48 protein-coding genes (2 of these 48 cut by a window edge) are annotated in these 57,671 nt (G+C 34.6%); 22 read left to right on the top strand and 26 right to left on the bottom strand.

The genetic code is table 11. The features are described 5' to 3' along the window. The 7 genes from uvrA to IEW94_RS11810 form a co-directional block, all read left to right on the top strand. Positions 1 to 287, top strand: partial view of an excinuclease ABC subunit UvrA gene (gene uvrA, locus IEW94_RS11840; protein ID WP_188653278.1) — the final stretch only. 2,545 nt of this gene lie to the left of the window's left edge; 287 of the gene's 2,832 nt are visible here — the last part of the coding sequence; its start codon lies off the left edge, out of view; the stop codon is at positions 285 to 287. A gap of 22 nt (positions 288 to 309) precedes the next feature. Beyond that, entirely contained in the window at positions 310 to 999 is a 690-nt protein-coding gene (locus tag IEW94_RS11835) for an LOG family protein (RefSeq protein WP_188653276.1), read from the top strand. A gap of 105 nt (positions 1,000 to 1,104) precedes the next feature. Beyond that, on the top strand, positions 1,105 to 3,948 hold the full coding sequence (locus tag IEW94_RS11830) for a gluzincin family metallopeptidase (protein ID WP_229669515.1): 2,844 nt from the start codon (positions 1,105 to 1,107) through the stop codon (positions 3,946 to 3,948). 176 nt (positions 3,949 to 4,124) lie between these two features. Beyond that, complete coding sequence (locus tag IEW94_RS11825) at positions 4,125 to 6,536, top strand: alpha-ketoacid dehydrogenase subunit alpha/beta (RefSeq protein WP_188653274.1); 2,412 nt, start codon at positions 4,125 to 4,127, stop codon at positions 6,534 to 6,536. A 58-nt stretch (positions 6,537 to 6,594) separates the two neighbouring features. Then, a complete protein-coding gene (locus tag IEW94_RS11820; RefSeq protein WP_188653272.1) occupies positions 6,595 to 7,071 on the top strand; it encodes a hypothetical protein in 477 nt (158 codons plus the stop codon). 84 nt (positions 7,072 to 7,155) lie between these two features. Beyond that, a complete protein-coding gene (locus tag IEW94_RS11815) occupies positions 7,156 to 9,321 on the top strand; it encodes an endonuclease MutS2 (RefSeq protein ID WP_188653270.1) in 2,166 nt (721 codons plus the stop codon). Further along, entirely contained in the window at positions 9,318 to 9,734 is a 417-nt protein-coding gene (locus IEW94_RS11810) for a thiol-disulfide oxidoreductase DCC family protein (protein ID WP_188653269.1), read from the top strand. The genes IEW94_RS11815 and IEW94_RS11810 overlap by 4 nt, the downstream gene beginning before the upstream one ends. A 2-nt stretch (positions 9,735 to 9,736) precedes the next feature. Here the strand turns inward: IEW94_RS11810 and IEW94_RS11805 are convergent, their stop codons facing one another. The 3 genes from IEW94_RS11805 to aroC all read right to left on the bottom strand — a co-directional run bounded on the left by IEW94_RS11805 (position 9,737) and on the right by aroC (position 13,190). Then, positions 9,737 to 10,567, bottom strand: coding sequence for a sulfurtransferase (locus IEW94_RS11805; RefSeq protein WP_188653267.1), 831 nt, complete (start codon positions 10,565 to 10,567; stop codon positions 9,737 to 9,739). A 2-nt stretch (positions 10,568 to 10,569) separates the two neighbouring features. Further along, positions 10,570 to 12,015 carry a dicarboxylate/amino acid:cation symporter gene (locus IEW94_RS11800; RefSeq protein ID WP_188653265.1) on the bottom strand — a complete coding sequence of 482 codons (1,446 nt, stop codon included), beginning with the start codon at positions 12,013 to 12,015 and terminating at the stop codon, positions 10,570 to 10,572. A 110-nt stretch (positions 12,016 to 12,125) separates the two neighbouring features. Continuing rightward, positions 12,126 to 13,190: a chorismate synthase gene (gene aroC / locus IEW94_RS11795; protein ID WP_188653263.1), complete on the bottom strand. Its 1,065-nt coding sequence runs from the start codon at positions 13,188 to 13,190 to the stop codon at positions 12,126 to 12,128. A 306-nt stretch (positions 13,191 to 13,496) separates the two neighbouring features. Here aroC and IEW94_RS11790 point away from each other — a divergent pair, with 306 nt between their 5' ends. Beyond that, positions 13,497 to 13,976, top strand: a complete 480-nt coding sequence (locus IEW94_RS11790) for a hypothetical protein (protein WP_188653255.1) — start codon at positions 13,497 to 13,499, stop codon at positions 13,974 to 13,976. A gap of 64 nt (positions 13,977 to 14,040) precedes the next feature. Here IEW94_RS11790 and IEW94_RS11785 read toward each other — a convergent pair whose 3' ends face one another. From IEW94_RS11785 to IEW94_RS11755, 7 genes are all read right to left on the bottom strand, one after another. Then, positions 14,041 to 14,355 (bottom strand): hypothetical protein, encoded by a 315-nt coding sequence (locus tag IEW94_RS11785; RefSeq protein WP_188653253.1) that lies wholly within the window; start codon positions 14,353 to 14,355, stop codon positions 14,041 to 14,043. Between the two features lie 78 nt (positions 14,356 to 14,433). Beyond that, positions 14,434 to 15,570: an N-acetyl-alpha-D-glucosaminyl L-malate synthase BshA gene (gene bshA / locus IEW94_RS11780; protein ID WP_188653250.1), complete on the bottom strand. Its 1,137-nt coding sequence runs from the start codon at positions 15,568 to 15,570 to the stop codon at positions 14,434 to 14,436. A 15-nt stretch (positions 15,571 to 15,585) separates the two neighbouring features. Beyond that, entirely contained in the window at positions 15,586 to 18,504 is a 2,919-nt protein-coding gene (locus IEW94_RS11775) for a serine hydrolase domain-containing protein (protein WP_188653249.1), read from the bottom strand. Positions 18,505 to 18,628: 124 nt separating this feature from the next. Beyond that, positions 18,629 to 20,113 carry a DUF3570 domain-containing protein gene (locus tag IEW94_RS11770; protein WP_188653246.1) on the bottom strand — a complete coding sequence of 495 codons (1,485 nt, stop codon included), beginning with the start codon at positions 20,111 to 20,113 and terminating at the stop codon, positions 18,629 to 18,631. A 47-nt stretch (positions 20,114 to 20,160) separates the two neighbouring features. Beyond that, positions 20,161 to 20,367 carry a DUF4266 domain-containing protein gene (locus IEW94_RS11765; RefSeq protein ID WP_188653244.1) on the bottom strand — a complete coding sequence of 69 codons (207 nt, stop codon included), beginning with the start codon at positions 20,365 to 20,367 and terminating at the stop codon, positions 20,161 to 20,163. 1 nt (position 20,368) lies between these two features. Continuing rightward, positions 20,369 to 21,352 carry an FAD:protein FMN transferase gene (locus IEW94_RS11760; protein WP_229669514.1) on the bottom strand — a complete coding sequence of 328 codons (984 nt, stop codon included), beginning with the start codon at positions 21,350 to 21,352 and terminating at the stop codon, positions 20,369 to 20,371. Beyond that, positions 21,349 to 21,795 carry a thioredoxin family protein gene (locus IEW94_RS11755; protein WP_188653242.1) on the bottom strand — a complete coding sequence of 149 codons (447 nt, stop codon included), beginning with the start codon at positions 21,793 to 21,795 and terminating at the stop codon, positions 21,349 to 21,351. Before IEW94_RS11755 ends, IEW94_RS11760 begins: the two co-directional genes overlap by 4 nt. Positions 21,796 to 22,320: 525 nt before the next feature. On the opposite strand from IEW94_RS11755, the gene IEW94_RS11750 reads away from it, so the two are divergent. From IEW94_RS11750 to IEW94_RS11740, 3 genes are read left to right on the top strand one after another with little or no spacing between them, the layout of a single operon-like run. Further along, positions 22,321 to 22,833, top strand: coding sequence for an RNA polymerase sigma factor (locus IEW94_RS11750; RefSeq protein ID WP_188653240.1), 513 nt, complete (start codon positions 22,321 to 22,323; stop codon positions 22,831 to 22,833). Between the two features lie 59 nt (positions 22,834 to 22,892). After that, positions 22,893 to 23,822: a FecR family protein gene (locus IEW94_RS11745; RefSeq protein ID WP_188653238.1), complete on the top strand. Its 930-nt coding sequence runs from the start codon at positions 22,893 to 22,895 to the stop codon at positions 23,820 to 23,822. Between the two features lie 24 nt (positions 23,823 to 23,846). After that, complete coding sequence (locus IEW94_RS11740; protein WP_188653236.1) at positions 23,847 to 26,120, top strand: FecR domain-containing protein; 2,274 nt, start codon at positions 23,847 to 23,849, stop codon at positions 26,118 to 26,120. Between the two features lie 11 nt (positions 26,121 to 26,131). Here IEW94_RS11740 and serB read toward each other — a convergent pair whose 3' ends face one another. The 7 genes from serB to IEW94_RS11705 all read right to left on the bottom strand — a co-directional run bounded on the left by serB (position 26,132) and on the right by IEW94_RS11705 (position 32,795). Next, the gene (serB, locus tag IEW94_RS11735; RefSeq protein ID WP_188653234.1) at positions 26,132 to 27,355 is read right to left on the bottom strand and encodes a phosphoserine phosphatase SerB; all 1,224 of its coding nucleotides are present in this window, start codon (positions 27,353 to 27,355) and stop codon (positions 26,132 to 26,134) included. Positions 27,356 to 27,443: 88 nt separating this feature from the next. After that, positions 27,444 to 27,929, bottom strand: coding sequence for an ABC transporter ATPase (locus IEW94_RS11730; protein WP_188653231.1), 486 nt, complete (start codon positions 27,927 to 27,929; stop codon positions 27,444 to 27,446). Further along, the gene (locus IEW94_RS11725; RefSeq protein ID WP_188653229.1) at positions 27,929 to 28,525 is read right to left on the bottom strand and encodes a hypothetical protein; all 597 of its coding nucleotides are present in this window, start codon (positions 28,523 to 28,525) and stop codon (positions 27,929 to 27,931) included. Before IEW94_RS11725 ends, IEW94_RS11730 begins: the two co-directional genes overlap by 1 nt. 19 nt (positions 28,526 to 28,544) lie before the next feature. Further along, complete coding sequence (locus IEW94_RS11720; protein ID WP_188653227.1) at positions 28,545 to 29,336, bottom strand: (Fe-S)-binding protein; 792 nt, start codon at positions 29,334 to 29,336, stop codon at positions 28,545 to 28,547. 10 nt (positions 29,337 to 29,346) lie between these two features. Next, positions 29,347 to 30,648: a 4Fe-4S dicluster domain-containing protein gene (locus IEW94_RS11715; RefSeq protein WP_188653225.1), complete on the bottom strand. Its 1,302-nt coding sequence runs from the start codon at positions 30,646 to 30,648 to the stop codon at positions 29,347 to 29,349. An 11-nt stretch (positions 30,649 to 30,659) separates the two neighbouring features. Next, positions 30,660 to 31,613 carry an MlaD family protein gene (locus IEW94_RS11710; RefSeq protein ID WP_229669513.1) on the bottom strand — a complete coding sequence of 318 codons (954 nt, stop codon included), beginning with the start codon at positions 31,611 to 31,613 and terminating at the stop codon, positions 30,660 to 30,662. Between the two features lie 66 nt (positions 31,614 to 31,679). Beyond that, the gene (locus tag IEW94_RS11705) at positions 31,680 to 32,795 is read right to left on the bottom strand and encodes an N-acetylmuramoyl-L-alanine amidase family protein (protein ID WP_188653223.1); all 1,116 of its coding nucleotides are present in this window, start codon (positions 32,793 to 32,795) and stop codon (positions 31,680 to 31,682) included. Between the two features lie 87 nt (positions 32,796 to 32,882). On the opposite strand from IEW94_RS11705, the gene IEW94_RS11700 reads away from it, so the two are divergent. Both IEW94_RS11700 and IEW94_RS11695 read left to right on the top strand, forming a co-directional pair. Next, on the top strand, positions 32,883 to 35,669 hold the full coding sequence (locus IEW94_RS11700) for a putative LPS assembly protein LptD (RefSeq protein WP_188653221.1): 2,787 nt from the start codon (positions 32,883 to 32,885) through the stop codon (positions 35,667 to 35,669). Between the two features lie 30 nt (positions 35,670 to 35,699). Further along, the gene (locus IEW94_RS11695) at positions 35,700 to 36,080 is read left to right on the top strand and encodes a RidA family protein (protein ID WP_188653219.1); all 381 of its coding nucleotides are present in this window, start codon (positions 35,700 to 35,702) and stop codon (positions 36,078 to 36,080) included. Here IEW94_RS11695 and IEW94_RS11690 read toward each other — a convergent pair whose 3' ends face one another. Next, a complete protein-coding gene (locus IEW94_RS11690; protein ID WP_188653217.1) occupies positions 36,081 to 37,895 on the bottom strand; it encodes a response regulator in 1,815 nt (604 codons plus the stop codon). It abuts the gene before it with no gap. Positions 37,896 to 38,236: 341 nt separating this feature from the next. On the opposite strand from IEW94_RS11690, the gene IEW94_RS11685 reads away from it, so the two are divergent. Together IEW94_RS11685 and IEW94_RS11680 are read left to right on the top strand one after the other, a co-directional pair. Continuing rightward, positions 38,237 to 39,277 carry a GMP reductase gene (locus IEW94_RS11685; protein WP_188653215.1) on the top strand — a complete coding sequence of 347 codons (1,041 nt, stop codon included), beginning with the start codon at positions 38,237 to 38,239 and terminating at the stop codon, positions 39,275 to 39,277. Between the two features lie 62 nt (positions 39,278 to 39,339). After that, a complete protein-coding gene (locus IEW94_RS11680) occupies positions 39,340 to 40,344 on the top strand; it encodes a sugar kinase (protein WP_188653213.1) in 1,005 nt (334 codons plus the stop codon). A 70-nt stretch (positions 40,345 to 40,414) separates the two neighbouring features. Here IEW94_RS11680 and IEW94_RS11675 read toward each other — a convergent pair whose 3' ends face one another. From IEW94_RS11675 to IEW94_RS11660, 4 genes are all read right to left on the bottom strand, one after another. Next, on the bottom strand, positions 40,415 to 41,296 hold the full coding sequence (locus IEW94_RS11675) for a BadF/BadG/BcrA/BcrD ATPase family protein (RefSeq protein ID WP_188653212.1): 882 nt from the start codon (positions 41,294 to 41,296) through the stop codon (positions 40,415 to 40,417). Between the two features lie 70 nt (positions 41,297 to 41,366). Beyond that, on the bottom strand, positions 41,367 to 42,368 hold the full coding sequence (gene gap / locus IEW94_RS11670; protein WP_188653210.1) for a type I glyceraldehyde-3-phosphate dehydrogenase: 1,002 nt from the start codon (positions 42,366 to 42,368) through the stop codon (positions 41,367 to 41,369). A gap of 18 nt (positions 42,369 to 42,386) precedes the next feature. Continuing rightward, positions 42,387 to 43,373, bottom strand: a complete 987-nt coding sequence (pfkA, locus tag IEW94_RS11665) for a 6-phosphofructokinase (protein ID WP_188653208.1) — start codon at positions 43,371 to 43,373, stop codon at positions 42,387 to 42,389. Positions 43,374 to 43,526: 153 nt separating this feature from the next. After that, positions 43,527 to 47,903, bottom strand: a complete 4,377-nt coding sequence (locus tag IEW94_RS11660) for a translocation/assembly module TamB domain-containing protein (protein ID WP_188653724.1) — start codon at positions 47,901 to 47,903, stop codon at positions 43,527 to 43,529. Between the two features lie 183 nt (positions 47,904 to 48,086). On the opposite strand from IEW94_RS11660, the gene tsaD reads away from it, so the two are divergent. The 6 genes from tsaD to IEW94_RS11630 are packed head-to-tail and all read left to right on the top strand — an operon-like array spanning position 48,087 to position 53,312. Further along, a complete protein-coding gene (tsaD, locus tag IEW94_RS11655; protein WP_188653206.1) occupies positions 48,087 to 49,109 on the top strand; it encodes a tRNA (adenosine(37)-N6)-threonylcarbamoyltransferase complex transferase subunit TsaD in 1,023 nt (340 codons plus the stop codon). Between the two features lies 1 nt (position 49,110). Next, a complete protein-coding gene (locus IEW94_RS11650) occupies positions 49,111 to 49,818 on the top strand; it encodes a 16S rRNA (uracil(1498)-N(3))-methyltransferase (RefSeq protein ID WP_188653204.1) in 708 nt (235 codons plus the stop codon). A gap of 1 nt (position 49,819) precedes the next feature. Then, entirely contained in the window at positions 49,820 to 50,464 is a 645-nt protein-coding gene (locus IEW94_RS11645) for a DUF4159 domain-containing protein (protein ID WP_188653202.1), read from the top strand. Between the two features lie 32 nt (positions 50,465 to 50,496). Further along, complete coding sequence (locus tag IEW94_RS11640) at positions 50,497 to 50,997, top strand: TrmH family RNA methyltransferase (protein ID WP_188653200.1); 501 nt, start codon at positions 50,497 to 50,499, stop codon at positions 50,995 to 50,997. A 22-nt stretch (positions 50,998 to 51,019) separates the two neighbouring features. Beyond that, complete coding sequence (locus tag IEW94_RS11635) at positions 51,020 to 52,108, top strand: AI-2E family transporter (RefSeq protein WP_188653197.1); 1,089 nt, start codon at positions 51,020 to 51,022, stop codon at positions 52,106 to 52,108. Between the two features lie 7 nt (positions 52,109 to 52,115). Continuing rightward, positions 52,116 to 53,312, top strand: coding sequence for a THUMP-like domain-containing protein (locus IEW94_RS11630; RefSeq protein WP_188653195.1), 1,197 nt, complete (start codon positions 52,116 to 52,118; stop codon positions 53,310 to 53,312). Here IEW94_RS11630 and IEW94_RS11625 read toward each other — a convergent pair. The 4 genes from IEW94_RS11625 to IEW94_RS11610 form a co-directional block, all read right to left on the bottom strand. Then, positions 53,301 to 53,744 carry a hypothetical protein gene (locus IEW94_RS11625; protein WP_188653193.1) on the bottom strand — a complete coding sequence of 148 codons (444 nt, stop codon included), beginning with the start codon at positions 53,742 to 53,744 and terminating at the stop codon, positions 53,301 to 53,303. The two genes, IEW94_RS11630 and IEW94_RS11625, sit on opposite strands and share 12 nt — an antisense overlap. Before the next feature lie 159 nt (positions 53,745 to 53,903). After that, entirely contained in the window at positions 53,904 to 54,743 is an 840-nt protein-coding gene (locus IEW94_RS11620; protein WP_188653191.1) for a universal stress protein, read from the bottom strand. A gap of 101 nt (positions 54,744 to 54,844) precedes the next feature. Further along, positions 54,845 to 55,900: a response regulator gene (locus IEW94_RS11615; protein ID WP_188653189.1), complete on the bottom strand. Its 1,056-nt coding sequence runs from the start codon at positions 55,898 to 55,900 to the stop codon at positions 54,845 to 54,847. Next, on the bottom strand, positions 55,897 to 57,141 hold the full coding sequence (locus IEW94_RS11610) for a PAS domain-containing sensor histidine kinase (protein ID WP_188653187.1): 1,245 nt from the start codon (positions 57,139 to 57,141) through the stop codon (positions 55,897 to 55,899). Before IEW94_RS11610 ends, IEW94_RS11615 begins: the two co-directional genes overlap by 4 nt. Before the next feature lie 272 nt (positions 57,142 to 57,413). Here IEW94_RS11610 and IEW94_RS11605 point away from each other — a divergent pair, with 272 nt between their 5' ends. Further along, a protein-coding gene (locus IEW94_RS11605; RefSeq protein WP_188653184.1) for a pyridoxamine 5'-phosphate oxidase family protein crosses the window boundary here: on the top strand, positions 57,414 to 57,671 show its 5' portion. It continues 198 nt past the right edge of the window; the window shows 258 of its 456 coding nt (coding positions 1-258); the start codon lies at positions 57,414 to 57,416; the stop codon falls past the right edge of the window.

The raw sequence follows: 57,671 nt of genomic DNA, 5'->3' as shown, positions 1-57,671 counted from the left end.
GAGATACCGGAAATACCTTTTATATTCTTGACGAACCTACTACCGGTCTTCATTTTGAAGATATCAGGGTATTGATGTTGGTTTTGAACAAATTGGTTGACAAAGGCAATACGGTGCTTATTATTGAACACAATTTGGATGTTATTAAAACCGTTGACCACATCATTGACATTGGATATGAAGGAGGTAAAGGCGGCGGAAAAATTATTGTTGAAGGCACCCCCGAAGAAGTTGCAACACATAAAAAAAGCTACACGGCACAATTCCTTAAAAAAGAATTAAATTAGCACGTTTTAAATTCTATTTGACATGAGACAAGAACTACATCCAAAAGGGTGGAATGAAGTAAAAACAAACGACTCCTGGGCCATTTTTAAAATTATGGGCGAGTTTGTGAGTGGTTTTGAGAAAATGAGCAAAATAGGGCCTTGCGTATCCATTTTTGGTTCAGCAAGAACAAAGCCACATGACAAATATTATTTGTTGGCCGAAAAAATAGCAAAACGTATAGTAGAAGCTGGTTATGGTGTCATTACAGGTGGTGGCCCCGGTATCATGGAAGCCGGAAACAAGGGAGCTCATCTAGGTGGTGGCACATCGGTTGGCTTAAATATTGAATTACCATTTGAACAACATGACAACCCTTACATAGATTCTGATAAAAATTTGGACTTTGATTATTTCTTTGTTAGAAAGGTCATGTTTGTAAAATATTCACAAGGTTTTGTAGTCATGCCTGGGGGCTTTGGCACATTGGATGAGTTATTTGAAGCCATTACCTTGATACAAACCCACAAAATTGAAAAATTCCCCATTATTTTGGTAGGAACAAAATTTTGGAAAGGCTTATTTGAATGGGTAAAGACAACTCTATTGGCAGAGTTTGGCAATATCAGCGAAAAAGATTTAGACCTCATAAACATTGTTGATACTGAAGATGAAGTCATTGCCATTTTGGATGCCTTTTATAAAGAGTCTGAATTTAGTCCTAACTTTTAATACTACAAGCTTGATTTTATACGTTTTCATTAAAACAAATTATAATCATTAATTTTAGTATCTTGCCGAGCCTATTATCCAGAATATTAACCGTTTTAATGTTTCTTGTCTAAATTGAAGTTACGTTTTTTAAGCTTTGTTATTGTGTGCTTTTTAAGCCATGTCTCTCTAATTGGTCAGAACATCATTGATCTCAGGGCTGTTTTCAATGTTCAAAAAAAACAGATAGCAATTTCGCAAACCATCCAATATCAAAACACCACTAACGATACGCTTCATACTATCTATTTGAATAATTGGGCCAACAGTTACGCAACCAAAAAAACACCCTTGGCACATAGAATGGCAGAAGAATATAAAAATGATTTTCATCTGGCTAAAAATGAAGATCGTGGCTTCTCGGTCATCACTTCCATAAAACAAGACCATAAAGACTTGATTTTTGAAAATTTGCCTGGCCAATTGGATGTGCTTAAAGTTGAACTGGAAAGCCCTTTAAATCCTAACGAATACTATAAAATCAACCTATCGTACATTGTTCAAATCCCCAATGATAAATTCACAAGTTATGGCATCACATCCTCAGGTGATATTAACTTGCGTTATTGGTATGTCACCCCTGCCGTTTATGACGGTAAATGGCATTATTTCAGTAACAAGGATTTAGATGATTTATATATTCCAAAAGCAGATGTATCCATTGAAATAGTATGTCCAAAAAATTATATTGTTACTTCAGAATTAAATACAAATAAAGCTATTCAAAGCATTAATAATCAAACTATTAAACTTGAAGGAAAAAATAGGATTAACACCAAATTGTTTTTAAGTAAAAAGTCTGATTTTAATACTATTGAAGGTGATGATTTTGCCATTGTTTCTAACATTAAAGACCCTAATTTGGCCGTTTTGGACAAGGTTTTGATCAATGAGAAAATCACAAAATTTCTTATTGATAACCTTGGAGAATACCCACATGAAAAACTACTTTTAACGGACATAGATTACAAAAAAGATCCTATTTACGGTTTAAATTTCCTTCCAAAGTTCATACATCCCTATCCTGAAAATTTTCAGTATGAATTGAAGTTGGCAAAAGTAGCTTTATATAATTATTTAGAAAACACCTTACTTGTCAACCCAAGAAAGGATCAATGGTTGTTGGATGGCCTTCAGATATATTTCCTTATGAAATATGTTGAGGAAAATTACCCTGATATGAAATTCTTAGGGTCATTGGCCAATTTTTGGGGTGTTCGCGCTTTCCATGCCGCTGATTTGGATTTTAATGACAAATACACCCTAGCCTATTTAGCAATGGCCAGAACCAACAGGGACCAACCACTAACCATGGCTAAGGATTCCTTGTTGAAATTTAACAAGAGCATTGCCAACAAATACAAAGCTGGTGTTGGATTGAAATATCTTGATGATTTTATTAATTCCAATGTTTTAGAAACAACCATTCATTCCTTTTTAGAAAAAAACAAATTAAAGGAAATCAAGGCCAAGGACTTTGAAATCTATTTAAAAAGTAAAACCGATAAGAATATCGATTGGTTTTTTAATGACTACTTAAGCACTAGAAAGAAAATTGATTTTAAAATAAAAGATGTTATAAAAACGGATGATTCCGTGACCTTAACCATAAAAAACAAGGTTGACAATAACATGCCCATATCATTATATACATTAAATGATGATAGCATTGTTTCAAAAACATGGATTGAAAACGTATCAAAAAGCAAGACCATAACAATACCTAGGCATGATGCCAATAAATTGGTTTTAAACTATGAAAACGTCATTCCTGAAATCAATTCAAGAGATAACTGGAAATCATTAAAAGGGTTCTTTTTTAATAATAAACCATTGCAGTTCAGGCTTTTTAAGGACATTGAAGATCCAAATTACAATCAGGTTTTTTTCATGCCCATTATAGAATACAACAATATTTACGATGGATTGGCGCTGGGCATCAAAACATATAACAAGACACTTCTTAGAAAACATTTCAATTATAAAATTGAGCCAAAATATTCCTTGAAGTCAAAATCCATTACAGGGCGAGTAAACATCTACAACATACATGATTTTGAAAACACAGACCTATATTCGTTAAATTATGGAATTCGCTCAAGCTATGACTCATACGCACCAAACTTATTTGTCAGGCAAATTACGCCCTATCTGTCCTTTTTCTTCAGGGAAGACGAGGATTTCAGATCCAATAAGAGGAAGGCCATCTATCTCAGGTATTTAGATATCAATAGAGATAAAGATATCAATAACATTTTAAATACCGATGAACCAAACTATAGCATTTTTAACCTAAGGTTTGTTGATTCAAATGATAATCTAATCCACTATGACAGTTGGTATATTGACCTTCAAATAGCCAAAAAATTCAGTAAGCTTTCTTTTGATTACGAATACAGACGCTTGTTTGAAAATAACAGGCAATTGAACATGCGCTTTTTTGCGGGAACGTTTCTTTCAAACACAAATAATATAGATTCTGATTACTTTAGCTTTGCCTTGGACAGGCCAACAGATTATTTATTTGATTATGCCTATTTAGGTCGGTCTGAATCCACAGGGATTTTCAGTCAACAATACATTGATGCAGAAGGCGGATTTAAATCAAAACTACAACCTCCTTTTGCAAACCAATGGATTTCCACTCTCAATGTAAGCACTACTTTGTGGAAATATGTATTGGCTTATTCAGATGTTGGTCTAGTTAAAAATAAATTAAACAATCCTAAATTTGTTTATGATTCGGGTATAAGGGTCAATCTAGTAACAGATTATTTTGAGATTTATTTTCCAGTCTATTCCAATTTAGGTTGGGAGGTTGGGCAACCACATTATGACCAAAAAATACGTTTTAAATTTACAGTCGACCCAAAATCATTATTTGGATTATTCAGAAGACGCTGGTATTAAAAGTGTTAATTTTTTGAAAAATAATTTGATTTTTTGAGTTTTTATTGTATTAAAATCAATCAAAACGCTTAAAAAAATAGTATTGTTAAGAATCCCTTAATAACCCTTAATAATAATTATTGTAAAACCCATAAACTTTACCTAAATTTGTCGAAAGTGTAAACCAGCCATTTCATATGCAAACAATTCCAGATTTGAAAAACAACATGTCATTTGAAGACTTTAAAACAGAAGTCTTAAATGATTATAAAATTGCTGTGACAAGTCGTGAATGCAGTTTACTGGGCAGACGAGAAGTCTTAACAGGCAAAGCAAAGTTTGGAATTTTTGGTGACGGAAAAGAAGTTCCGCAATTAGCAATGGCGAAAGCTTTTTTTAAGGGTGATTTTCGCTCGGGTTATTATCGTGACCAAACTTTTATGATGGCCCTAGGTGAACTAACCATTGAACAGTTTTTTGCAGGATTGTACGCCAACACCGATTTAGAACTAGAACCTATGTCTGCTGGACGTCAAATGGGAGGCCACTTTACAACGCATAGTTTGGATGAGCATGGTAATTGGAAAGATTTAACCAAACAATACAACTCAAGTGCCGACATCTCTCCTACTGCTGGGCAAATGCCCAGATTATTAGGCTTGGCACAAGCATCTAAGATTTACAGAAACGTTCAAGGAATTGATGCAGACAATTTTTCAATAAACGGTAATGAAGTAGCTTGGGGAACCATTGGCAATGCCAGTACCAGTGAAGGGTTGTTTTTTGAAACCATTAATGCCGCAGGAGTTTTACAGGTTCCCATGGTAATTAGTATTTGGGACGATGAATATGGCATTTCTGTACATGCAAAACACCAAACAACAAAAGAAAACATATCAGAAATATTAAAAGGGTTTCAACGTAGCTCTGATAAAAATGGATATGAAATCCTTCGTGTGAAAGGATGGGATTATGCCAACTTGGTTGAAACTTATCAAGAAGCTGCTGCCATAGCACGGGAAGAACATGTTCCTGTATTGATTCATGTATTGGAACTCACCCAGCCACAAGGTCATTCTACTTCAGGTTCTCATGAACGCTACAAAACCAAGAATCGTTTAAATTGGGAAACAGAGCATGATTGCAATGCCAAAATGCGAGCTTGGATGATTGAAAGCGGAATTGCTACCAATGAGGTCTTAACAGATATAGAACGAACTATAAAACGAGAAGTTAGAGACGGCAAAAAAGCTGCTTGGGATACTTTTTTAGCGCCTGTAATCAAAGATAGGCAAGAACTTGCTACGCTTTTAACCGCTTTGGCTTCTAAAAGTAGAAATGCAGATTATATCATCAAAGCCAAAAACAGCTTATTGGCACTTGAAGAACCAACCAGAAAAGATGTGCTTTCAACGGCCAGAAGAGTACTGCATCATAACATTGACAACGCTTCCATTGAAAGAGATAATCTAGCCAATTGGATTAACAAAAACTTTAAAGAAACACAACCAAAATTTAGTTCTCACTTATATTCTGAAACCGATAAATCAGCCAAAAACATCAAAGAAGTTAAAGCAACTTATGATGTAGAATCCCAATTGGTAGATGGCAGAATCATAATCAGGGATAATTTTGATTTTATTTTTAATAAATATCCAGAAACCTTGATTTTTGGTGAAGACACTGGTCATATAGGTGATGTTAACCAAGGCCTAGAGGGACTTCAGGATAAATATGGTGAATTACGTGTTGCTGACACCGGTATTCGTGAAGCTACTATAGTTGGTCAAGGCATAGGCATGGCTATGCGAGGTTTGAGGCCTATAGCAGAAATTCAGTATCTGGATTATCTAATGTATGCCTTACAGATAATAAGTGATGATTTGGCTACCTTGCATTACAGAACCAAAGGACGCCAAAAAGCACCGTTGATAATTAGAACCCGTGGTCACCGATTGGAAGGTATTTGGCATTCAGGCTCACAATTGGGTGGTATTTTAAATTTAGTAAGAGGAATTCATGTCTTGGTTCCAAGAAATATGACCAAAGCTGCCGGATTTTACAATACGCTTTTGCAAAGTGATGAGCCCGCTCTGGTAGTAGAATGTCTTAACGGTTATAGGCTTAAGGAAAAAATGCCCAACAATATTGGTGCATTCAAAACCCCAATTGGTGTAGTTGAAACCGTAAAACATGGCAATGATATTACCTTGGTTTCCTATGGATCAACCCTTCGCATTGTGGAGCAAGCCGCAAAAGAACTGCAAATGGTTGATATTGATGCTGAAGTGATTGACATACAGTCTTTATTGCCATTTGACATCAATCATGATATTGTAAAAAGCATTTCCAAAACCAATCGGGTTTTGGTCATTGATGAAGATGTTCCAGGTGGCGCATCGGCCTATATTTTAAACGAAATATTGAACACACAAAATGCCTATCAATTTTTGGACAGCCAACCTAAAACACTGACCGCTAAGGAACATAGACCAGCTTACGGAACTGATGGGGATTACTTTTCAAAACCGTCTATTGAAGATGTTTTTGAAGCGGTTTATAACATCATGCACGAATTAAGTCCTAATGACTTTCCAAAATTGAGATAAACAAACATCAACCGGAAAAGCGCTGGAATAATTATTTCATCATTTAAAAATAGACTCTTTGAAAGCCGTTTCTGTAGCAACCATAAAAAAAGAATTGCAGCATCTCCCTTCTGAAGAGCTTACCGAGCTTTGCTTACGCCTTTCAAAATTCAAAAAAGAAAACAAAGAGCTTCTCACCTATTTACTGTTTGAATCCCATGATGAAACGGGATACATAGAGACTGTAAAACAAGAAGTTGATGAGCAATTTGAACTGATTAATATCAATAGTTACTTTTATATTAAAAAGAGTGTCCGGAAAATATTGAGAAGCATCAAAAAATTTGCTCGATATTCCCTTAAAAAAGAAACCGAAGTAGAATTGCTTCTGTATTTCTGCCAAAAACTGATACATTTTAAACCGTCTATTAAGCACAATGTAACGCTTACCAATATTTATGAAAGACAAATACTTCTTATAAAAAAAATTGTTTCAACACTGCATGAAGACTTGCAATATGACTACAAACAGATGCTTGATGAATTAAATGATTAATCGATAAACCTAATATCAACTTTTCTTACTTTTCAAACTTAATATGTAACTTTGTCCTTTCTGGTTTTAGATTTCAAAAAGAGCATGATAAACATTCACGAAAAGACATTACAGGATTTGGAGTTTCCAACTGTTTTACAACAGGTAAGTGAACATTGTATCACGCCTTTAGGGAATGAAAAAGCACTAAAAATTTCACCTTATAAAAATTTGGGTGAACTTAAAGTTGCCTTGCAATTAACCAATGAGTATGTAGCGTCATTGTACAATGAAAATAGAATACCTAATCATGGTTTTGATGCCATTACCAAGGAACTTCAACTCTTACGGATAGAAAACACGTATTTAGAGGTTCATAGCTTAAAAAAAATCGTATCCATTTCATTGACAACCAATGACATTGTTACATTTCTTAAAAAATTTGAAGAGTATTACCCGGCATTAAACAATTTCGCCTCCCATATTGAGGTCACTAAAGCCATTATAGAAAAGGTAGACACTATAGTGGATAGGTTTGGAGATATCAAAGATAATGCATCTGCAACTTTATTTGATTTGCGCCAATCCATCAACAAAATAAAAGGCAAAATAAACCAAAGTTTTGCCACAGCCTTAAATGCCTATCACCAACTGGATTATTTAGATGACATCAGGGAATCGGTTGTTGATAATAAACGTGTGCTCGCTGTAAAAGCTATGTACCGACGTAAGGTTAAAGGTGCTATTATGGGTGGCAGTAAAACCGGAAGCATTGTTTACATTGAACCCGAAACAACCCTTCAATTTTCAAGAGAACTCAATAATTTAGAGTATGAAGAACAAGAGGAAGTTATTCGGATTTTAAAAGAGCTTACCAATTTTATTCGCCCTTTTTTGCCACTGTTACATGACTATCAAAATTTTTTGGTAGAAATGGATGTCATAGCAGCTAAAGCAAAATATGCCAAATCCATGAATGCCATTCTTCCAGAAATCTCAGATGACAGAAATATGGTCTTAAAAGATGCCTACCATCCTCTGCTCTATTTAAGCAACCTCAAGAACAAAAAAACCACCTATCCACAATCCATAGATTTCAATCCAGAGAAACGGGTTATTGTCATTTCAGGGCCAAATGCAGGAGGAAAAAGCATTACACTCAAAACCATTGGCTTATTGCAGGTAATGTTGCAAAGTGGTATGCTCATTCCGGTACACGAACGCAGTAAAGTTTGTATTTTTGATAGAATTTTAAGCGATATTGGTGATAACCAATCCATTGAAAATCATTTGAGCACCTATAGCTACAGGCTCAAGCAAATGAACTATTTCCTAAAAAAATGCAATAAAAACACCTTATTTTTAATTGATGAATTTGGAACGGGAAGTGACCCAGAACTAGGAGGTGCCTTGGCCGAAACGTTTTTGGAGGAATTTTACCATCGGGAAGCTTTTGGAATCATTACGACCCACTACTCTAACCTAAAGATGCTGGCCAATGAAATGCCCTACATGGTCAATGCCAATATGCTCTTTGACGAAAAGACCCTAGAACCCTTATTTAAATTGGTTGTTGGTCAAGCTGGAAGTTCGTTCACTTTTGAAGTGGCTCAAAAAAATGGCATTCCGTTTAGTTTAATCAATCGAGCGAAAAAAAAGATAGAACGTAGCAAAGTACGGTTTGACGCCACCATTGCCAAACTTCAAAAAGAGCGGTCTAAATTGGAAAAAACAGGGGAATCCTTACGACAAAACGAAAAGAAAAAAATTCAGGAAGCAGATAAGTTGGAGGAAATTAATGCCAAAATCCAAAAAAAGTTGGAAAGCTATCAAGAGTTGTACGACAGCAACCAACGTTTGATTTATTTAGGCCAAAAAATCAATGATATCGCTGAAAAATATTTTGAAAACAAGCAAAAGCGTGAGCTTATGGCAGAGTTTTTTAAAATAGTCCAAATAGAAAATTCCAAACGAAAAAAAGTATCCATCAAACAAAAACAGATAATAAAAGCTAAAGAGGAAAAAGTAAAGCTAGAAGCTGAAAAAGTTGTTAGTGTTATAAGGAAAAAGAAAAAAGCAGCAAAAGAGAAAAAGATTGAGGCACCGAAACCAAAACCCATTTTAAAAATTGGAGACCGTGTACGGATGGAGGATGGTCGTGCTATTGGCAGCATTGATAAAATTGAAAAAAACAAAGCCGTTGTTAATTATGGTATGTTCACAACTAATGTGAGTTTGGAACAGTTAGAATTGGTTGAAGCCAAAAAATGATTGAACTTCCCAAACATAAAAAGCTAATCTTATTTGATGGCGTTTGCAATCTTTGCAACAGCTCGGTACAATATGTTATAAAGCACGACAAAAAGAATGTTTTTATGTTTGCCGCTTTACAAAGTGAATTTGGAAAACAATTTATAAAAGACCATCACATTGATACAAAAAAAACTGATTCAATTTTGTTGTACACTTCTGAAGATGGTATAAGTTATAAATCCACCGCAGCTTTAAAAATAGCGTATTATTTAGGGTTTCCAAATAGTTTGATGAGCGCATTTTTAATTGTTCCTGCTTTTATCAGAAACTGGGTATATGATTATATCGCCAAAAACCGGTACAAATGGTTTGGTAAAAAAGAACAGTGTATGATTCCTACACCAGACTTAAAAAGCAAATTTTTGAATTAGAGTTACTCTGGCACTAGACTTCCCCACTCTGTCCAAGAGCCATCATAAACAGAGATGTTTTTATATCCAGAAATTTCAGCTCCCAAAGCCAAAACACAAGCTGTAATTCCCGAGCCACACGAAAAAACCAAAGACGTCTCTTTGTTGGCTAATTTTTTAAATTTAGCTTCAATAACGTCACTAGATTTTAGAACATTATCATCTAATAAATCCTCAAACGGTAAATTAACAGAGTTTGGTATGGTTCCACTTCGCAATCCAGCTCTTGGTTCTGGAACCAAGCTTTTAAATCTGGCTTCAGAACGCGCATCAATAATGATGTGTGATTTTGTTTCTGAAACTCGTTTAACATCATTAAAAAACATCATAAGTTCAGGTTTATAATGCGCTTGGAAATCACCTTTATTAAATTGTGATTCTTGTTTTAACTCCGTTTTATAACCTGCTTGAATCCATGCGGGCAATCCGCCATCTAAAACAGCCACACTGTTGTGTCCCATAGCTTTAAATAACCACCATGCTCTTGCACTTGAATAAATACCTTTATCATCATAAACTACAATAGCACTATCCTTATTGATTCCCAAAGCTTGAGCCGATTTAGTAAATTGTTCCTCTGAAGGAAAAGTTGTTGGAAATGGTGCAGATGTATCACTGAACGCTTCTTTTAAATCAAAAAAACGTGTGTTTGGTATTTGAATGTCAGATTTAGAATCGTCAGGACCACCAACCTTTTTGATGCTGGCATCTAAAATGATTACATTTTCAGCATTTAAATTGGCATGAAGCCATTCCACAGATACAACTGGTTCGGAAATTATCAATTTTGACATATTTAAGAATCTAAATCAAAGGTTTCTGTTGGATCTTTGTCTGCATGGTAATCCAACATGTTTTCACCATCTGCAATGATGGAGCATACCGTGGCGTCACCTGTTACATTTACCACCGTTCTGAACATATCTAAGATTCTATCAACAGGAAAAATAATCGCTATCCAAGCAGGATTTAATCCCACAGAATCCAATACAATGATAAGCATTACCAATCCCGCGCTAGGTACTGCGGCAGATCCAATTGATGCCAAAGTTGTAGTAAGCACGATGGTTAATTGCTGGCCGAAGGTTAAATCTATCATGTGCAATTGTGCTAAAAAAATCACGGCAACAGCTTGGTATAAACTGGTTCCATCCATATTGACCGTAGCTCCAATAGGCAACACAAAACTACTTACTTTTTTATCAACACCTAAGTTTTGCTCCACGCATTCCATAGTTACGGGCAATGTAGCTGCACTACTGGAAGTTGAAAATGCCAAGGTTTGCGCAGGGCTCATGGCCTTAAAAAATCCAGTATATGGAATCTTTTTTACAAACCCTTTTAAAATACTTGGATATACAATGAAGATCATTAATAGAAGGCCTATAAGCACCGTTAATGAGTACCAACTTAAGCCTTTAAATATTTCAATAACTTTTCCAATATCATCACCGGCCATTTTGCTTACCACACCAGCCAATAAAGCAAATACAAAAAATGGTGCTGCTTGCATTACCAAATCCACCATTTTTAAAAACACTTCATTGATTCCATCTACTAAGTTTAAAACAGGTTGCGACTTGTCATTTGGAATAAACAATAAACAAACTCCAAAAAATATAGCAAAAAAGATGATTTGTAGCATCAATCCATTATTGGAAAGCGAATAAAAAAAGTTATCCGGTACAATATCCACCAACGGTTGTAATGGCGATGTTTCCTTGCGTTTATTGGCTTTTTCCAACTTATCTGAGACCGATGCCTCTTTCAATTCGGCATGGGATAATTTTGAGATTTCCTGGGCCCGCTCAAAAAAAGCAGGATCTTGCAAATAGTTTATGCCATCTTTTATTTGATAACCTTGGGAACTGGCCCAAATTTCATAACTAATCCTATTATCAATCCTGCTTTGTTGGTCAATCAATTTACCCGGTTTAATGGTATTGACCAGCAAAAGACCCAGGGAAATGGCCATAACCGTGGTAATAAGATAGATGAGCAGGGTCTTGCCCCCCATTCTTCCTAAACTAGCTGGGTCACCTATATTGGCAACCCCACTGATAATAGAGAACAACACTAACGGAACAGCTATCAATTTCAAAAGATTAATAAAAATAGTACCAAATGGATCAATCCAGTTTATGGTAAAGGCACTCCACCCTAAAGTACTTGACAATAGAGCCCAAATGATACCGAGTATCATACCGATTAGGATTTTCCAATGTAGTGCAAGATTTTTCATAGATTGTTGTTTTGTATAATTTTAATAGCCCTGATTGAGGCTTTGATGGAGCTCTTTTTGGTTACAAAAAAGCGACTGCCGAAAGCAGGAAATAGCTACAAAAAAGAACGTTACAATTTCGTGACCTTGTTCTGCAACAAGTAATCGGCAATGACCAATGCTGCCATGGCTTCTACAATTGGCACAGCACGTGGAACTACACAGGGGTCATGACGACCTTTACCGTGCATTTCAACCACATGTCCTTCGCTATCAATGGTTTCTTGGTTTTGCATAATGGTTGCAACTGGTTTAAAAGCTACACGAAAATAAATATCCATGCCATTGCTAATACCGCCTTGAACACCACCAGACAAATTTGTTTTAGTGCTTCCGTCTGCATTAAATATATCATTGTGCTCGCTGCCTTTCATTTTGGCACCACAAAATCCACTGCCATATTCAAATCCTTTTACAGCATTTATGGATAGCATGGCTTTGCCTAGCTCGGCGTGTAACTTATCGAAAACCGGTTCGCCCAAGCCTGCTGGTACGTTTTGAATGACACAGGTTACGGTACCACCAATGGTATCCCCTTCTTTACGAATTTCCTTGATCCTATTAATCATCCGCTCTGCAACAGCTTCATCTGGACATCTCACAATGTTGGATTCAATTAAATTGAAATCCAGTTCTTGATAAGGCTTTTCCAGAAAAATATCACCAACGGATGAGACAAATGCATGTATTTTAACGTCTTTTAAAAGTTGTTTGGCAATGGCTCCAGCCACAACGCGACAAGCGGTTTCGCGAGCTGAACTACGGCCACCTCCCCTGTAATCCCGTATACCATATTTTTGGTCATATGTGTAATCGGCATGACTGGGCCTATAAACATCTTTAATGTGTGAATAGTCTTTTGATTTTTGGTTGGCGTTTTCAATGATAAAACCAATGGATGTCCCGGTTGTTTTACCTTCAAAAATTCCTGATAAAAACTGAACGGTATCGGGTTCCTTACGCTGTGTAACAATCTCTGATTGCCCAGGTTTTCTTCTGTTTAGTTCTTTCTGAATTGCTTCAATATCTAAAGTCAAGCCTGATGGGCATCCATCAATAATGCCGCCCAAAGCCGTACCATGTGACTCACCAAACGTGGTAAGATTAAAGAGTTTTCCGAAGGAATTTCCAGCCATAAATCAATTATTTTGCGCTAAAGTAAATCTATTCTGAGAGAAACAAAAATTGAAACACCCTATTTCAAGAAAAAACACATAGTTTTTTAAGGAAATTTGATAAAGTCTTGATATTGTTTTTAAAAAGTAGGCTTCTACAAATCAGGAGTTAACAGATTATATTTAATACTTCGGCACAAAAATCTATACCAAAATTAAATATTAATAAAATTTTGGCGTTATTTTTGTTTCATGACATGACAATATCAAAAAAAAATCTTTTTTGATATTTGAACCGTATATTAAATAAACAAAAACTACAAACTTATGAAGAAATTATTTTTAATAGCCATAGCGTTTATTGGCTTTACAACAGTATCAAATGCACAAGACATTTCAAACAATGCCATTGGATTACGATTAGGAGATAGTGATGGTTTTGGTTCAGAAATTTCATACCAACATGCTCTTGGAACTGCAAACCGTTTGGAAGTTGATTTAGGATGGAGAAATGGCAATGACTACAGTGCCTATAAACTCACTGGATTATACCAATGGGTATTCCCTTTGGACGGTTCTTTTAACTGGTATGTTGGAGCTGGTGGTGGCATAGCATCTTTTGATGGTAAAAACCAATTAAACGGTGTAAGTGACACATCTATTTTTGCTGCCGGTGATATTGGTATTGAATATAATTTTGATATACCATTGATGCTTTCTTTGGATTTTAGACCAGAATTTGGCAATAACGATTTTACCGATAACACGGTTTTTGATATTGCTTTAGGTATTCGATATCAGTTCTAAAATTATCTATAAACATAAAAAAAGTGCCAAATTTGGCACTTTTTTTATGTTTGAACATTACCTATTAGATTATCAATAGAACTAACAAAATAATGATAATGGCACCTGTTGATATAAATATCCCTCGAGTACCAGATCGTTTTATTGTTTTTTTTATGTCTCTTACCTCTCGCCTGAGTTCTCGTTTTTCAGAAGATGTTAAATCAGACTTATCCATATCCTTAATCTCATTTAAGCGATCAATCATATTTTTAATGTCTTTAGGGATTTCTGTTGCTGGCTTTTCCATAGCCATCGGATTTTTTTCGGAAGCCATGGCCGTACTAGGACAAACACTTAATAATAAAACTATTATTAAATAAAATACTGGTTTTTTCATATCGTTTTTATTTAAAATGTTAGTTAACAATTTTAAATATACAACATAAAAAATTAATAATTAAAACCACAAACCTATTTATGCCATCAAGCATTTAGCCAAAGTGTCTTCATAAATAGCTTCATATTGAGGTACAATCTTATGAAGATCAAACTTTAGTGCTTCTTTTCTGGCACTAGCTTTAAAAGCTTCCAATCTGTTTTGGTCGCTTAAAATATAAAGGGCGTTTTTTGTCATGTCATCAACGTCACCAACATCACTTAAAAACCCCGAAACACCTTGAATATTGACCTCTGGTATGCCGCCCGTATTACTTGATATAACCGCAACACTTGATGCCATGGCCTCTAGGGCAGCCAATCCAAAACTCTCTGTTTCAGAGGGCAATAAAAATAAATCACTAAAGCTTAATATTTTATCAATTTCATTACTTTTCCCAAAGAAAATAACTTTATCGGAAATGCCCAATCTCCTACATTGCAATTCAATATTCTCTCGTTCAGGGCCTTCTCCAACCAACATGAGTTTGGCTGGGATTTCTTTCTGAATATTATAAAACACCTTGATGACATCTTGAACACGCTTTACGGGTCTCAGGTTACTGATGTGTGTGATTATTTTTTCTTTATCATCTGCCATCATGGCGCGTTGGCAATCCTTGAAAGTGTGATTATACTTGTCTAGATCTATAAAATTAGGAACAACCGTAATATCATTAGTAATATCAAACAATCGAAGGGTGTCTTCCTTCAAGCTTTGTGAAACGGTAGTTACCGCATCCGATTTATTGATACTAAAGGTAACGGCCGGTTTGTAAAAAGGATGGCTTCCAACCAATGTAATGTCAGTTCCGTGAAGCGTCGTGACTATTGGAACATCAATGCCTTCTTCATGCAGCATTTTTTTTGCCATATACGCAGCGTATGCATGTGGAATGGCATAATGAACATGTAAAACCTCAATTTTATGGAGTTTTACCATATCCACCAATTTGCTTGACAAGGCCAATTCATACGGTTGATATAAAAATAGGGGATATTCAGGCACGGTAACCTCATGATAGTGCACATGATTGCTTAATAGTTCCAATCTAACCGGTTGGTTATATGTAATGAAATGAACCTGATGGCCTCTTTTTGAGAGTTCAATACCAAGTTCGGTTGCCACAACGCCACTTCCGCCAAACGTAGGATAGCATACAATACCTATTCTCATAGTAATAATTTTATTCTAGTCAATAATCGCTTCATATATCAAGCGTTGAATTTTGGTTCTAATATCCTCTTTAAGCAATTCATTTTTTGATGAATCTGGGTAGGTTCTATTAGCTAAAAACACATACACAATTTCTTTATCAGGGTCTGCCCAGGCATAGGTTCCTGTAAAACCGGAATGTCCAAAACTTGTCATGGATACACATCCACAAGTTGGCCCTTCATCTTCCAATTGTGGTTTATCAAAACCCACGCCACGCCTGTTATCTTTATTGCAATAATAACAAGTGTTAAACTTGTCTATTGTTTCAGGCTTAAAATAACGCTTGCCACCATAATATCCTTTTTGCAAATACATTTGCATGATTTTGGCAACATCATTGGCATTGCTAAATATTCCAGCGTGCCCACCTACTCCATTTTGCATGGCTGCGCCCATATCATGCACATAGCCGTGAACTTCTTGATGCCTGAAATAATTATCTATTTCAGTTGGAATGATATTCTTGCCACTTAATTTGTGATATGGGTTATACATAGTCATATTAGCTCCCAACGATTCATAAAAATGATCTTGTACTAGCTCGTCCAGAGGTTTGTCGTAATGTTTCTCAATAAATTTCTTTAAAATATAATACGGTAAATCACTATATCTATAATGTAGCCGATCCAAAAGCTTGCTATCTTTAATGATAGTCTGCATGGTGTCTGGATAATCACTCCTTAAATACAAATCCTTGGCCACTTCAATATTAAATTTACTGCTGTACTCATGCCTGTAGTATTTGGGATTCGGTTGATGCGTGACAGAATCTAAAGTGGCAACATAAAATGGTATCCACGGAATCAATCTAGCATAATGTGATAGCATTTGCTTGAGTGTGATATTTTTTTTGTTTGAATTTTTATATTCTGGCAATAAACTGGACAGTTTGATGTCTAGCGAAACAATGCCCTGCTCTTCCAATTCCATAAGCAATGGTAGGGTTCCCAGTATTTTGGTCAGCGAGGCGACATCATACACATCATTTGATGTTACCTTTTCTTTATCGTCATAGGTGTGATAACCAAAGTTTTTACTGTAAATCACTTTTCCTTTTCTGGCTATTAACAGCTGAATGCCCGGAGTCATTTTTTGATCAATGGCATAGTTGGCCAGAGAGTCCACTTTCTCAAGTTTTTTGGAGCTCATGCCAACACGTTCCGGAATGGTATAAGCTAATCGTTTCAATGAATTATTTTGTATGCCATCTCCAACCTTAAAAAAATCCCCTACTGAAACTGGCAGTATCCCTTTTGATGGAATGGCACCAAAAATCAACTGTGCCGATTTTTGCTGTGCTATGTCACTGTTTTGATAGCTTACAATAATACTTTCAATATTTTCAATACTATGAAAATCAGAAAGCGCATACGGTTTTACAAACGCATCTAGAATAACCGTGTGGGTTCTGGCAATTTCATAGAGCCAAACCAATTCCTGATCTGTAAACTCATACGATTTCCATGGGGTTTCATTGGAGCGGTGAAACCCAATAATAACCGTATTATAGGATTGCAATTGAGTCAACATTTCATCTAATTTATCAGCTTTTACTTCATGGATCTTAGCATATTTCTTTAATTCATCAAAAAAAGCAGAACCATCATCATCACCCATTTTTACATACGCAATGGTTTTTGTTTCCAATCGTCTAAGCGGCAAAAGATCTGATTTGTTCTTTACTACCGTCAAAGCGTTTTCCGTCAGGTCTTCGTACAATGCATCATCTTTAATTCTGTTTAAATCTGAAACTAAATTGGTCAGTTCAACAGGTTTGTAGTGGTTCAATCCTACTTTATACTTAGCCATCAGGATTTTCTTTACAGAATGTGCCAAACGGTCTTCAGATATTTTACCTTCATAATAAGCATCAGTAATTTTAGAGATTCCCATTGGTGGATCTTCAGAAATGAGAAGAATATCATTTCCCGCTAAAAAAGCCGCCAAATCAATCTCTCCTGATTCATCAAAATCTGCTGCACCTTTCATATTTAATGCATCGGAAATCACAAGGCCTTTGAATCCCAGTGAATCTTTTAAAATATCAGTAACAATGTGATTTGATAATGATGACGGATAATTAGATCTAGACTCTAAACTGGGTACATTTAAATGTGCCACCATAACACTTGAAAGTCCTTCTTTAATAAGCCGCTTATATGGATACATTTCTACTGAATCAATACGCTTTTCATCAAAATCAATGGTTGGCAACGTTTTATGGGAATCTGTTGATGTATCTCCATGTCCAGGGAAATGCTTGGCATTGGCCAATACACCTACACTTTGCATACCTTTCATAAAAGCCAAGGCTTTTTCGGTAACATTGTCGCGGTCTTCTCCAAAGGAACGATTTCCTATGATTGGATTTTTAGGGTTAGTATTGATATCAACTACGGGCGCAAAATTCAATTGCACACCCAAACGTTTGCAATGCTCACCAATCTGTTTACCAACTTGTTCTATAAGCTTGTTATCTTTTATTGCTCCCAATGTCATGTTCCAAGGAAAAGCAAAGGTAGAATCCAATCGCATATTCAAGCCCCATTCGGCATCCATGCTAACCAATAATGGCACTTTTGAAATACTTTGCAGTTCATTATTCAACTTGGCTTGCCTTACCGGTCCGCCTTTTGAATAGATAATGCCACCAACATGATATTCTTTTATTAAATCAATAGTTGCCTTTTTAGTTTCCTCATCTTCATTTGAAAACACCTGAATAGTGTATAATTGACCAATTTTTTCTTTAAGCGTCATGGTATTGTAGACACTATCTACCCATTTTTTCTGTAATTCAGGGTTAGAAGCCAACAACGGGTCTTTTGATTGTTGACTAAAAACAGGATTGACTAAAAATAAAATAGAGATTGTATAAAAAAAATAGCGCATAGACATGGTTTAACAATGATTTTTAAGTTAACGACCGTTAATTAAAAAACCATGCCAAAATACTACTTTTAAAAAGAACAATAAAAACTTTAAGATAGATTTATAACTAGTTTTTAAACAGTTTTTAATCTAAAATAAATTTAATCCCCGCAGTAATAATACTAGCATTCAAACCAGTGCTCCTTTTGTAGTTATAATATTTTAAATCTATATTTTTTAAGCCTAAACCCCAAAGATGCCAACTGGCAAAAACATCTGTATACCCAAAGCCAAAACCATACTGATTGGAATTAAATTTTGATAAATCGTAATCGGATGTATAATATTTACTAGTAGATAAGTTTTGTTCATACGGCGCAAAATAATCCGCCGCTGTTTGATCATAATATCTATATGATGGGTATACCGTCCATTTAGGACTTATTTTAATTGGTATTTCTATATTTGCCGTATTTGATTTAATACCCCAATCATCAGTATAATATCTGTAATACGTGCGCAAAACAAAGGTTTCGTTTAAATAATAATTAAAATTCATCCCTATTGGTAGTTTTAAACGTGAACTTGGCAAACGTTCCATGTCATCAGCCAGCTGGAACACATCATTGTTACTTCGCGATGTATAATTTGGAATGGTAGCTGGATTTCCGATATAAAAATTTTCAACGTCACCAAAATAAACACGTTGCATGGGATTTGACAACCAACCTTGTTGCTTTACTACATCGAAGAATATGGAAAACTGTGCGTTTTTATTTAATATCTGTGAAAAACTAAAAGAGGCAGAATATGAGTTTCTTGAAGTGTTTTGAATAAAACTATAATTTAATGGATTCCAAACAGTTGTTGTATTGCCTGTCTTGTCAATTTCAGTTCCATTCTGGTTATAAATAGGTACGCCCTGAAAATAGTTACTGTTTAAGCTTTTATTTCCCAATAAGTACCAGTGCAGTTCTGTTGGATATTTAGGGTTCCACTTATCCAAATACACATTGGCACTTAAACCCAGCGTTGTATTTTTATCATTGAGCAATTGCGTGAGACCAACTCCCAATCCAAGCGAATTGTAATCAAACTCGTGTGACAAAGACAAATCAGCATCCCAAATAGTATTTCTGCTATTTGAGCTATGGGCATAACTACCTGTTATGTTGCCCCAAATGTCAGCCCGTGATGCACCTGAAGATGCTGCCCAAGGGGTTGGAGAGCTTACTTTTGCATATTTCGTTATGGTTTTTGTGGTTCCTTTTGAGGCAGACGTTATAACCGTTGTGCTTGATTTTGGAACTTTTATTGTTCTATCAAAAGGATTTAAATTACTTGAAGAAGCCGAAGAATATGTTGAAATTCCCGCATCTATAGTTAATACATCGTCATCATTTAAAGGCACGCTTACAACTACAGTTGGAGTAAAATCATTAAGTTTCTCACTACCAATACCACCCGTTACTGAGGCATTGCTTCCGTCTTGGTTATAATAACTGGTCAAAAATTCTGCCTCTGTATTATCCAAAACGCGCTTTTTATATGTACTTGTATTATTTTGTTGTGCAAAAGATACTGAAGACAGTAATATTGCAAAAATCATTAATTTATATGTTGCTTTCATGAATTAGCTTTATAAAGATATTGGGAATTGTATTTTTGAAATATGGATTAATTACAACCACAACCACCACCTGATTTTCCGCCATTAGCGCCAGACGCGCCTTCTCGATACACTTGGAAGTTCCTCTCAAACCTATCAGACTTCTTTCTTGATAAAGCCATATCGGGATCATTTATATTTACTCTTTCGTATTCTTTAACGGCCATACAAGACGTAAAAGACATAGCTACTAGTATTATAACCAGTTTTTTCATGTTAATTCAACTGTTTTAAATTCATGTTTTTTGATGTTTGAACCTTGTTATCCTTATCAACAAGGATACATTCCACTCCTTTTAATTGATTGATAAAATCCAAACCTACATCTACGCCCATTACAAACACAGAAGTTGCCAATGCATCAGCTAATTCTGCATTGGCTGTAAATATAGATGCACTTAAAAGCCCTGTTGCAGGATATCCCGTTCTTGGGTCTATAATATGTGTGTACAACACGCCATTAAACTTGACATATTTTTCATAATTGCCTGAAGTGACTACTGCCGAATTATGCACAGGTAACCAAGCAAATACTTTGTCTTTGTTAATTGGGTTTACAATGGCAACCATCCAATCCTTTCCGTCTGGTTGTGTACCCCAAGTGGTCAAATCGCCTGAGGCATTGATAATTCCGGCCTTAACACCTTTACTTATCAATAAAGCCTTGGCCTTATCTGCTGAATAGCCTTTACCAATAGCACCAAAACCAATCTTCATGCCTTTCAATTTTAAAAAGACAGAATGATCGGCTTCATTTAAAATGATATTTTGGTAACCTACTTTAGCAACCGAATTTTTTATGGCTTCCTCACTAGGCATTTCAGTCATACTACCATCAAACTTCCATATCTTATCCATGGATGCATAACTGATGTCAAAAGCACCTTCTGTTAATTTTGAAATCTTTATGGCTCGTTGAATCAAATTAAAAAGCTCTTCATCAACCACTACTGGTTTTATTCCAGCATTTCTGTTGATTTCAGATGTTTCTGTGGTAGGATCCCATGAGGATATCATTTTTTCTATTCGTGATATCTCATTCACTGCAATATCTATATACGATTCGCCTTCAGCTTGATTATCAGCTACTACAGATATATCGTAACGACTTCCCATGAGTTTCAAGGTTCTTCTGTAAACCTCTTGCGAAAACGCAAACGATGTGAATAACAATAATATTCCTAAAAAAATATGTCTCAAAGCGAAGGATCAAAAGAGATTAATTTATTGTAATAGCTCTTGGGTGATAATTTTTCATATCCCATTTTACCCAAAACTTTTCCGCTTGAATTCAATACAACTACCAGTGGGAAAAAGCCTTGTTCATTATACATTTCGGCTAGTTTGGCGTTTTGAGCTGCCTGTTCATCAGATAGTTTATTGGCTTTTCTTCTGGGAAAATCAGCTTTAAGCATAACAAAGCGGTCTTTAGCTAGTTTTTGAAACTCTGGAGAACTCCAAATTTCTTTTTCCAACTTCATGCACGGACCGCACCAATCAGATCCCTGAAATACCAGGACAATATCATGATTGGTCTTTGAAGCCTCTTCTTTGGCTTTATTGAAATTTGTCTCCCAATTTTGGCCAAGCATACTGAAATTAAAGACCAAAGCGACTATACTAAAACAAAATATTTTTTTCATTGATTGTGGATTTATAATTTAAAAGGATTATTTATTGGAATTTAGGATACTAATGAGATTTTATTTAACATCGAATTCTTTGATTGCTTGTTTTGAATCATCGCATCAGCGAAATAAAATTTATAAAACGTTTGTAGATAAAGTCTCTTACAAGGTTTCCTAATTGGGTTATTTGAAAGCGGTTTTTCTGTTGAACACATTCCTGCTAACCAAATTATAATAGCAAAAGTTATTTTTCTCATTTAGGTTAAGTTTTATACCAATACAGTTTAAAAAATAAAAACCCTACCAAAAAAATTATTAAAATCCTCATTTTTTAATTTAAAAAAGAAAAGCCTTAATTTATAAGGCTTTTCTACTACCAATCAACACAAAAAAAGATTGCTACCAGCTATTATGAGAGATCTATAGTAAGACAATCTTTAGTAATCATTAACTTATACAAGCATTAAAAAAAATACCCTACCAAGATTCTTATATTTTTTTTATTTAGTTTTGAAAACTCAAAGTACAATAAATTAATGCATGGGTATTAAATCAAAAAATGTTTGTGATGATCAAGTTTTTGAAAGTATTTTCAAGAGTTATGCAAAAGACATCAAACGTTATATTTTTTCTAAAACAAGAGATGCCCAAATAGCAGAAGACATTGTTCAAGATGCGTTTGTAAAAATTTGGGAAGATTGTGAAAAGGTACTCTTTGATACCGTTAAAAATTACTTGTATACCATTGCCAATAATTTATTCTTAAACATTGTAAAGCACAATAAAGTTGTGCATGCACACCAACAAATAAATGGTAAAACAAGCACCAATGAATCCCCGGAATTTTTAGTATTGGAAGAAGAGTTTTTAATAAAATTGGAAAAAGCCATTAAAGATTTGCCCGAAATACAGCGTGAAGTATTTTTACTGAACAGGATAGAAAAAAAGAAGTACAAAGACATTGCCGAAGAGTTGGGTCTATCGGTCAAAGCAGTAGAAAAACGCATGCATGGCGCCCTTTTGGTATTGCGAGAAAAAATTGGAAACATTTAATAAAGTAGGGTTTTATGGTTTTAAATTGTATTACTAATTGATTACGAGAATTTATGGACATGAAAACTACTAAAAACGAGCATGATGTATTTTTGGCACATTGGATGGATGGCCAGCTTTCTGACTCTGCCTTTAAAAAAGTAGTTGGTGATGAAGAGTTTAAAATATACAATAAAATCAAAGCTGGGATTGGTGTTTATGAGCATTTACAAAAACCACTTGATGATACCTATGCAAAAATTCAAGCTAGGATAAAAGATAAAAGAAATGCTCAATCTAAAACAAAAACCATAAATCTATATGTCAAAGTTGCTATGGCAATAGCAGCAACAATAGTTCTATTTTTAAGTGCAACTTTCTTTTTAAAAACCAGCAATGTTGAATATGCTTCCAACTTTGGAGAGTTGAAAACCGTTGCACTTTTAGATGGTTCTGAAGTCATTCTTAATGCCAAATCAAATTTAAAATACAATAAAAAAGATTGGAAACATAAACGAGAGGTGTTTTTGGATGGTGAGGCCTTTTTTAAAGTAACCAAAGGCAAAACCTTTACCGTGGTTACCAAAAATGGAACCGTAACTGTTCTGGGCACGCAGTTTAATGTAAATACAAGTCCGTCTTTCTTTGAGGTTACCTGCTACAAAGGAAAAGTAAAAGTTACCAGTAACAATAAGGAATTCATACTGACTCCAAATCTATCAGTAAGAAACACCAATGGCGTTTTTGAAAAAGAGACATTACATGAACTGGATGCCAATCCATCTTGGATTCATGGGGAAAGCAGCTTTAGACGAGTGCCATTGAAACAAGTTATGATGGCCCTTGAAAAACAGTTCAACATAACATTCAGCGCCAAAAACATAGATGACACCGTTTTGTTTACTGGAAGTTTTGATAATAAGGATTTAAATACCGCTCTTTCATCGGTTTTTGATACAGTTAACATTAAATATACTATTTTAGACAAAAAAATATTATTGTCTGAATAGTCAATGAAGTTACCCTTATATTTTTTGTTTCTATTTCTACCTTTTATTGCCTTTTCACAGGAACCAGTAACACCTTTAATTCATTTTGACAACGTTGAAGCGGCCAATGCCATAATAACTTTGGAAAAGGCTTATAATGTAAAAATATCATACCCAAACAAGCTTATTGATGGCAAGACCGTTTCATTAGAAGAAAAAAAACGCACGTTAAATGAAACTTTGGATGAATTATCCTCCTTACTCAACATTCATTTCAAAATTATAAATCAGCGATACATCGTGGTCAATAAAGCTGAAGAAGAAACCTTTAATTACCAGCAACTGAATACGGTTATTATTAATGAATATTTAACCCGAGGGATTTCAAAAAACATGGACGCAACCTACAAGATACAGCCCAAACAACTGGACATCTTACCAGGCCTGATTGAAGCTGATGTTTTGGTAAGTCTACAGGAATTACCCGGAGTAATAAGTCCAAACGAAACAGCTACAGGCCTAAGTGTAAGAGGTGGAACTCCAGATCAGAATCACATAATTTGGGACGGAATAACCATGTACCACAGTGGGCATTTATTTGGTATGATTTCGTCATTCAACCCAAACATTACCCAAAACATAACGTTTTACAATAAAGGTACAAATCCTCGTTTTGGTGAAAGAATTTCCAGTGTTGTTGACATTTCAACAAGTAATGATATTACTGAGAAAATAAATATGGGATTTGGATTTAACGGGATAAGTGCCGATGCTTTTTTTGAAACACCAATCATACCAAACAAATTGAGTGTTTTGGTGGCTTATAGAAAATCTTATGAGAATCTATTTGAGACCAATACCTTCAAAAAAATGGAGCAGAAAGTGTTTCAAAATTCATCCATATTGGACAATGAAACTTCTGAAGAAAACTTTCATTTTAAAGATTATAACGTCAAACTAAATTACAAATTAAACAGCAATAATACCTTATCGGGCAGTCTCATACATATTGACAATGATTTGCTACATGACTATCAAGATTTTAACAACAATATATTCTACCAAGATTATATTGACACTGAAAACAACGGCTATAGTTTAAATTGGAACAAAAATTGGAACTCAAATGTCAAACAAACTACAAAGGTCAGTTTTTCAGATTATATGTTGCAGTATGATTTTGTTACAGAAGAAGATAACACTCAATTATCAAAATTTGATAAGGAAAACAAAATTAGGGACTTTGATTTTTCTACTGAACTTTCATTGCACAATACATTAAGTTTGGGCTATCAAACCAGTTTTAAACATGTTGGTTATTCCTTTGTTGAAACTACAGACTCACCTATTGTACTTGACCAAAACGATTCAAAAATAAATACGCATGCCTTGTTTGCAAATTACTCCAACAGACAATCAAAATCATTCAATTTTGATATAGGAATGAGAGCGAATTATTATCGCCAGTTAAATACATTGAGATTAGAGCCAAGACTTTTAATTGTAAAAAACATAAATGATAATCTAAAAATACAGGCCTCTGGTGAAATTAAAAACCAAGTTATTTACCAAATTGATGAAACCGTTTATAGTGATTTGTCTTTGGAAAATAAGCTTTGGCGATTATCCGATGGTAAGGAAGCACCCATTTTAAACAGCAACCACTTATCACTTGGTGCGTTATATCATAAAAATGGATGGAGTTTTGATTTTGATTCATATTATAAAAAAGTAACAGGAATCAGCTCGCTTCCGTTAGGTTTTTACAATGAAGATGATACCAAATATTTGAAAGGTGAACAAAACATCTATGGTTTGGACTTTTATACCAAAAAAGATTTTAAATCAATCAAAACATGGATAAGCTATTCAATAAATCAAATCGATGCTAGATTTGATGGCATCAATAACAATCGTTATTTTACGGCCAGTAATGAAATAGCCCATGCTATATCAGCTTCTATATCCTACAAAACCAAAAAATTGCAAGTTGCCTTAGGTTGGAAATGGCATACAGGAAAACCATACACCCTCTCAACTGTAAACCCAAATGATGACGATGTAAGTTTGGTAGGTGTGAATACTGAAAGACTTCCTAATTACCATAGACTTGATCTCTCATCGGTCTATAATTTTTGGTTTTCAAAAAAATCAGATATCAAAGGTAAAGTTGGGCTGTCTATTTGGAATCTGTATAACCAAAAAAATCATTTGAGTAGGGAATACACAGGAAACAACATTGCAGATGACCCGGTTGTAATTCAAGATTATTATTCACTTAATCTAACGCCAAACTTTTTGTTTAGGATGTATTGGTAAAAAGTTATCAATTAGTCCAAAAGGTCAATATACCTATCGTGGTAACCCAATAAATACAATACTCCATCCAAACCAATACTTGATATGGAACTTTGCGCATTGTCCTTTACTGTAGGTTTTGCGTGAAACGCAATACCCAATCCAGCAACATTGAGCATGGGTAAATCATTGGCGCCATCACCAATTGCAATGGTTTGGTTAATATTGATGCCTTCTTTTAGTGCTATGTCTTGGAGATATTCAGCCTTTTTATTCCCATTAACGATATCACCAATATGTTTGCCCGTTAAAATACCATCTTTAATTTCCAATTCATTGGCATATACATAATCAATACCCAATTCCTTTTGTAAATAGTGGCCAAAATAAGTAAACCCACCCGATAAAATAGCTGTTTTAAAACCATAGCTTTTTAGGGTATCAATAAGTCTTCTAGCGCCTTTGGTTATGGGCAAATTAACAGCAACGTCATGCAGTACTGCTTCACTCAAGCCTTTTAAAAGATTCATACGTCTCACAAAACTTTCATTAAAATCTATGTCTCCCTGCATAGCAGCTTCTGTAATGGCTTTTACTTCAGTACCAACGCCGGCCAGTTCTGCCAGTTCATCAATAACTTCTGTTTGAATAAGCGTCGAGTCCATATCAAAACATACCAATCGTCTGTTACGTCGGTAAATGTTATCTTCCTGAAAGGCAATATCAACATCCAAATCCCTCGAAATTTGCATGAATTTTTCTGTGAGCGCTGACTTGTTATCTATTTTTCCTCTTATGGAGAGCTCAATAGACGCCCTGGGATATTCCTCTTCTTTGATAAGTGAGGTACGTCCTGTAAGACGTTTAATGGCATCGATGTTTAGGTTCTTTTCTGAAATGGCCTTCGTAACTTCTGATATTTGCCTAGCAGATAGCTTTTCTCCTAAAATTGTTATAATGTAACGGTCTTTACCTTGAAGGCTTACCCAGTGTTCATAATCCTCAAGCGTAATGGGCGTGAACTTAGCTGTAATACCAAGCTCATAAGCCTTAAAAAGTAAATCTTTTTGTACGGCCGAGGATTTTTCTCCAGACTGAATTTCAAATAACATCCCTAGTGACAAGGTATCATGAATATTCGCTTGCCCAATATCCAACACTTTGGCATCATATTCTGATAATACACTTGTTAATCCAGAAGTCAATCCTGGCTTATCCTGCCCTGAAATATTCAATAAAAAAATATCTTTAGCCATAATTTTGCACTTACTCTTAAAAAAGCGGTAAAAATCAATAATCTATTTGATATATGAAAATTTTTGGGGTTTAAACTAAAAATGAAAACTATTTAATAAACCTACTGTGCCAACTTTCACTGGCCGGCACTTCCCAGTTTTCATTGAATTCAGCAACAGTGGTCACTAAATTATTGAATACAATAGTATTTTTGGAAACGGCTTTTTCCTTGGCCATTTTTTTAAAATCCAATAGCGGTTTGTAAGCTATAAAGTCACCTTGTTTGTATGACACATTCATTTTATCCATTAAATCAACTTGGTAATCATTTTCCAATTGTTGAATGAAATGAACCGATGCATCTATAGAACAGCCAGAAGCTTTGTTTAAGTTTTGATTTAAACCAATAATTATAAACCGCTTGTATTTAATGGAATAACCTGCTTCTAAATCACCACCATGAGCGGTCCAATTTTCTATAAATCCATCCAATCTGGATGAAATCTCTTCAATTTCCTTATCTGTAAATGACCGATTGGCTTGGTATATCCAAACTCTTGATTCATCGGGTAATGTATTAAAATCTACTAGCATTAATCTAAATATTCTATTTCTACAATCTCTTTTCTATTGATATACTCTTTAAGTTTAGGAGAAAAGCATTCGGTGTTTTTATATTTAATTTTAACTTCAGTTCCAATCACCGAATTATCAGATATTAATCGTTCCGATCCCTTAAAATTTGAAAGCCATAAAAAATTCTGGACAATACCTTCTGAATTTTTTACTTGAACAAAACTAAAGTCCTCTCCTGTTACAGAAACAAGGTTTCCTGCAAAACTTAAATAAGCTTCATTACCATTTAAATTATCTGTTTCTGCTAATGCAATTAACGTATTTGGACAAACATCTACCATTGCAAAACCAACTTTCTCTCCAAATTTTCTACTTGAATTTTCTTCTGAAAAATCAATTTCTATTCCTTCTTTAGCTAATTCTTCTTTGTATTCACCGTATTGACCGATAATAAAAACTCCCAATTTTGCTGTTTTTTGACTCTTATCTAAATTAGTCATTTCATCACTATTCATATACTCGCAGGTTTTTTGAGCTATCTTATCAATTGCAGATTCCTGTGATTGTCCATAGCTTAACACTAAAAAGGTCAAACAAAATACTAAGTGCTTCATGATGATCTAGTATATTTAATTATAAATCCTGAGCATTGGCAATCAGCTCGGCTATGTCCATAACTTTTACGTCATCTTCACGCTCTTTTGCCTTTACACCATCGGTCATCATCGTATTACAGAATGGACAACCCGCAGCAATGATTTCCGGTTTCATGTCCAGTGCTTGTTCGGTACGTTCAACATTGACTTCTTTATCCCCTTTTTCAGCATCCTTAAACATCTGGGCGCCTCCTGCTCCACAGCACAAACCATTTTTTTTGCAGTTCTTCATTTCAATAAGTTCTGCTTCCAATTTTTGAATTAAATCCCTAGGGGCTTCATACACATTATTAGCCCTCCCAAGATAACAAGGGTCATGAAATGTGATGCGTTTACCTTTAAACTGACCACCTTCAATGCTAAGTCTGCCTTCATCCAGTAAGTCCTTTAAAAATTGTGTATGGTGCATAACCTCATAATTACCACCAAGTTCTGGGTATTCGTTTTTAATGGTATTAAAGCAATGTGGGCAGGCGGTAACAATCTTCTTAACTTCGTACGCATTCATGACCTCAATATTGGTAACAGCCTGCATTTGAAATAAAAATTCATTACCTGCGCGTTTGGCAGGGTCACCGGTACAACTTTCCTCTGTTCCCAAAACGGCAAAATCTACCTTGGCTTTATTCAACAATTTCACAAATGCCTTGGTAATTTTTTTGGCCCTATCATCAAAACTTCCAGCACAACCAACCCAAAACAGCACCTCAGGTTGCTTGCCTTGAGCCATAAAGTCCGCCATAGTTGGCACATTCAATAATTCGCTCATGTTGTTGTGTTTATTCGTTCTTCCAGTTTAATCTATCCATTTGATTGTAAGGCCATGGAGCACCATTATTTTCAATATTGGTCATCATGTTATTTAACTCAGTTGGAGCAGCTGACTGTTCCATTACCAAATAGCGTCTCATGTCCAATATAATAGACAGTGGGTTAATACTTACCGGACAGGCCTCTACACAAGCGTTGCATGATGTACAAGCCCATAATTCTTCTCGTGTTATGTAGTCGTCCAGCAATTGTTTACCATCATCTACAAAAGTTCCTTTGTTTGCATCTATGTTTTTTCCAACTTCCTCTAACCTATCCCTAGTATCCATCATGATCTTGCGAGGTGATAATTTTTTACCTGTTTGGTTGGCAGGACATTCGCTAGTACAACGACCGCATTCAGTACAGGTATAGGCGTTTAATAATTGCAACCAATTTAAATCCTGAACATCACTGGCGCCAAATTTGGCAGGCACCTCGGCATTTTCAGCTGGAGCCGCAAAAGGATCTACATTGGGATCCATCATCATCTTTACTTCTTTGGTAACCGCTTCCAGGTTATTGAATTCTCCTTTAGGTTTCAAACTCGCATAAAATGTATTGGGAAATGCCAATAAAATATGCAGATGCTTTGAAAAATAGAGATAATTTAAAAATATCAAAATACCTAAAATATGTAGCCACCAAGCTGAACGTTCTATCAAATGAACAGTACCTTCTGAAAAATGACTGAACCAAGGTGCTATAAATTGACTGATAACATTCCCCGAATGCATTTCTTGAAAGTGTATGTCGGTAGCATTCATCACCAAAAATAAGGTCATCAATACCATTTCAAAATATAAAATATAATTGGCATCGTTTTTTGGCCAACTGGTCATTTCGGAATTCCAAAAACGTTTAAGCTTAATAATGTTTCGGCGAATCCAGAACACAATAACGGCGACAAACACCAAGACGGCTAAAATTTCAAATGTTCCAATTAAAACGCCGTATAAAGAGCCAATGGAGGAAAAAATCCTGTGCGTGCCCAAAAGCCCATCAATGATAATCTCTAAAACCTCAATGTTGATTACTATAAACCCAACATAAACAATAACATGCAATAAACCAGCTACGGGACGACGCACCATTTTACTTTGTCCCAAAGCAATACGGGCCATATTTTTCCAACGTTCAGGTTTGTTGTCTGAGATATCTAAATCTTGCCCTAACCCTATATTGCGCCTTAGCTTTTTAACGTTTTTTGCAAAATATCCAATCCCAATAAATAACGCTAGAGCAAAAAGTATATTTGGTAAGTAATCCATACAAAAATGGTTTATTCTTTATCTTTTATTTCATTGCCTTCAGCATCGTATTGCTTTGCTTTTTTACCAAACAAAGAGAAATGAACATAGCGTTTTGGATTCAGTTTCATATCTTGTAACAACTGCTCTAGCTGTAAAGTTGCACCTTCTAAATTGTTGTACAACCCTTCATCTTTTAATAATTTTCCTATGGAACCTTCACCGTTATCAATAGTTGATAGCATATTATTCAAGCTTGCAACGGCTGTATTCAGATTCTTTAAGGTGTCATCTAGGTTTGCTTCTTTCAACTGTTCAGATAATTGAGATAAATTTTGGCTCGTGTTCTTGAAATTATCTATAATAGCTGCTATATTTTGATCATTTTGTGCAATCAAACTATTTGCTGAAAGCGATAGTTCTTTAAAGCTTTTTAAAGTAGCATTCAATTCAGCTATAGTCTTCTTTAAACCCTCGTCAGATTCATCAACAACTATTTTGTTTATGTTTCCTAAAAGGGTATCTGTGGTTTTTAATGTTGTATTTAAATCTGAACTTACTCCTGTGAAATTTTTAGAGAGACTTGTTATGATTCCAACTTCAACTTTAGATTTTAAAACATCTCCCGGCTTGGCAAGCTCTCCTTCTTCACTTATTTGAATTGCTAAAGCATTGCCACTCATCAAACCCGTTTGATACATCTTAACTATACTGTTTTTTGAGAATTTTAATTGCTCATTTACTGAAAAAGCTACTTTTGTTTTTCCGGTTTTATAATCATAGATAATGTCCTGAACTTTACCAACAGTATTACCTTTTACAGTAACCACCGATGATTTACTCAAGGCATTATAATCAAATTCGGTATAATAAAGACTATCTGATTCAAATAAGTTCTTACCTTTTAAATAATTGTACCCAAAAATAAAAAGGGCTATTCCCAATAATACAAGTATGGCTGTTTTAACTTCTTTTGATATTTTCAAAGTAATTGGCTTTAAGATGAAACAAATTTAAAATAAATTTAAAAAGAATGGATAAAAAGAATGGACTTAATTGGCAGATGTTTTTAAGGCATCGGCCAGTGAGATTCTTTTTCCATCTTTGAATGCCACTATAAAACTAGACTTATAGCCTTTGGATTTGGCAATTTCTTCCAGTTTAGTGACTTCATCATAACTATGGGTAGAGCCATAATAATACTTGTACAAGTTCCCCTCCTGCTCTCTTGAAATATCTTCCAAAGTCTTGAAATTATAAGGCTTGGTTTCAATTTTTCTTGAACCGGCGGCAATTTGTACCCTAAAAATAATATTGGATTCATCAGCAGTTGCATGAGAAATAGCCTCTTGTTGCGCCTCTTCTTCTTCAAAAATGTCTTCACCTACATTTTGGTCCAATGACTTTTTGTATTCAATAATAGCATCTGCAATAGATGAGGCAATTTCCTTTTGCCCTTTTTGTGAATTTAAATATCTACCTTCATCCCTATAAGTTAAAAAACCAGTTTCTACCAACACACTGGGCATTACTGTTTGGTGCAATACAATAAATCCAGCTTGTTTTACACCTCTGTCTGTTCGCTTTAATGTTGTGGTAAAATTATTTTGTATGGCCTTGGCCAATCTGATGCTTTGGTCTAAATATTCTTCTTGGGCCAAAGTGAGACCTATAACAGATTCAGGCGAATTAGGGTCAAAACCCGCATACTTGCTTTCATAATCATTCTCAAGGAAAATAACGGAGTTTTCCTTTTTGGCAACCTCAAAATTTGTTTGGTTTCTGTGCGTACCCAAAACAAAGGTCTCGGTTCCATGAGCACTGGAATTATGGGAGTTGCAATGCACCGATACAAACAAATCTGCATTTGCTTTGTTGGCTATTTTGCCCCTTTCAAACAAGTCAACAAAAACATCAGTTTTACGCGTGTAAACAACTTTAATGTTCGGATTTTTCTCCAGTTCCTTACCAATATCCAGTACAATTTTTAAAGCAATGTCCTTTTCCTTAAAACCATTTCCCAAGTTTCCAGGGTCATGTCCGCCATGCCCTGCATCCAGTACAACTACAAACTTGTGGTATGGTTTATGATCATTATCTATTGCAAATGAAAGCGTTGTGAATAGTATTATAAAAGATACGAAAAGTAAGATTTTGAGCGTTTTCATATTGGTTTTAACGACTTAAAAGCATGGTTTATTTTAATTTTAAATTTTATTTGATAAAGAAATAATCCCAAAAAAAATATTGTAATTTTGACTTTTCAAAAACCGAGCCATACTTTTACAAAAATACATTTAAAAGCGTTGCGTACAAACAACTTTCAATTACTTTTTGCGGTAAGTTTTACAGTGTTTATAAACATGTTGAGCTTCGCACAAGATATCCCAAAAAAGAACGAAGCCATTAATCCTTCTGTTAAAGATAGCTTGATTTTGAACTCAAAAGTCATTGACACACTTCAAACGGCAAAAAAAGAACAAGACAGCACTTTGAAAGATTCCATTAAACCAAAAAAGGGTCTATTGGAACACATTGTTGACTACTCGGCAATTGATTACACAACATTTAACCAAAAAAAACAAAAACTGTACTTATATAATGAGGCCGAAATCACTTATGGTGATATGAACATTAAGGCTGGCAGCATTACCATAGACTACAGTAAAAATGAGGTGTATGCCAAAGGAATTACGGATTCCATAGGAGAATACACACAGGCTCCAGTTTTCAAGCAAGGCAGTAATGTTGTGGAACCCGATTCTATTTTGTTCAATACCAAAACCCAGAAAGCGCTTATATATAATTCTAAAACGGAACAGTCTGGCGGAACTGTTATTGCTAAGATAACCAAGAAAGAAAATGATTCGGTGTATTTTATTTACAGAGGAAAATATACAACATCCGAAAATCTGGATGACCCAGAATATTACATCTTGCTACGAAAAGCCAAGGTTGTACCCGGTAAAAAAATAGTTACTGGGCTGGCCAACCTATTTATTTATGACGTCCCCACGCCTATTGGATTGCCATTTGGATTTTTTCCTCAATCTGAAAAGCAAACCTCTGGAATTATCATCCCCACATTTGGCGAACAGAATGACAGAGGGTATTTTTTACAAAACGGAGGTTATTATTTTGCCATTAGTGATTATGCGGATTTAGCCGTTTTAGGGGATTATTACACCAACGGAAGTTACGGGTTTCGTTTAGAAAGCAATTATGCGTTACGTTACAAGTTTAGGGGAAATTTTGGTTTCCGTTATGAAAACCTGATTGGTAGCGAGCGTGGTTTCCCAGACTACACCAAATCAACGGTTTACAATTTACGTTGGTCGCACAGTAAAGACGGCAAATCCAGTCCAAACTCTCGGTTTTCTGCATCTGTAAACCTAGGAAGTAGCACCTATTATAGGACGTCGCTCAATCAGGTCAATACGGGTAATTTCTTAAACAATACACTGTCATCATCTGTTTCTTATTCAAAGACCTTTCAGGGTGAGCCTCAAGTCAACTTTAGCTTAACGGCAACACATTCACAAAACACCAATACCAAACAAATTAACATGACCTTGCCAACTTTTCAAGGTAGCGTTGGTAGGGTTTTTCCGTTTGCACCAAAAACAGGAACCAAAAAGGGTATTATCCAAAACATCAATTTTCAATATAATATAAGAGGTGAAAATAGGATACAAACAACGGATTCCTTATTCTTTAAAAAAGAAATGTTTAAAGATGCCAAAACGGGTTTTCAACACTCCATTCCATTAAGCACCAACTTTAAACTGTTTAAGTATTTTAGTTTAAGCGCCAGTACCAACTATAATGAAGTATGGACGTTTAAGACCATAAAAAAATCATATGACGCTTCCACTAAAAGAATCCAAGTGACGGATACCATCAACGGTTTTGATGCTTTTAGAACCTATAACTTTAGCGCCAGTTTAGGAACCACCATTTACGGTATGTTTGACTTTAAAAAGGAAGGTAAAGACCCGAAAATACAAGCTATACGTCATGTAATGAGGCCATCCATAAGTTATAGTATAAATCCTGCATTTGATAAATATTATGAAAGAGCCGAAGTTATTAATGCAGATGGATTAACTGTGGGAGAATTAGAAGACATAGAACAAAATAGTAATTTATTGTATACACGTTTTGACAATGGTATTTTTGGTTCACCAAGTAAGAATTTCTCAAGTTCAATTGGTATTTCATTATCCAATAACTTTGAAGCTAAAGTAAAAGATAGGGATTCTACAGCAACCGAACCTAAAAAAATAACCCTACTTAACAATTTAAACTTTTCTACATCATATAATTTAGCAGGCGATTCGTTGCAGTGGAGCCCCGTAAGAATGAGTGGTGGCACACAGCTTTTTAAAAATAAATTGAGTATTAATTTTGGGGCCACTTTAGACCCATATGCACTAGACAATAACAATAGAAAGATTAATAAATTCAATATTGATAATGGCGGAAGCCTATTCAGGTTGACAAGTGCTAATATAACCGCCAGTATGTCTTTTTCCAGTAAAGACGGAGACAAAAAAGACAATAAAAATGACCCAAGTATTCAAGAAAACCTAAGAAGTGGTGGCCGTGATGATGATTTATTTGGTCGTTCTGATGATTTTACCAGTCAACGTTTTGATGAAGATAAGGACAAGAAAAAAGAAGAGGATAACAGTAATTTTTATAATTTTAAAATCCCTTGGAGCCTACGTGTAGCATACGCCGTAAATTACAGTAACTCAAGCCGGCAAAATGAGATATCATCACATTCCTTGATGTTTTCTGGTGATATTGATTTATCCCCCAAATGGTCCTTTGGGGCGTCTTCTGGTTACGATTTAAAAAACCAAGGGTTCACTTATACACAACTGCGCTTTGAGCGTGATTTGTTGAGTTGGCGAATGAACTTTAGTTGGGTTCCATTTAGCTCCAGAAGTTCGTGGTATTTCTTTATAGGAATAAAATCAAGTATCTTGAAAGACTTGAAATATGACAAACGAAAACAACCAGACTTACAACTTTAAACGGATTTTTGGTTTTTAAATAACATTAGTATGAGAAAAATTATAACTAGTAAGAACGCTCCTGCCCCTATTGGTCCTTATAGCCAAGCTGTTTTAAAGGGAAATACCTTATTCACTTCAGGACAAATTGCAATTAATCCCGAAACTGGTGAATTAGTATTAGACAATATTAAATCTGAAACCGATCAGGTCATGAAAAATCTAAAAGCGGTTTTAGAAGCCGCTGATTTGACTTTTCAAGATGTGGTTAAAACATCCATATTCATAACCGATATGAATGACTTTACTGAAATCAATGACGTTTACGGAAGTTATTTTGACAATGATAACGCTCCTGCTAGGGAAACTGTTCAAGTAGCCAAATTACCTAAAAACGTGCATGTTGAAATTAGTATGATTGCCATGAAGTAATCAATTTGTTTCTGAGGATTCATCAATCACACTGTTCTCTGGAGCATATTTGACCAACAATTCTTTCAATCGTTTGGTTTCTATTGGCTTGGCTAAAAAATCATCAATACCGGCATCTTTGGCGTTTTTAATATCCTCTTCAAAAGCACTTGCAGACACGGCAATTATAGGAATATTATGTTCTGCATATTTTTGGCTTTTCTTGATTCTTCTGGTGGCTTCATAACCATCCATCTCTGGCATGAATATATCCATAAATACCATGTCAAAATCAAGAATATTAAACAGTTTCACAGCATCTGAACCATTCTTGACAAATGTACAATCAGCGCCTTGTTGCTCCAATAGGAATTTAATGACCTTTTGGTTCATGGTATTATCTTCAGCCACTAAAACCGAAAACTTGTAGTCAAATTTATTAAGCAATACAGGAGCAGGTTCTGGTTTTTCACGTTCAAGATTTAAGGTTTTTTGTAATTGAATACTAAAATAAAATATAGACCCTTCATTTTCCTTACTTTCCAATTTTAGCTCTCCGCCCATGAGTTCTATAAGTTGGCAAGATGCTGTAAGACCCAAACCAGTGCCTCCATAATAATCCATAATGGATAGATGGTTGTTTTTGGAATCTTTAAAAATACGTTTTGCCTTTTCTGGTGGAATTCCAATACCCGTATCCTTAATATAAAATGTTACTATTTGAAAATCATCTGGGCCAACTGTTTGGTCAATAATCAAAGAAACTTTACCCGCATTGGTGAATTTTATAGCGTTGCTCAGTAAGTTTGTTAAAATCTGTTTAATCCGTTTTAAATCGCCCAATAATAAGAACTTTTGACTTTCATCGGCCAGTAACTTGAATTCAAATTCCAAATCATTGTCCCATGCCTCATATTCAAAAACCTTGACCAGTTTTGATAAATCAGATTTTAAATCAATGGCAGACAATTCAAGTTCTATATTGCCGCCTTCAACCTTAGAATTGTCCAAAATCATATTTGCCAGTTGCAACACGTGTTCAGATGAATATTCTGCAATTTCCAATTGTATTTGCTGCTCGGTAGTCAATTGGCTCTGCTTAAGCATGTTTATCATACCTAACACAGAATTGAGCGGCGTTCTTATTTCATAACTCATATTTGCCAGAAATACCGATTTGTATTCGCTTATCTTACTGGCTTCTTCCAAATCAGATTCCAATTCTCTTAATTTTGACTTTATATATTCAAAACTCTTATCCAGATTATTGACTTCTTCAATATTTGAAATCAAGGGTTCTTCCTTAAAATTGGTGTTAGCCTCTTGTAATTTATCTATTTTATGTTTCAAGTTTCTTAAATCGCGTGTCAACCTGTGCGCTAAATAGTAAATGATTCCAATAAACAGAATTCCAAGCATGATAAAGAACACTAAAGCATTCTTTTTAAGCATACTATCTTTATTATTAACAGTATCAACAAGCTTAGTGTTCAGGGATTTTAAGTTACTGGTCAAACGCAATCTGGCTTCTTCCACTACTTTATAAAAATCTTTTGAAGATGATGGTTTTAAGTTATTATCACTCACTATTTTTTCAATGGAACCCAGCTCCTGAAATATAGAATTGAACTCATTATCAAATACAATATTATGATCACCAAGACTGTTTTGTAAACTTTCAAGTTTGGCCTTGTAATTTTCTAAATTTGATTGATATGATTGTGTAGGTTCTTGGTAACTTTCAGTATCATCACTAAATATTAAAGCAGATTGAAGATTTAAAGTACTTGTATAAAAATCCTCAGTAATTTGTTCTACGCTTTTGATATCATTCAATAAATAGTTGTTTTGCTTTTCTATTTGAAAAAATCCAATAAAAAGAATTATTGCCAAGAAAATTAAGGAGAAAAAAATCAATGTAATCCTTACTTTAAAGGATCGCATTGATCGAAAAAGAAATGCCATCTTCAGCTTATTTTTTACAAACATATTTATATTTGATGTAATTCCCAAAACTGTTATTAATATTCGTTTTTATTATGTAATTTATAATTTTTAGTGGGTATATAAAAGTAATATTAAATAATAACAACGGGTTTATATAATTTATAGGATTTTAGTAATATTTCAATTTTAAAAATAATACTTTTGGAATATACCCATAATTTAATGCACAAATGCGTATAGAATATGATTTAAAACTGGGGTTTAAAGATGTCATGATCCGCCCAAAACGGTCAACATTGAAAAGCAGATCCCAAGTAAACCTAGAGCGTGAATTCAAATTTTTGCACAGCCCTTTAATTTGGAAAGGAATTCCTATCATGGCGGCCAATATGGATACGGTTGGCACATTTGATATGGCTGTTGCGTTAGCCAACAAAACATTATTTACGGCCATTCACAAACATTATTCTGTAACCGATTGGAATGTGTTTTGCACTAATGCACCAAAACATATTGAAAACTATATTGCTATTAGCACAGGTACTGGCAAAAAAGATTCTGAAAAGTTAGCCGCTATTTTTAGTACCAACCCGCAATTAAAATTTATTTGCATTGATGTTGCCAATGGCTATTCAGAGCATTTTGCTGATTTTGTAAAAAAGACAAGAGAACATTATCCTGATAAAGTCATTATTGCCGGTAATGTTGTAACAGGTGAAATGGTTGAGGAATTGTTGCTATCTGGTGCCGATATTGTCAAAGTAGGTATTGGTCCTGGTTCGGTATGTACAACACGCATTAAAACAGGAGTTGGCTACCCGCAACTATCCGCCATTATTGAATGTGCAGATGCCGCTCATGGATTAGGTGGGCAAATCATCAGTGACGGCGGCTGTACCACACCAGGCGATATTGCTAAAGCCTTTGGTGCTGGTGCAGATTTTGTGATGCTTGGTGGTATGTTGGCAGGTCATGATGAAAGTGGCGGGGAAATCATAGAACGCAATGGAAAATCATTTAGAAAATTCTACGGAATGAGTTCGTCTACGGCTATGGAAAAACATGTTGGTGGTGTGGCAGATTATAGAGCCAGTGAAGGCAAAACAGTTGAAGTTCCCTACCGAGGGAAAGTAGAATCTACCTTGCAGGATATTTTAGGCGGTTTACGCAGTACATGTACCTATGTCGGTGCACAACGTTTAAAAGAACTGACTAAACGTACCACATTTATTAGGGTTGCAGAACAAGAAAACAGAGTTTACGAAGAATGATTGATTAAAACGTAACTGAGACCAGTTCTTTATTTTTTAAACTAAACACTGAGATATATTACATGAAACAAATCATAACATTTGGGGAAATTTTAATGCGGTTGTCGCCGGAAGGGAACAAGAAATTCATGCAAGCTAACTTACTGGAATTTTACTTTGGCGGTACAGAAATCAACGTGGGTATTTCAATCGCTAATTTTGGAGGGAAGGTAAAACACATTAGCTGTGTATCAAATGATTTTATAGGTGATACGGCTATTTCATATATACAAAAATTTGGCGTTAGTACTTCAGCAATTGTTCGTTCCAACAAGCCTTTGGGTGTATACTTTTTAGAAGTTGGTGCCGTCATGCGCCCTAGTTCTATCTCTTATAATCGATCACATTCGTCTTTTTCTGATATCCAGCCCAATATGGTAGATTGGGAAAATATCCTAAAGAAAGCCAAATGGATTCATTGGACAGGCATTACTCCTGCTTTGTGCAAAGGTGGATATGAAACCTTGAAACAAGGGCTTATTTTAGCAAAAAAACAAGGAATAGCTGTGTCTGCCGATCCTACTTATAGAAGTGGATTATGGAAATATGGCGAAAACCCTAAAGATGTCCTATCGGATTTGTTAAATTATTCCACCATTTTTATTGGGGGCATTAATGAAATCAATGAGGTTTTAGAAACCAGTTATGGCTACTCCAATGAAGATTTTATTGAAGCCAGTAAAAAGCTTATGGAACGGTTTCCAAATATTGAAAAAGTGTTTGACAAAATAAGAACATCCATAAACTCTTCTTGGCACAAGATAAGAGCTAGAATGTGGAATGGCAAGGAATTCAGGGAAACCAGTGATTTTGATATCACACATATCATTGACAGAATTGGCACCGGTGATGCGTTTGCTGCCGGACTAATCTATGGTCTACAACAATTTGATGATTATAAATCCATGGAATTTGCAAGTGCTGCTTGTGCATTGAAACATACCTATGAAGGTGATGTGAATTATGCTACTGTTGATGAAGTCACTGCAATCCTAGATGGCAATATTTCAGGACGTTTTAATAGATAAAAACGTTCCTTTTTAACCCCATTTAAAAGTAAAATAATCAACTGAAAATAGACAATCTATTTTGGCCGAATTAAGCGTTGAGAGGATTATTTTTTAAGCTTTTAACATGATAGGCCACTAAGCCTTCAATTGGTCTACGTTCAAAATTGCCAACGGTAAAGCCCATTTCTTTTGCTACTTCCTTGATTTCGTTTTGTGAGAAAAACGCAATAGATCCTGCAAAATGGACGGGAACAGTTTTAAGCTCTTCTTTGTATTGCATGATCATGTTTTTGGCAAATACCCGAATCCCCTTTTTAATAAGCTCACGAGCATATTCAGAGTCTTTATTTAAGAACATGAATTCGGCAAAAGTTGCCAAATAAGCATTGGGGTTTGGTTGCTTATAAATATTGTATTTTATATAGTCTGCATCCAGGTTGTATTTACTGGCAAATGCAACTTTAATGCCTTCTGGCATTTGATTAAAATAGTAATCCCGTATCAACTGGCGTCCAAAATAATTACCAGAAGCATCATCCATTATGATATACCCTAAAGATACAACGTCTTGCCGTAATTGTTTGCCATCATAATAACTACAGTTAGAACCTGTACCTAATATACAAACCACAGCAGCTTCGTCATCACTATTTATGGTTGAATATACAGCAGCCATAGTATCTTCTTCCACGGTTATCTCTGCATTGTCAAATACTTCTCTTAAAACACCACCAACAAGCTCTTTGCCTCTAGCTGTGCCACAACCTGCACCATAGAAAAACACATGGGTTACTATATGTCGGTTTTCCTTTAAATCCTTATTTTTTTTAATTGTTTTTTTGAGCTTTTTCTCCGTAAGAATTTGTGGGTTAAGCCCTTTGGTACGCATTTTTTCCAATACTTGGTTTCCGTTTTTATCTACTGCAATCCAATCGCATTTTGTAGAACCGCTATCAACAATTAAAATCATAAGTTTTGAATTAAAAAAACCACAAGACTACCAACAAAGCAGTCCTGTGGTGTAAATTACTGAATTATATTTATATTGAACCAATATGAGTTGCTAAATCAACTAATTTAGTTGAATAACCAAACTCATTATCATACCAAGATACCAATTTAAAGAAATTGTCATTTAAGGCAATACTAGCTTCAGCATCAAAGATACTTGTCATGGATTCTGAAACAAAATCCTGAGATACTACTGCATCTTCAGTATATCCTAAAATACCCTTTAATTCATTTTCAGAAGCACTTTTTAAAGCTGCTTTCACTTCATCCCAAGATGCTGCTTTTTCTGTTCTTACAGTCAAATCAACTACGGATACATCAGGTGTTGGAACCCTAAACGCCATTCCTGTTAATTTTCCGTTTAATTCTGGAATTACTTTACCAACAGCTTTAGCGGCTCCTGTTGAAGAAGGAATAATGTTTGCCAATGCACTTCTTCCACCTCTCCAGTCTTTTCTGGAAGGGCCATCAACCGTTAATTGTGTTGCTGTTGTAGCATGCACTGTAGTCATTAATCCTTCAATTATTCCAAAATTATCATTAATAACTTTAGCTAAAGGAGCTAAACAGTTAGTTGTACATGAAGCATTGGAAACAATGGTGTGGGCAGGCGTGATTTGTTTATGGTTTACACCCATAACAAACATTGGAGCATCTGCAGAAGGAGCAGAAATTGCTACTTTTTTAGCACCTGCTGTTATGTGTTTTTGAGCACCTTCCAAGGTTGTGAAGATACCTGTACAATCCAAAACCACTTCAGCACCAACAGCATCCCATTTCAAATCTTCTGGGTTGCGTTCTGCAGTAATTCTGATTTCTTTTCCGTTTACGACTAAATTTCCGTTTTTAACTTCAACTGTTCCGTTAAATTTTCCATGAACAGAGTCAAATTTCAATAAATAAGCTAAATGTTCTACATCCAGCAAGTCATTGATTCCTACTATCTCTACGTTTGGTCTTTCAGAAGCTACTCTGAAGGCAATTCTACCTATTCTACCAAATCCGTTAATTCCTAATTTTAATTTTGACATATCTATTATATATAAATGTTAAGTGGACATAATTTCTGACACACGCAATAATTCTAAATTTATTTTTGATTTTCCTTTAATGGCACTATCCAAAGGTGTTAGTTCTATCTCTCCGTTGATTAAACCAACCATGTAATTTGTTTTACCTGCCAATAGTGATTCAACAGCTTTCACGCCCATTCTACTGGCTAAAACCCTGTCAAAACATGATGGTGCTCCGCCACGTTGCATATGGCCCAATACTGAAACCCTAACATCATAGCCTTCCATGTTTTCATCTACATAATCTTTTAGCTCAAAGACACTTTTTCCTATTTTATCACCTTCAGCCACAATTACAATACTTGATGTTTTACCAGATTCCCTGCTTCGTCTTAAAGACTCTACAAGCCTGTCTAGTCCCATATCTTCCTCAGGGATTAAAATTTCCTCTGCACCGGCACCAACTCCTACGTTAAGTGCAATATGACCAGCATCACGGCCCATAACTTCAATAAAGAACAATCTGTTGTGGGAACTAGCTGTATCCCGTATTTTATCAATGGCTTCAACTACCGTATTTAAAGCAGTGTCAAACCCCAATGTATGCGATGTACCATAAATATCATTGTCGATAGTTCCTGGTATTCCTATAACAGGAAAATCGAATTCTTGATTGAAAATCATGCCTCCAGTAAACGTACCGTCACCGCCAATTAACACCAGTGCATCTATGTTGGCATTCTTTATATGATTGTAGGCTTGTTTTCTTCCTTCTACCGTTCTAAACTCTTTGGATCTCGCTGATTTTAAAATCGTTCCTCCTTTATTGATGATATCTTTAACACTTCGTGCGTTCATGGATTTAAAATCCCCTTCCATCAAACCTTCGTAGCCACGATAAACCCCAACACATTCAATTTTATGATAAGCGCATGTTCTAACAACCGAACGGATGGCAGCATTCATTCCCGGAGCATCACCACCAGATGTTAAAACACCTATTTTTTTAATTGTTTTCGGCATCTATTTTTCGTAATTATTCAGTAAAATTACTAAACAAAAATTAGATAACTAATAGCATTTTGCTTTTTTTACGCGGATGTTAAAACTACAACGTTTTAGTTAATAAAAAACCTGCTTTTTTATTAAATTGATAATCAAAAAAGGGAATTATTATTAATTGTCTTGTTTTTTAGACGTTTTAACGCTGATGAATTCAGGCAATGTTTCATCTTTTTTTTCCTGTTTTTCAGGGCTTGGATTTTTCTCTGTTTTTTTAGCATTTGTAAATAAGCGTTGAAGCAATTCCTTAAACGTATCAAAATCCACATTATAAGAAATACCCACGCCTTGGGTATACCCTATTTCTTCTCCAAAATTACGAATACTATTTTCTCGATTGAACACTTTTGCCCGCAAGGTACCTTCTTCATTCAACAAGAAATCAACCTGTACGTCACCAGCTATGACCGTTTGTGTTTCACCACCTACAGGAACACCCACTTTACCGTTTATAAGTACACGGTCACTTATTTGGGTTTGCAATGTTAAATCTACCCTATCATCTGTTTTGTAATCTGGCCTGTTTTCACCTACCTCATAATTAAGCCCGATGTTAAGCTTACTGTCACCACTTGTAAAAATACCATTGATAATACCATTGAGGCGTTCAGCAATGGTTCCTGAAAAGTTCAATTCACTTAATCCTCTAGAAAATGAGCCGGTTGATAACAAATACAGTGCTTGGTTCTGTCTATCATCTTTAGATTCTAATCTATAATTTAACTCAGATTTTACGGTTGAATTCACATTAGGAAATTCAAACTCAAAACTTGGATCTGGTTGTTCCAGCTCTCCCGTTAAATTAATATTTAGTTCAACTGGAATACTTTTATTGATAGGGTTATCCAACAACGGCGATGGATTGGCCTGGGTTTTATATACCGCCTCCATATTGATTCGGGCTTTTAAAGGATCTCCATCCCAAGCTAGTGTTCCGCCGGGTTGAACAATGAATTTTTTACCAATTAACCCACCATAGGCAAAATTGTAAACACCTTCAAACACAGAAAAGTCACCGTAAATATTAAATTTACCGTTGGTGTTTATTTCAACCAACATACCGCCTCGTCCACGACCTTTAAGTGCATGTCCGGTATTTTTATTGATAATGATTTCAATTTCTGCATCTTCGGTAATGTCCAAATCAAAATCGAGTTCCAACCCTTTTATATTATCAAAATTAAAATCCATGCCATTAACCCGAGCTTGCTTTTCTTCAGGTGTCAAGAAATGTATATAGGAATTATCCCCAAAGGATTCAGTGTCATTTAAAGGAATTTTAAACACGGTTCCTGCTTTGGTTTCTCCGTTAACATTTATGGTCAACTGGTCTGCAGGTCCCCTGATTTTTGCGTTACCACCAACAAAACCGGTTCCGTAATATAAAGCATCTTCAGTTTCGGTAGTATTTAACACTAATAATCTAGGCGTATTTAAATCAAAATCCATGCTCCAATCTGAGAGGTTAACATGGCTTAAAACTCCACTAAGTTCTCCTTTTGATTTGAATTTAGTATCTGTGAGTTCTAATTTGTTAAATATAAAACTTTGATCTTTTAGCTTTACAACGGTGTTATTGGCAATGGCATAATCCACATTGAGATATGGGATTCTAAATCCGCCATTGTTGACCTCTAGACTACCGGTTATATCAGGTTTTTTTAAATTGCCTTTCACATTGGCTTGACCTGTTACCGTGCCTCTAATGTTGTTTAAAACGTCATGCAACAGCGGGTTTAATGGCTGTAAATTGAATTTATTAAAGTTCAAATCCACATCAATGTTAGACTGACTATCTGTTACATTAATGTTTCCGGTAGCACTAAACGATTTTGAAAAGTCATCCTTGATGGTAACATTTACCAAGTAATTGGTCAAGGTTTGATTGCCTTCAATATTGGCATCAAAAGACCCTAATTCAAAATCATTTACTTTAAAATCATCAATGGTTACTGTTGAATTTGGTAAATAACTGCCATTTTTTTGAAGGATATCCAGTTTACCATTTACATTTCCTGCAAGTGACAAGCTATCTATATCCGGAACTATCTTGGCTAGGTCAACATCCTTGAATTTAAGCCTTACATCTTTTTGGGTGGAATCTTTTATAAATCCAGACAATAAAATTTCCTCATTGTTATGATTGACCCTGATTTTATCAATGTTAAATGACGTCAAATCTTTATTGAACGATATCTTATTGAAATTATCTTTGGCTTCGTTTATAAACCAAACATGGTCTTTTATAGTGACATCGGACTTTTTAAAACCTATAACCGATTGGTTTTCTTCATTGATGGTATGATAAAAACTCAGATTATAACTGTCCTTGTTTTGCTTTCCGCCGTTAAACTCAGAACGCATAAATAAGGTGTCATTAACCGTGACATTAATCAAGTTAAATTTTGATACGTTGTAGTATTTTGTCTTGATGCTATCAACCTCTACATAGGTGTTAAAAAGCGGGTTGTTATTATCAACTTGCAATTCTATGTTTTGGGCAAAATTATCAAGATATTTTATTCCAGGTGATTTAAACGTTAATTTAAAGCCTTTCTCATTACTTTCAACCTGACCTTTTATAAACGTATTTTTTCCAAGCTTGATTTCAGGATAAAACACTTCAATAATTTTATTATAAATTTTAAAATTAAATTTTAAGGATTGGTTTTTTTCAACCATATAAGGTATGTAGTTAGTGTATATACTTCCTACAGCATTTTTGAACAATTTACCCAAATCATTAAAAACAAAGTGACCACTAAGGCTGCCTTCCATAATGTCCGGTGAATTTATTTCAATATATCTTGTATCATCAACAAACCGAGAGGAAATGGCAAACTCATCAAAATAATAAGTATCTACTTGATTTTTGTAAGATGTATTCTTAAATGCCACTTGCCCATAAGCATCGTCTAAACTACTGGCATTCATATTCATTTTAACATTACTTTGGAATATTGAAATGCTATCGTTTTTTACAAAGTTCAAATCTTTAAGATTGGCATAAAATACTTTGGCTTCAAAATCATATTTCTTAACTTTTTCTGAAAAATCAACAAGACCGGTAAAATTAAGTTTTAAATTATTGTCGTTTACTATAAGATTACCATCAAATATTCTATTCCTAACATTTCCTGCTACTTTAATGTTTTTGTAATTGTAATGGTTGAACTCTAATTGATAGATATCCCCTTTTACTTGTGTGTTAATGGTTTCAGCAACAAATCCGTTACCATCAACATCCAGATTCAAGGATGCTTTTCCAACATTGGGATCGTTCATGAGCACACCTAAATCAAAATCCTTGAAAATGATATTTCCGGTGTATGAAGCATTATCAATATTGTTGACCCTGCTCATGCTTAAATTCGAATTAACAAAACCCAGTTCTGTCTCAATTTCCAAATCAGCGTTTATTGTTGACGGAGTTACTTCAGATTGCCCAACTAAAGTGAATTTACCCAACCTATCAAATGATGATGGAATAGAGGCTCCTAAAACGTTTGGAAGTAAGGCTTTTAAATCTTTATAGGTAGATGATAGATTGCTGAATCTACCAAACATATAAAAATTATTTTCCTCTTGATTGAATAAATTTTTAAAGTTAAAGTCTCCAACAATTCGCGAATTGGTACTGGTGTTGAGATATAAATTATTGGCATGCAAGTCATTTAATGTGCCCGATAAATCAACAGTAAACTTAGCATATTGGTTATCGCCAAACTCATCATAAAATGTATTAAGCTCATTAAGAAGTATGTTTGAATCTTGAAAATGGGCAGATACTTTAACCTTATCCTCAAAAAATTTAAAATCCTCACGATTATAAGAAAATTTGACATTTCCCTTTAAAATGGAATTCTCGGTCTTTATCTCAAGATTATCAAAGGTCATATCCGTCAAAGTATATGAAAAATTGGTCATCATATTTTTGATGGTCACACCCCTACTATCCTTGAGCGCTAGGGTATTTATCCTGGCACTAACGTCGCTACCATTGATTAAGAAATTGGTGGCATTGATATTTAAATTACTGAAATCAAGTTTTTTGGGATTTTCTTTGTTTTCATCCGATAACATAAAAATACCATCATATATAGAAACATCGCTTGATGAGAGTAAAAAGCCACTCTTCTCTTTTCTGGGATTGTCATCTTCAAACTTGGCTACAAAAATATCCAGATTGGTATCTTCAGATCCTTTATATTTTTTGATATTGAACAGCAGGCCATAAATATCAATATCACCAAACACCAATTTGCCCTTATATAAGTTTCTGAAATTTAAAATAGACGTATTCAGTTCTGTGATATTTATTAATGTATCTTGTTTGTAATCTTCAATATAAATGTTTTTAAGCTCAACATCACCATTAAACTGTAATCCAACTTTATCAATGTTTATGTGTGTTCCAAAAGAGTCGTTGAGTTTTTTTGTAGCGTAGTTCCCTAGACTTGTTTGAACGGCTGGAATAGAAATTATCAACACCAAAATGATGAACAACAGCAACAAAACCGCTGCTATCTTTGATATTATTTTTAGAATTTTTTTGATAATTTTTAAAGTTATGATTTTATTGAGAAAAAACTACTTTTGTATCTACGAATAAAAAAACTTGACAGACTTTTATCTAAGTTCAAAATTAACAATTATTGTGCCTAATTCTAAGTAATGGCTGAACAAAATATTTTTATACTAGGAATTGAGTCATCCTGCGATGATACGGCTGCTAGTGTAATACACAATGGTAAAATTTTAAGCAACGTTATAGCCAATCAAAAAATCCATGAAGAATACGGTGGCGTTGTGCCCGAATTGGCCTCCAGAGCCCACCAGCAAAACATTGTCCCGGTTGTTGCACAAGCCTTGGCCAAAGCCAATATCACCAAGGATAAACTTCATGCTGTAGCGTTTACCCGCGGACCAGGATTAATGGGGTCGCTTTTAGTTGGAACCTCATTTGCCAAATCATTGGCCTACGGTTTAAACATCCCATTAATTGACGTAAACCACATGCAAGCCCATATTTTAGCGCATTACATAGAAGAAGAAGGTTTTAATAAACCGCCTTTTCCGTTTTTGGCCATGACCATTTCTGGTGGCCATACACAAATTGTTAGGGTTAACAGCTATTTTGATATGACAGTCATTGGTGAAACCATTGATGATGCCGTTGGCGAGGCTTTTGATAAAAGTGGGAAAATATTGGGTTTAGGATATCCTGCCGGACCAGAAATAGATAAAAGAGCCAAGTTAGGAAACCCAAAAGCCTTTAAATTCACTAAACCAAAAGTGGATGGATTGAATTTTAGTTTCTCTGGCCTGAAAACAGCTATTCTATATTTTGTTCAAAACGAGACAAAGAAAAACCCACGTTTTATTGAAGACAACCTGAATGATATTTGTGCCTCTATTCAATATACCATCATTGGCATATTGATAGATAAGTTGAAAACAGCCTCAAAACAAACTGGTATCAAACATATAGCCATTGGTGGAGGCGTATCGGCTAATTCGGGAATTAGACAAGCTTTAAAGGATGGCGAACAAAAATTTGGCTGGACAACCTATGTCCCAAAATTTGAATTTACAACCGATAACGCCGCCATGATTGCCATAGTAGGGTATCTAAAATATCTGGAAGGTGATTTTTCCAAACAAACTGTCACCGCTTCGGCGCGATTAAAAATATAAGATGCAGCTTTTTTATAATCCAAACATAACTGAAACCACTACACAATTTTTTTTTGACAAAGAAGAAAGCAGGCATATTGCGAAAGTATTGCGAAAAACGGTTGGCGATATACTGCATATAACCAATGGAAACGGTTGGTTATTTACTGCCGAAATTGTGATTTCTGATATAAAGAATTGCATGGCAACTGTTGTTTCAAAAGAATTCAAAAGAAAACATAATTACACGTTACATCTGGCCGTTGCACCAACCAAAATGAATGACCGTTATGAATGGTTTTTAGAAAAAGCCACTGAAATTGGTATTGACAGCATCACCCCTATTATCTGTGACCACAGCGAACGAAAGGTTCTCAAGCTTGATAGATTTGAAAAAATTTTGCAATCAGCCATGAAGCAATCCCTAAATTGTTATCTGCCCAAACTCAATGAAGCGATTACCTTTAAAGAGTACATTGAAAAATCGCATAACGGGCAATTATTTATAGCGCATTGCGAAGAAACCGATAAAAAATCCTTAAAACAGCAATTACAACCCAATCAAACCGTTACCATTTTAATTGGTCCAGAAGGTGATTTTAGTGTTAAAGAAATTGAAACCGCTCTTGCAAATCATTTTATTCCTGTAACTTTGGGAAATACCAGATTGCGAACAGAAACAGCTGCTATTGTGGCCTGCCATAGCGTAGCGTTTGTAAATCAAGACTAATATGAAAAAGGTAGTCCTACTTTTAACTTTTAACTTGACACTTTTAACTTTAAGCGCCCAAGAGATTGCCTTGTTAAAATACAAAGGCGGTGGTGACTGGTATGCAAACCCAACCTCCCTGCCCAATTTAATTGCATATTGCAATATCAATATTGGAACAAAAATAAATCCAAACCCACAGACTGTTGAACCTGGAAGTACAGACATTTTTCAATTTCCGTTTCTGCACATGACCGGGCACGGTAATGTGTTTTTTAGTGATGACGAAGCTGAAAACCTCCGTAATTATCTCATGTCGGGCGGTTTTTTACATATTGATGACAACTATGGCATGCAACCCTATCTTGATAAGGAACTTAAGAAAATTTTTCCTGACCAAGATCTTATTGAACTTCCTGCAAATCATCCTATTTTTAGTGCGGCTTATTCGTTTCCTAACGGACTACCAAAAATCCATGAGCATGACGGAAAACGCGCTCAAGCGTTTGGGCTTTTCTACAAGGATAGATTGGTCTTGCTCTTTACCTATGAATGCGATTTAGGTGATGGTTGGGAAGATGAGGACGTTCACAATGATCCCATTGAAGTCAGGGAAAAAGCCTTGAAAATGGGTGCCAATATCATTACATACGTTTTTGAGCATTAACTCCTGATTTTATTAAAAACTAATTATTCCAATTGCAGCTCAACCATTACAATACAAACTTTAAAAAGCAAACGTTTCCTATTACTTTAGTGTCTGAAAATGTGACCAATGCATCCAATATTGGCAGTTTGTTTAGGATAGTCGATGCGTTTGGAATTGAAAAGCTCATACTTTGTGGAGAACACATCAATTTAGGAAGAAAAATGACCAAAACCTCAAGAGCTACTGAAAAAGTAGTTAACTATGAATTGCACAATTCTGCTTTAGAAGTGGTTGAATCATTAAAGAATAGCAAATTTCAAATTATTTCTTTAGAAATCACTAACCAAAGCAAACCAATTCATTTATTTGAATTTTCAAAAGAAACCCCCATAGCACTGATTATTGGCGATGAAAATTTTGGTGTTTCAGAAGCTATTTTAAATCTATCAGATGCTCAAATTCATATAGACATGTTTGGTCAAAACAGCAGTATGAATGTTGTACAAGCTACAAATATTGCGTTATATGAAATCACAAAGCAACTTTTGTAAACCGTTTTCTTATATTTACTAAATGAATTCAAAAACCATAGCAAACGGTATATTAAGGGCATTAGGGATTGTTCTTGGAATAGCCTTGGTATTTTATTTTTTTTACAAAATAGAATCGGTTATCGTTTACATAGCCATCGCCGTTGTTATTTCTTTAATTGGCAGGCCAATTGTTATGTTTTTACAAAATAAGCTTAAATTTAAAAACACCATTGCCGTTATAGTCACCATGCTGCTCCTTTTGGGGTGTTTTGTGGGATTGGTACTTCTTTTTATTCCTTTAATTGTTGAACAAGGGCATAATCTGTCGCTTTTGGATATAGAAAAATTGCAGACCAACATTGAAAGTCTTTATGAACAGGTTATTTCATATTTTCAAGTTAATAACATCAATATCGAGCAATCCTTTGAAAGCTCTAGCTTACTTTCAAAAATAGATTATTCCATCATTCCTGATTTTTTAAACTCTGTTATTAGTGGATTGGGAAGTTTTAGCGTTGGACTGTTTTCGGTTCTATTTATATCCTTTTTCTTTTTAAAGGACAGCAAGCTGTTTGAAAATGGTGTTTTGATTTTTATTCCAGAATCCAAGGAAACCCGTTTAACAAATTCATACAACAAAATCAAGGATTTGCTTTCCAGGTATTTTGTGGGTCTTATTTTTCAAATTTTAATCCTTTTTATAATTTATACTACCGGGTTACTAATTGTAGGTGTAGAAAATGCGGTTGTGATTGCCTTTTTGTGTGCCTTACTTAACCTTATTCCATATGTTGGGCCTTTGGTGGGCGGTTTTTTAATGCTCACTTTAACGATGACCAGTAATCTTGGTCAGGATTTTTCTGAAATTATCTTTTCAAAAACCATTTGGGTTTTCGTGGTTTTCATCTTCGGGCAATTGGTAGACAATTTTGGCAGCCAGCCCTTTATATTTTCCAAAAGTGTCAAGTCGCATCCATTGGAAATCTTTTTGGTTATTTTAATTGCTGGCATTCTGTTTGGTGTAATTGGGCTTATAGTCGCTGTTCCTGCTTATACAGCTATAAAGGTGGTTTTAAAAGAGTTTTTATCTGAAAATGAAATCGTAAAAAAACTTACTAAAGACTTATAGTATAAGTTTGAATAAATATATTTTAAATACTGATATTCAAAATTTTATAAATAATAATATTGATTCTGATATAACTTCAATTTTATTAAAAGGCACGTCATTTAATTCAGTAAGCACGAAAGCTATTATTGAACAAATTGAAGCCAAAAAAAAATGCAAAACAAAATTACCAACCTGGTTTCAAACCAAAAATATTTATTATCCCAACAAATTAAACATTGAGCAATCCTCATCAGAAATAACTGCGGACTATAAATCAAAATGTATTGAAGGAAACACCATTATTGATATTACCGGTGGATTTGGAGTGGATTGTTATTATTTTTCAAAACGGTTTAAAGATGTTGTTCATTGTGAATTAGAAACCCATCTATCTGAACTTGTTGCCAATAATTATAAACAACTTGGAATTGATAACATTCAGACCCAAGCCGTTGACGGAATTGAATTTTTAAAACAAACCACAAAACCATTTGATTGGGTTTATGCAGATCCATCAAGACGCCATGAAAGTAAAGGAAAAGTATTCTTTTTAGCTGATTGTTTGCCCAATATACCTGAGCATTTAGATGTTATTTTTAATCATACCAACAACCTGATAGTCAAAACGTCTCCTTTGTTGGACTTAACCATAGGAATCAATGAGCTTAAATTTGTAAAAACCATTCATGTTGTTGCGGTAAATAATGAAGTTAAAGAACTACTTTGGATTTTAGAAAATCATTACACTGATAAAATTGACGTGAAAACCATAAATATTACAAAAGAGCAAGAGTTTCATTTTGATTTTTTTATGGAAGATGAAAAAAACTTGGAGTCAAGTTATTCAAAACCACTCACCTATTTATATGAGCCCAATGCAGCTATTTTAAAAGCGGGGGCTTTTAATTGCATTTGCAAGCAGTTGCCAGTATATAAAATTCAAAAACATACACATCTATATACCAGCGAACAACTAATTGATTTTCCAGGTAGACGTTTTAAAATATTGGACATACAATCGTACAATAAAAAAACACTTCAAAAATCAGGAATAAAAAAAGCCAATATTACAACAAGAAACTTTCCTGAAACAGTTCAACAAATCAGAAAGAAATTTGCAATACAAGATGGTGGAAATGTCTACTTGTTTTTTACTACGGATTATGATTCAAACAAAATTGTCATTGTAACCTCAAAATCATATGAGGCATTAGGGCAATAATCGTTTTTGTTTTTCACTCTTCATTATATCTTTGATGGTTTTAAAAAGCTGTATTTTGAGCTTTCTGTATTCTTTAAAATACCGTTTGACCAAAATCAGCAAGTCTCTATGCTCTTCTTTATAGGCCGCTTCTTCTTTTAATTGGTTCTTGCCATCTACCATTATTTTAAGTTCCTTTTCATGAACAATAATAGCATTGATAAGCTCTTGGTTTTTAAGGCGAAGTGCTTTTAAAAGCTTTACAGTATCCTTACTTTTTGAGAAGTTTTTTGAATCAATCAGTTGAAGGGTAAACAGTTTTATTAAATCTTCAAAGAAACGCTCTTCATCTTTAATAAACTTTAATTCAGAAAGCCATTTTACAGACTCCTCGTGCATCATTTCAGCATTAAGCCATTCTATGTAAACTGGTGATGTTTTAACTACTTTCATGGCTGCTTTGAATTAGAAAAAAAAGACAGAAAGCAATATCCTTCCATTATTACCTTCTGCCTTTCAAAAAATTGCTATAAAATAATTAGGATAAATTTAATCACTTTACAAGTGAAAAAAAATGACAAAAGTCAGGTTTTGTACATTTTAAAAGAGGTCCTATTCATGCAACACCAAAAACGGAATGTCTGTGTGATAGCTGATTTGCTGAACGGTGGGATGAAATAATATGCGTTGAAAATAATTTAAATTTTTAGCAACCATAGTGATTAAATTTACGCCATGTGCTTCAACAAAAGATTCTATTGCGTCCTCAATATGATTATTAGTTAAATGGTAAAAATTATAATTGTTATTGGCAAAATAATCTTCTAAATAACCTTTGTTGATTTGCTGGTCTAAATTTAATTTACTCCCTTTTTTGTTGATGTGCAACACACTAATTGCTGCTTTGTGCTTTTCAAGTATCTCCAATACTGGTTTTAACAACTTTGTTGAATAAAATGAAGAGAAATCTGTTGGGAACGCAATTTCTTTTGGGTCTGAATATTTAGCATTTTCAGGGACTACCAGTGTAGAGCAGTGCACACGAGTTATAACGTCGCCCGTGTTGCTTCCTATAATCAATTTTTTTAACCCAGAAGCACCTTTGGTTCCCATTACAATCATATCAATTTTATTTTCAGAAACATGTTTTCTAATGGAGTCAATAAAATAGTTGCAATCTGATAATGTAAAAAAGTGATGCTCAGTTTTTAATGATAAGGTATTGATACGGTTTAAGAGTTCTGTTAACTGTGTTTTTGAAGGTTTTACAAAAGCTTCATTAATCACGCTTTGGGTTGGTATATAGGTGGTTTCAACACCAACAAGGGTATTGATGGTATTAACATGCAAAAAGTAAAAATTACATGGCGTACCTTCAAAAAAATTGAGTGCATAAACAATGGCATTCCATGAATTTTCTGAAAAATCGGTTGGTATTAAAATGTTTCTCATTTCATCGCATCAATTAAGAAACAAAAATATGTGCAAGATGTAACTCAAAAAATGATATTAATCATATTTGGCCTGCGATGTGCATTTTGATAAGTTGGATATTAGTTTATTTGCTGAAGCCTTTCAAGGTCCAAAATCTTAATGTTTCTGGCCTCAATTTCAATAAGACCATCTTTTTTAAAACTTGATAAAGTTCTAATCAACGTTTCTGTGGCAATGCCAGCAACACTGGCTAGGTCATTTCTTGAAATTCTGATGGCTTCTCCTGATTTATTATTTAATTTTTCAGCAAACTTGAGAATTGTTGATGCTGTTTTTTTGTTTACAGAACTGTAGGCCATATCCAACAACTGGTCCCTGGCTCCAGAAAGGTCATCCGTTAACAATTGAATAAGCTCTAGTGTTATTTTGTGGTTATTATCCAATACGTCCTTTAATTCTTGCTTGGAAACCCCTACCAGTTCAGTATCTTGTATGGCTGTGGCCGATTCTTGGTATGGAATATTTTGCATGAATGATGTATATCCAAACAATTCATCCTCTTGGTACAAATTAGTGGTAAGCTCTTTACCATCTTGGTCAAACTTGAAGTTTTTAACAACGCCTTTACGTATCAAATAAATGTAATTGGAATTGTTTCCTTCTTCATAAATAATATCGCCTTTTGAATAATGAAATGTTTTTCCATTATCATCAAAAAAATTCTTTAAATCGTTTAGGGTTCTTATTTCATCTTGAGCGCTATCATTTTCATCAGTGCCTTTTTGTAAGCGCTCGTCATGTAGTATTGCTACTTTGGCCAAACGGCTTTCTATGGCACTGACAAGTTCTGTTTCATTAAATGGTTTTGTGATATAATCATCTGCACCAAGATCCATGCCCTTTCTAATATCTTGTCGTTCTGTCTTGGCTGAAAGGAAAATAAACGGAATGTATTTAGTAATCTCGTTTTTTGACAAAGTTTCCAAAACACCATAGCCATCAAGTTCTGGCATCATGATATCGCACACTATAACATTTGGCATATACTTTTTGGCTACCTCAACCCCAGCTCTACCATTAGATGCTGTTTCTACATGATATCCTGATAATTCCAAAAGTTCTGCTGTGTTTTCCCTTAGAACAATATCGTCTTCTATCAATAATACTTTTTTCATTTTATAGCTGTATTTGGTATGGTTACAGTAAATCTGGTTCCTTTGCTTTCTTCACTGGCAAACTTAATGTTTCCTCCTAAATTTTCTAAATGTGTTTTTACAATATTTAATCCTATTCCGGTTCCTTGGGTCAATAAGGCATTTTCTGCCCTAAAATAACGATTAAAAATATTTTTTTGGTCCTTTTCTGGAATTCCAATACCTTGATCAGTGATGTCAAATGTGGTCTTTTCATAATTTTGCCTCACATCAATATCAATAACCGTGTTTTCTGGCGAATATTTTATAGCATTATGTATTAAATTGGATAACGTGAGCTCAACAATTTTTTCATCTTGATATAAGGACATGTCGTCAATATTATCAGGATATTTTATTTTTTGACCTTGCTTTAATAACAGATTACAATTATAAACAACTTCATTGAGCACTTTGCTTAGTTTAAACTCACTATAGTTGTATTTTATTTTTCCTGTTTCCAACTTGTCAATGGATAAGAAATCATTTAAAATATTGTTGAGGTAATGTACGCGGTCTGTAATGGTTTTTATATGTTTATCCCTATTTTCTTGTTGTTCGGTAAGTTTATACTTTCCCAAAAGCATTGTTGAGGTTAAAATACCGCTTAAAGGTGTTTTAAATTCGTGTGATACCAATGATAAGAATTTAGTTTTAAGCTCGTTGAGTTCTATCTCCTTTTTCAAGGCTTTTTTGGTCTTTCTTTCGGCTTCAATACGCTTTTTATTTTCCTCCTCTAATTCTTGGTTTAAAACTTTTAACTCACTAACGGCATTGCTAAGCTCTTTTGTGCGTTTCAAAACTTTTTCCTCTAGTTGCATGTTCAATTCCAAAATCTCCTGTTCCTGCTTTTTTCTGATTGAAACATCAATTACCAAGGCCATTACATACCGTTCCCCATAAATCTCAAAAGGGTTAAGACCAATTTCTACGGGAAACATAGTAGAATCCTTTCTTATTCCGTTAAGATCACGACCAATACCCATTTTTCTGCTGACATCTTCCTTGATAAAATTTTTAAAATATTTGTCATGGCCTGTATGATATTTTTGTGGAATTAGTGTGTTGAGATGCTTGCCAATAAGTTCTTTAGGGGCATAACCAAACATTTGTTCAACCGAAACATTGGTTGCTACAATATTTTGAAAATCATCAACAACAATAACACCTTCGGAAACAGCTTCAAAAAGTATATTAAAAACATCCTGGTCTTTACGAAACATCTCGTTATTTTGGTTGAAATTGATTGATTAAAAATACGAAAAATAAACAAAGTTCCTAAAAAGAAAGTATTACAACGCCTGACTAATTAAATTATATGTTGTACTTGAATTTGTAATCTATTGATTACACGATTGTTGATGTTTTAAATTTGTTTTACTACACATGTTTTTTTATGATTTTTATCATAGTATAAAACCATAATTATTGATACATTTCAATTCACCAAATTGTTAAAAGAATTGATTTATATTTCAAATTTATACCAACCGTCATGATAGACAAGATGACTCATAAAGAATCTACAAAAACACTTACCGATCATTATATTGGCCATTTAGCCTATCTTCATGGAGATACACCTTACATAGTTCCTGTAACTTATTATTATGACACTTCTGAAAATGCCATTATTAGTTACTCAGGTGAAGGCCATAAGATAAAGGCTATGAGAGCCAACCAATCTGTTGCTTTTCAAATAGAAAATATTGAATCACTGAATAATTGGATGTCGGTTTTGGTTCATGGCACT

It is taken from the genome of Yeosuana aromativorans (assembly GCF_014646655.1).
GTDB lineage: Bacteria > Bacteroidota > Bacteroidia > Flavobacteriales > Flavobacteriaceae > Yeosuana > Yeosuana aromativorans.
The sequence above is the reverse complement of the archived record's forward strand: the minus strand, read 5'-3'. Positions and strand labels throughout refer to the sequence as shown.

Coding starts and splice junctions, on each gene's coding strand:
- IEW94_RS11790 (WP_188653255.1), top strand. CDS start 13,497: ATGAAGAAATTATTTTTAATAGCCATAGCGTTTATTGGCTTTACAACA.
- pfkA (WP_188653208.1), bottom strand. CDS start 43,373: ATGCCGAAAACAATTAAAAAAATAGGTGTTTTAACATCTGGTGGTGAT.
- IEW94_RS11650 (WP_188653204.1), top strand. CDS start 49,111: ATGCAGCTTTTTTATAATCCAAACATAACTGAAACCACTACACAATTT.
- IEW94_RS11730 (WP_188653231.1), bottom strand. CDS start 27,929: ATGCTAGTAGATTTTAATACATTACCCGATGAATCAAGAGTTTGGATA.
- IEW94_RS11815 (WP_188653270.1), top strand. CDS start 7,156: ATGATAAACATTCACGAAAAGACATTACAGGATTTGGAGTTTCCAACT.
- IEW94_RS11825 (WP_188653274.1), top strand. CDS start 4,125: ATGCAAACAATTCCAGATTTGAAAAACAACATGTCATTTGAAGACTTT.
- serB (WP_188653234.1), bottom strand. CDS start 27,355: ATGGCTAAAGATATTTTTTTATTGAATATTTCAGGGCAGGATAAGCCA.
- IEW94_RS11635 (WP_188653197.1), top strand. CDS start 51,020: ATGAATTCAAAAACCATAGCAAACGGTATATTAAGGGCATTAGGGATT.
- gap (WP_188653210.1), bottom strand. CDS start 42,368: ATGTCAAAATTAAAATTAGGAATTAACGGATTTGGTAGAATAGGTAGA.
- IEW94_RS11805 (WP_188653267.1), bottom strand. CDS start 10,567: ATGTCAAAATTGATAATTTCCGAACCAGTTGTATCTGTGGAATGGCTT.
- IEW94_RS11610 (WP_188653187.1), bottom strand. CDS start 57,141: ATGTTTCGTAAAGACCAGGATGTTTTTAATATACTTTTTGAAGCTGTT.
- IEW94_RS11775 (WP_188653249.1), bottom strand. CDS start 18,504: ATGCGCTATTTTTTTTATACAATCTCTATTTTATTTTTAGTCAATCCT.
- IEW94_RS11810 (WP_188653269.1), top strand. CDS start 9,318: ATGATTGAACTTCCCAAACATAAAAAGCTAATCTTATTTGATGGCGTT.
- IEW94_RS11835 (WP_188653276.1), top strand. CDS start 310: ATGAGACAAGAACTACATCCAAAAGGGTGGAATGAAGTAAAAACAAAC.
- IEW94_RS11615 (WP_188653189.1), bottom strand. CDS start 55,900: ATGAAAAAAGTATTATTGATAGAAGACGATATTGTTCTAAGGGAAAAC.
- bshA (WP_188653250.1), bottom strand. CDS start 15,570: ATGAGAATAGGTATTGTATGCTATCCTACGTTTGGCGGAAGTGGCGTT.
- IEW94_RS11785 (WP_188653253.1), bottom strand. CDS start 14,355: ATGAAAAAACCAGTATTTTATTTAATAATAGTTTTATTATTAAGTGTT.
- IEW94_RS11685 (WP_188653215.1), top strand. CDS start 38,237: ATGCGTATAGAATATGATTTAAAACTGGGGTTTAAAGATGTCATGATC.
- IEW94_RS11765 (WP_188653244.1), bottom strand. CDS start 20,367: ATGAAAAAACTGGTTATAATACTAGTAGCTATGTCTTTTACGTCTTGT.
- IEW94_RS11770 (WP_188653246.1), bottom strand. CDS start 20,113: ATGAAAGCAACATATAAATTAATGATTTTTGCAATATTACTGTCTTCA.
- IEW94_RS11720 (WP_188653227.1), bottom strand. CDS start 29,336: ATGAGCGAATTATTGAATGTGCCAACTATGGCGGACTTTATGGCTCAA.
- IEW94_RS11705 (WP_188653223.1), bottom strand. CDS start 32,795: ATGAAAACGCTCAAAATCTTACTTTTCGTATCTTTTATAATACTATTC.
- IEW94_RS11750 (WP_188653240.1), top strand. CDS start 22,321: ATGGGTATTAAATCAAAAAATGTTTGTGATGATCAAGTTTTTGAAAGT.
- IEW94_RS11680 (WP_188653213.1), top strand. CDS start 39,340: ATGAAACAAATCATAACATTTGGGGAAATTTTAATGCGGTTGTCGCCG.
- IEW94_RS11695 (WP_188653219.1), top strand. CDS start 35,700: ATGAGAAAAATTATAACTAGTAAGAACGCTCCTGCCCCTATTGGTCCT.
- IEW94_RS11800 (WP_188653265.1), bottom strand. CDS start 12,015: ATGAAAAATCTTGCACTACATTGGAAAATCCTAATCGGTATGATACTC.
- IEW94_RS11620 (WP_188653191.1), bottom strand. CDS start 54,743: ATGAGAAACATTTTAATACCAACCGATTTTTCAGAAAATTCATGGAAT.
- IEW94_RS11725 (WP_188653229.1), bottom strand. CDS start 28,525: ATGAAGCACTTAGTATTTTGTTTGACCTTTTTAGTGTTAAGCTATGGA.
- IEW94_RS11755 (WP_188653242.1), bottom strand. CDS start 21,795: ATGAAAAAAATATTTTGTTTTAGTATAGTCGCTTTGGTCTTTAATTTC.
- IEW94_RS11715 (WP_188653225.1), bottom strand. CDS start 30,648: ATGGATTACTTACCAAATATACTTTTTGCTCTAGCGTTATTTATTGGG.
- aroC (WP_188653263.1), bottom strand. CDS start 13,190: ATGGCTGGAAATTCCTTCGGAAAACTCTTTAATCTTACCACGTTTGGT.
- IEW94_RS11625 (WP_188653193.1), bottom strand. CDS start 53,744: ATGAAAGTAGTTAAAACATCACCAGTTTACATAGAATGGCTTAATGCT.
- IEW94_RS11675 (WP_188653212.1), bottom strand. CDS start 41,296: ATGATTTTAATTGTTGATAGCGGTTCTACAAAATGCGATTGGATTGCA.
- IEW94_RS11745 (WP_188653238.1), top strand. CDS start 22,893: ATGAAAACTACTAAAAACGAGCATGATGTATTTTTGGCACATTGGATG.
- IEW94_RS11645 (WP_188653202.1), top strand. CDS start 49,820: ATGAAAAAGGTAGTCCTACTTTTAACTTTTAACTTGACACTTTTAACT.
- tsaD (WP_188653206.1), top strand. CDS start 48,087: ATGGCTGAACAAAATATTTTTATACTAGGAATTGAGTCATCCTGCGAT.